The organism is Pseudomonas sp. UBA5568, assembly GCF_002425525.1.
In the GTDB taxonomy this organism is placed as follows: Bacteria; Pseudomonadota; Gammaproteobacteria; order Pseudomonadales; family Pseudomonadaceae; genus Aquipseudomonas; species Aquipseudomonas fulva.
Genome location: NZ_DIMK01000049.1, coordinates 69,032 through 120,626, shown reverse-complemented (window position 1 = coordinate 120,626; position 51,595 = coordinate 69,032). Strand labels below are relative to the sequence as shown.

Here is a 51,595-nt window from a genome sequence, read left to right as displayed (position 1 = left end):
CAACGGCAACGGCAACGGCACGAGTCGGCCTGCTTTCCAGCCTAATGTCAATTTAGTTGAAGGCAGTACAGGCTACAACTGACTCAACCTCCCAGGCCAGCCAGACCCTCACCGCCCCTTCAAATCAACCCGCCGCAAATGACACGTCACCTCCTCCCGATCGTGATACAGCTGCTTGCACGCAATCTGCACCCTCACCTTCCGGGCCTTGAACGTCGCCTCCATGCGATCGAGCAACCGCCGCACCTCAGCATACCGCTGCTTCATCGGCAGCTTCAGGTTCACCACTGCCTCGCGGCACAACCCCTCCCCCAACCACGTCTCGATCAACGCCGTCGTCCGGGCCGGTTTCTCGACGATGTCGCACACCATCCAATCCACCGGGTGCTTGGGCTGCCACGTAAAGCCATCGGCCATCAAATGCTGGACCAGCCCCGTGTCCATCAGGCTCTCGGCCATCGGGCCATTGTCGATGGCCGTTACCAGCATACCGCGCCGTACCAGCTGGTACGTCCACCCACCCGGCGACGCACCCAGGTCGACACCGGTCATGTCATCGCCCAACCGCTGCTCCCATTGCTCGCGTGGGATGAACTGATGCCAGGCCTCCTCTAGCTTCAAGGTCGAGCGACTGGGCGCTTCACGCGGGAATTTCAAGCGGGGAATGCCCATCGGCCACAATGCACTGTTGTCAGCCAGAGCCTGACCGACGAACACCCGGCGGCCACTGATGAACGTCAGCAACAGACGCGGGCGACTCGAGTCGTCCACCAGGCGACCGGCCTTTTCCAGCGCCTTGCGCAACGGCGCTTCGAACTTGCGGCAGAACGTCGACAACTCCTTGCCCTCGTTGCTGTCGAGCACCTCCAGCCACAGGCTGCCGAACACCGGCTGGTCCGCCAAGTGCGCCAACAATACGCTGATGCGATCGCTCTCGGGCAGCTCGATGAACGCGCCACGCGCCCACTGCCTTGGGAAAATCAGCTGATTGAACCGCACCGCGTGCATCAACCGCTCGGCACCGCCTTGCTCGCTGCAGACGAACTCGGCGCTGGCGCTGCCAGGCTTGCCTTTGGCATAGCCGGCAATTCCCAGGCGAGCGGCATGTTCACTGATTTCGGCGCACACCTCACCCTCGAAGCCGGGCCGGCAATGCATGAACAGGGTTTCCATCTCTTACTCCACTACGGCTGGCGCGACACAGGCGCCGGCAGGGCGGCGATGATAAAGGAAGATCGGAACCTGGGACATGCCCCGCTGGTCCAGAAAAGGGTCAGGTCAGGCAAACAGGACTAACCTGACCATTCAGTCGGACCCGTGCCGTGCGGGCCTGTACACAGCGGTGCTACCGGCAGCCCTTCGAGACGTTGCCGGGCACCGGCTCAGAAGGAGTTGGCAATGCCCTCGCTCGATAGCCTGAATACCCTCACGTCGCTCGATGTCGGTGACAAGACCTATCACTATTTCAGCTTGCCGAAAGCTGCTCGACAGCTCGGCGACCTGCAGCAATTGCCCATGTCGCTGAAGGTGCTGCTGGAGAACCTGCTGCGCTGGGAGGACGGCAAGACCGTCACCGGTGAAGACCTACAAGCATTGGCCCAGTGGCTCGTTGAAAAGCGCTCAGACCGTGAAATCCAGTACCGCCCCGCGCGGGTACTGATGCAAGACTTCACCGGTGTGCCTGCGGTGGTGGACCTCGCCGCCATGCGCGCGGCCATGGCCAAAGCGGGCGGCGACCCCCAGCGCATCAACCCGCTATCGCCCGTGGACCTGGTGATCGACCACTCCGTGATGGTTGATCGATACGGTACACCGCAGGCCTTCGGCGAGAACGTCGACATCGAGATGCAGCGCAATGGTGAGCGCTATGCGTTCCTGCGTTGGGGCCAGAGTGCCTTCGACAATTTCAGTGTGGTACCGCCTGGAACTGGCATCTGCCACCAGGTGAACCTCGAATACCTGGGGCGGACCGTGTGGACCCGCGAAGCCGACGGCCGCACCTATGCCTTCCCGGACACCCTGGTCGGCACCGACTCCCACACCACCATGATCAATGGCCTGGGCGTGCTGGGCTGGGGCGTGGGCGGCATCGAGGCGGAGGCTGCCATGCTAGGCCAGCCGGTGTCGATGCTGATCCCACAGGTCATAGGCTTCAAGCTCACGGGCAAGCTGCGCGAAGGCATCACTGCCACCGACCTTGTCCTGACGGTCACCCAGATGCTGCGCAAGAAAGGCGTGGTAGGTAAGTTCGTGGAGTTCTATGGCGACGGTCTGGCCGAGCTGCCCTTGGCCGACCGCGCTACCCTCGCCAACATGGCTCCAGAGTACGGTGCGACCTGCGGTTTCTTCCCGGTCGATCAAGTAACGCTGGATTACCTGCGCCTGTCGGGTCGCCCTGAAGCGACCGTGCAACTGGTCGAGGCCTATTGCAAGGCCCAGGGGTTGTGGCGCCTACCTGGCCAGGAGCCTACCTTCAGTGACACGCTGGCGCTGGACATGAATGACGTCGAATCCAGCCTGGCGGGCCCCAAGCGCCCACAAGACCGGGTTGCGTTGGCCCAGGTCAAGCAGGCCTTCGAGCAGTTCGTCGAGCTGCAACCCAAACCTGCCGCCAAGGAAGTCGGCAGGCTCGAGAGCGAGGGCGGAGGGGGCGTTGCCGTGGGCAATGCCGATCAGGCGGGCGAAGCCGACTACGGCCATCAAGGCCAGACCCATACGCTGCGCGACGGTGCCGTGGTCATTGCGGCCATCACCTCCTGCACCAACACCTCCAATCCCAGTGTGATGATGGCGGCTGGGCTTGTGGCCAAAAAAGCCCTCGAGAAAGGTTTGCAGCGCAAGCCATGGGTTAAAAGCTCGCTGGCACCGGGGTCCAAGGTAGTCACCGAATACTTCGACGCGGCCGGTCTCACGCCCTACCTCGATGAGCTCGGGTTCGACCTGGTCGGTTATGGCTGCACCACCTGCATCGGCAACTCAGGTCCGCTGGACGAGCCTATCGAAAACGCCATCAGCAGCGCCGACTTGACCGTCGCCTCGGTATTGTCCGGCAACCGCAACTTCGAAGGCCGCGTGCATCCACTGGTCAAAACCAATTGGCTCGCCTCACCGCCCCTGGTCGTGGCTTATGCACTGGCTGGCAGCGTGAAAGTCGACCTGACACACGACCCACTGGGCACTGACAAGCAGGGGCAGCCGGTCTATCTGAAGGATATATGGCCTAGCCAGCAAGAAGTCGCCGAGGCGGTGGCCAAGGTGAGCACAGCCATGTTCCACAAGGAATATGCCGAAGTGTTCGCAGGCGACGAGCAATGGCAGGCTATCGAAGTGCCACAGGCTGCCACGTACGTGTGGCAACCGGACTCGACCTACATTCAACACCCGCCTTTCTTCGAAGGCATCGAAGGACCGGCGCCGCGGATCACCGATATCCACAGCGCCCGCATCCTGGCCCTGCTGGGCGACTCGGTGACGACCGACCACATCTCTCCGGCCGGCAACATCAAGGCCGATAGCCCTGCGGGTCGTTACCTGCGCGAAAAGGGCGTGGAGCCTCGCGATTTCAATTCCTACGGGTCACGGCGCGGCAACCATGAAGTCATGATGCGCGGTACGTTCGCCAATATTCGCATCCGCAACGAGATGCTTGCAGGCGAAGAAGGCGGCAATACCGTGCATGTGCCAAGCGGCGAGAAGCTGTCGATCTACGACGCCGCCATGCGCTATCAGGAGCAAGACACGCCCCTGGTCGTGATCGCCGGCCAGGAATACGGCACAGGCTCCAGCCGCGACTGGGCTGCCAAGGGCACGAACTTGCTTGGCGTTAAAGCAGTGCTGGCCGAAAGTTTCGAGCGTATTCACCGCTCCAACCTGGTTGGCATGGGCGTGCTGCCGTTGCAGTTCAAGGCAGGCCAGGATCGTAAACAGCTTGGCCTGACAGGCAGAGAACAGATCGATATCACTGGCCTGGAAGGGACGGCCATTGTGCCGGGCATGAGCCTGGCACTGACCATCACCCGCGAAGACGGCACGAAGGAGCAGATCGAAGTGCTCTGCCGGATCGACACCCTCAATGAAGTCGAGTACTTCAAGGCGGGTGGGATCCTGCACTATGTGCTGCGTCAGTTGATCGCCGCGTAGGCCCCGCGAGGGTGCCAGTCTGCGCGCAGGCTGGCACCCTCTTCCCAAGCGGGCATTGCTAGCCCATGCCACCTCAAGGTACTCATGTAGAACCCCGTGCGAACCAACGGCGAGCAACTGCCAGTAGCTCACCCGTATCTGCCATGCACTGCCATGGATCAATCCCTGTAAATATCCCCTCAATAATCCGCGCACCGTGCCGATACCAGTCCAAAGCCCTGCGGACATCCTAGCCATGCGCAACAACCAGCCCATTACCCAGAGAGAACGGACTTTCCCTGCCAAGCAGCGGTTGATTTCCACCACCAATGCCAAAGGTGTGATCACTTACTGCAACGATGCCTTCATCGAAATCAGTGGTTTCACCCGCGACGAATTGATGGGCGCAGCGCACAACCTGGTGCGTCATCCTGATGTGCCGCCCGCCGTGTTTGCTCACATGTGGCAGACCCTCAAGCAGGGCCAGCCCTGGATGGGCATCGTCAAGAACCGCTGCAAGTCGGGTGACCACTATTGGGTCAACGCGTATGTCACACCGATTTTCGACAACAACCAAGTCGTCGGCTTCGAGTCGGTGCGCGTCAAGCCCACCGCTGAGCAGATTCGTCGTGCCGAGGCCCTGTACCTGCGTATCAACCAAGGTAAACCGGCAGTACCGCGGCGTGACCGGTGGCTCCCCATCTTGCAGGACTGGTTGCCCTTCATCCTGATCAGCCAGATCGGCTTCCTGATCGGCAACTGGCTTGGACACTCATGGGGCTTTGCCTTGGCAGCAGCGTTGTCTGTCCCCCTGGGCCTGCTTGGGCTGACCTGGCAACAGCGTGGGCTCAAGCGCTTGTTGCGCCTGGCCGAGCAGACCACGTCCGATCCGCTGATTGCGCAGATGTATACCGACAGCCGCGGCGTGCAGGCGCGCCTGGAAATGGCCATGCTCAGCCAGGATGCCCGGATGAAGACCTGCCTGACACGGTTGCAGGATAGCGCCGAGCATCTGAGCGATCAGGCCCGTCAGTCCGACGAGCTGGCGCATATGAGTTCATCAGGCCTGGAACGCCAGCGCGTGGAAACCGAGCAGGTCGCTGCCGCAGTGAACCAGATGGCTGCTACCACCCAGGAGGTGGCCAACCATGTGCAACGCACCGCCGATGCGACCCAGCAGGCCAATCGCTTGACTGGCCAGGGCCGTCAAATTGCCGGAGAGACGCGCGCAGCCATCGAACGCCTGTCGGCGGCCGTTGGAGAAACTGGGCAGACCGTGACGCAATTGGCCAAGGACAGTGACGAGATCGGCGGTGTGGTCGATGTCATCAAAGGCATTGCCGACCAGACCAACCTGCTGGCGTTGAACGCCGCCATCGAAGCGGCACGGGCAGGCGAAATGGGCCGGGGCTTTGCCGTGGTTGCCGACGAAGTGCGGCAGCTGGCCCAGCGCACGGCTGAGTCGACCGGGCAGATTCACGGCCTGATCGCCAAGCTCCAGCAAACCGCCAGCAACGCCGTGACGACCATGGAAAGTGGTCACCGCCAGGCCCAGGAGGGTGTCGATCGGGTGATGCAGGCTGACGAGGCGCTAGTGGGCATCAGTGAAGCTGTGGCGAACATCACCGACATGGCCACGCAAATTGCCGCTGCGACCGAGGAGCAGACTGCGGTAGCCGACGAGATCAGCCGCAACATCAGTACCATTGCCGACCTGGCCGACCAGACGGCCGAACAGGCACAGCATTCGGCGGTGTTGAGCGAGGCCCTCAACAGCACGGCGGGTAGTCAATATTCACTGGTAGAGCGTTTCAACCGCTAGACCTGACAGCCTGCGAGGGGTCGGCATCGCCGGCCCCTCGCATTGACCAACGCTACCAATCAAGCCGCAGTTGGGTTTCGAAATGGCGAGTTTGCCCGGTCAACGGGTCATCGAAGCGCAGACTTTGCGCCAACAGTTTCAGCGGCCGTTGATAGTCATCCTGACCCTCGAGCAATGACGGATAGAACGGATCATTGCTGATGCCCGCCCCCAGCGCAGCCATGTGCACCCGCAGCTGGTGCGTCTTGCCCGTGATGGGCGAGAGCTCATACCGCCACTGCTCCCCGTTCTTTTCCAATACGCGGGCGTGCGTCTCGCTGTTGGTCGGCCCCTGCACCTCATGCATGCGAAAGAACGGCTCTGCGTGTTCCAGGCGGCTGCGGTGCACCAATGGAAACACGTGTTGCTCAAGGGGGGCAGCAATGGCCTGGTAGCGTTTATCGATCCGCCGCTCTGGAAACAAGCGTTGGTAAGCGCTGCGTGACTCAGGGTTGGCTGAAAACAGTACCAGCCCGGCCGTGTGCCGATCGATACGGTGCAGGGGCACCAGGTGCGGATTGTCCAGACGATGAATGAGACGGCGTAGCAAGGTCTGCTCCACGTACTCACCCCCCGGCGTTACCGGCAGAAAATGGGGTTTGTCAGCCACCACCAGGTGGTCGTCCACATGCAGTATCGCTTCCTGCACGGGAATCACCCGCTCGTTCGGCACCTCGCGAAAATAGTGCAGGCGCAGGCCGCGCTTATAGGGATGATTTGCCGAAATGGCCTGGCCGTCGGCGCTCAGCACACGCCCCCGGGCAAAACGGTCCACCCACTGGCTACGGTCGATGGCCTTGAAGTGATCGCACAGGCAATCGAGCACCGTAGCCCATTGACCTGGGGGCAGACATACCGTGCTGGCTTGCAGTCGGGCGGGGTCGAATGAGGTCATCGTTGGGCTCGGAACCTGGCTTGGCGGCGTATTATCCTTCAAGCCCAGCCGATCAGCCAGCCTGGGCCAGCGACTCGCTGCGCTCCTTGAGCCAGCGCAGCACCTGAACAGGCTCCCAGCGGCTGGGGTCGTACAGCGCATACACCAGCCCTTCATAACCCACCACATCCAGCCCTCGGTGATAGCCAGCCCGCTGAAACAGCGCCTCGACCTCGGCGAAGCAGGTATTGAAATGCACCTTGCCGAAAGGCGTGCGATCATCGGTGACCAGACCTTCAAACCGAAGCTCCAGGACAGCGTCGGCCACCCTGTCGACGGGCATCCGGTTGACGCTGTACTTCAATTGCTCGACGTTGAGCATGGACTCACCCTAATACTGTATTTATGTACAGCATACGAATATCCTTCCGTTGCCGTCAATCGATGTCATACCAGCCCAGGCAGGTAACCGTCCCCCCCGCGCAAGGTGAGTACCTGTCGGCGTGGTACGCCATGGGTCACGGACAGATGCACCCATTTGTCGAACTCCAGTATGAGCTGATCGAATGCGATCGGGCTTGTGCTTATCCGGCGCGCCGTGTCCCTGGGGGATAGCCCGCTGACCGTAAAATCAGCGGCAAGCCCTTGCAGGTGCTGACTACTGGCGGCGCCACCCACTAGCCGATTGAGGTGTTCGCTGCGATAGCCGCTGCTGATGATGATCGGCGCCGCGAGCAATCTGCGCACCTGCTCAAGGGTGGTGCAGAGCATTCGAAGGTTGTCGATGACCGGTTGCGGTGGGGTGTTGTCCAAACCTTCCCGAGCGGCGACCCGAGAAATGATCATTTCATCGAGCGTAAAATGTGGAGTGAGCAACATGGCATAGAGGTCCGATGGCGATTGGCGAGGTCGGCACCAGAGGCTTGGTAGGTGCCTGGACGCGATCATCGGACAGGCGCCCGCTGCAATGGAGCAGGGTCACGGCTCCTATAGAGGGTTGATTACCTCAGGAAGGCCGCTACTTGATCGGCATCGAACGGCCAGGCTAATTCAGCCTCGTTATCGCAGCGGCGCAGGACGGGGATGACGAGACCGTAGCGTTCAAACAGCGCTTCGCTCTCGGCGATGTCGACCAACTCGACCAGTAACCCATGGTCGACGAAAGGCATCAGCACGGCCTCCGCCACCTCGCACAGGTGGCATCCCAAGGTGCTGAACAGCTGGCATTCTGGCAACATGACACGCATCCCCAATGGCTTTCGCAGGTCATTATTCTAGGCCGCACTGCCGATGCCTGCACCTCTAGCCTGTCAGTCCTGGCTTGTGGCGCCTATGCGATGCAAGGACAGGTCAGCCCCTTCGAACTCCTGTTCGTGACTGAGCCGCAACCCCAGCACCTTGCGGATCGCGCCGTAGACCGCCAGGCCGCCGATCAGTGCCACCCCTACCCCGGTCAACGTTCCCAATAGTTGACTCCAGACGCTGACCCCACCCAAGCCACCCATCCAGACCTGACCAAAAACGCCGCAGGCGATACCGCCCCACACCCCACACAACCCATGCAGGGGCCAGACACCCAGGACATCGTCGATCTTCCAGCGATTCTGCGCAGCGGTGAATGCCCATACGAACAACGCTCCCGCCACCAGACCCGTAGTCAGCGCGCCCACGGGATGCATGAGGTCGGAGCCTGCACAAATGGCGACCAGCCCGGCCAGCGGGCCGTTGTGCAGGAAACCCGGGTCGTTGCGACCGACCAGCAAGGCGGCCAAGGTGCCGCCGACCATGGCCATCAATGAATTGATAGCGACCAGGCCGCTGATGCCCTGCAAGGTTTGCGCACTCATCACATTGAAGCCGAACCAGCCGATGATCAGTATCCAGGAGCCCAAGGCCAGAAAAGGGATACTCGATGGCGCAAACGCGACCAATCGCCCTTCACGGTAGCGCCCTCGCCTGGGGCCCAGCAGCAGGACCGCAGCCAGTGCCAGCCAGCCGCCCATGGCATGCACCACTACCGAGCCGGCAAAATCATGGAACGGCGCTCCAAAGTGCTCATGCAACCACCCTTGGACACCGAAGTTGCCATTCCACACCATCCCCTCGAAAAACGGGTACACCAATGCCACGATCAACGCCGTAGCGCACAGTTGCGGTGCAAAGCGCGCTCGCTCCGCGATCCCGCCCGAGATGATCGCCGGTATAGCCGCTGCAAACGTCAGGAGGAAAAAGCATTTGACCAGGCTGTAGCCGCTATCGATAGCCAGCGTGGCAGCAGGCTGAAAAAACTCGACCCCGTAGGCTACCCAATAACCGATGAAGAAATAGGCAATTGCCGACACGGCAAAATCGCTCAGAATCTTCGACAGTGCGTTGACTTGATTCTTGTAGCGCACGGTGCCGACTTCAAGAAACGCGAAGCCGGCGTGCATGGCGAGCACCAGAATGGCGCCTACCAGAATGAACAACGTGTTTGCACCGTTGACCTGAGACTGCATCACGCTTGATGTCATATCCATGAAGCAAAAGCACCTGTCGGCACCATTAACGCTCAGTCGAGGCTCACCCTGCACCGATTCGGTGCCAGGCAAGGCGGGTTGGGCGCTTGCCACGAATGGATGGACGCCGTATCTGGCAGTCTGGGCATTTTGGGTTAATGTTTAGGCATGGCGGTGGGTACACGCCCCGAAGCGGCGCAGTGCGTTCAACAGATGCCCTGCAACGATGCAAAACTTAAGCAAAGCCTGTACCAGTGTGGTGACTTGAACCTTCCAGCAGCCACGTCACTCGAAGTACCAACATCAACCGACAGGGAGAGACACATGGCCAGCAATTCGGCAAAGCATGCACAAGATGTACTGATGGCTGACTTCCAGGCACTGGTCCGCGACACGGAGAAGCTGCTGGCCGATACCGCCAACTTGGCAGGTGACCAGGCGCAAGCGCTGCGCGAACAGATGCACGAGCGCCTGGCGCAGGCACGCGAAACGCTGGACGTCACACAGGAATCGTTGCGCGAACGCAGCCAGGAAGCACTGGGCAGCGCCGAGCAGTATGTCCAGGAGAAACCCTGGCACGCCATTGGGATCGCAGCCGGCGTGGGCCTGGTGATCGGCCTGCTGGCGAACCGTCGTTGAGGGGTTTTCATGGACAATGACGCCATCGGCACCGGCGCCACCGGCAAACGGCTCGGTGCAGCTGTTCTGGGGCTGCTACACAGCCATATAGAACTGTTCGGCATCGAACTGCAGGAGCAGAAAGGACGCACACTACGCCTGTTGCTGTTCGCAGGTCTGGCACTGGTTTTCGCGCTGCTGCTGTTGACAGCGCTTTCCGGGTTGGTGCTGGTTTTGCTCTGGGACACCTACCGCCTGGCCGGCATCATTGGTCTGTGCGTGTTTTATGGACTGGCAGCGCTGTATTGTGGCCTGCGCCTCAAGAGCGCGGTGTTCGACGAGTCCTCGCCCTTCCACTCCACGCTTGAGGAACTGGCCAAAGATCGGGAGCGCCTTCTGCCATGAACCTGCCTGACTTGCCCAATACACGTAACCCGCGGGAACTGCGCAAGGCGCTGCTGCGCTTGCGCATGGAAATGCACCGCCAGGAAATCCGCCATGAAACCGGCCAACTGCTCGAACCTGTACGGCGCATACGCGGCATGGGAAGCTCGCTGCATGCCGGGCTCGGCATCAAGCATGCGCCACTGTGGGGCATAGGGGCGGTAGTGGCCATGGGCTTTTTGACTGGCAAGGGTGTTCGAAGTGGTGGCCTTCCCCGCCTTGTGCGCCTGGGTGCCAGTTTGATTCCCCTGGTGAAGCTGTTCATGCAGAGCAACCGTCGGCGCCGGTAACCCACACCTCACGCCGCGTCAGGGATTCATCGCGCACAGGAACCCCTGACACGGCGTATGCTCGGCTCTACCCCTTCAGGAGACTGCGCCTTGGATTGGCATACCCTGCTTACCCGCGAACGCCTGGGCAAAGCGCTATACAGTGCTGAAGAATTGGGGCGCAGCCCTTTTCACAAAGACCATGACCGCATCATTTTCTCCGGCGCTTTTCGTCGCCTGGGGCGCAAGACCCAGGTTCATCCTGTCACCAGCAACGATCATATCCACACGCGCCTGACGCATTCGCTGGAGGTGAGTTGCGTAGGCCGCTCGCTTGGCATGCGCGTTGGGGAAACGCTACGTACGAGCCTACCCGACTGGTGTGAACCGAGTGATCTGGGCATGGTGGTGCAGTCAGCCTGCCTTGCCCATGACATCGGCAATCCCCCCTTCGGACACTCCGGCGAAGATGCCATCCGTCATTGGTTTCAGCAGGCCGCCAATCGTGGTTGGCTGGACGACATGCGCGACGATGAACGGGCTGACTTCCTCAATTTCGAAGGCAATGCCCAAGGCTTTCGGGTACTGACGCAGCTGGAGTACCACCAGTTCGATGGGGGCACCCGCTTGACCTATGCCACCCTCGGAACCTATCTCAAGTACCCCTGGAGCGCTCGTCATGCCGATGCCCTGGGCTACAAAAAGCACAAGTTCGGGTGTTACCAAAGCGAATTGCCTCTGTTGGAGCAGATTGCGAGTCGTCTGGGCCTGCCCCAGGTAGATGATCAGCGCTGGGCACGTCATCCCCTGGTGTATTTGATGGAGGCTGCCGATGACATCTGCTATGGCCTGATCGACCTGGAAGATGGCTTGGAAATGGAGCTTCTACAGTACGCTGAAGTCGAAGCGCTGCTACTCGATCTGGTGGGCAACGACCTGCCAGAAACCTACAGGCAGCTCGGTCCAGGTGACTCAAGGCGTCGTAAGTTGGCGATCCTGCGCGGCAAGGCGATCGAACATCTGACCAATGCGGCGGCACATGCCTTCGTGGAACAGCAAGATGCACTGCTTGCCGGCCAGTTGACCGGCGATCTTGTCGAGCACATGCACGGCCCCGCCAAACGCTGTGTACTGCACGCCAAGGCGATGGCGCGGAACAAGATTTTCCAGGACAAGCGCAAAACGCTTCACGAGATCGGTGCCTACACCACGCTGGAGATCCTGTTGAACACCTTCTGTGGCGCCGCATTGGAACAACAGGGTGGCCGCACGCCCTCGTTCAAGAGCCGCAGGGTGTTGGATCTGCTCGGCAACAATGCCCCCGACCCCCATGGTTCGCTTTATCAGGCCTTCCTGCGCATGATCGATTTCATAGCCGGGATGACGGACAGTTACGCCACCGAAATGGCACGGGAGATGACAGGTCGTTCCGGTCCTGCCTAAACACGCCTGGAAAGTCGCCGACCTTCGCCTTCAAACGGTCCAGTAGGGAAAACCTTACTTCAGATTCAACCAACGCTGGACACTGAGTTGAAACCCTAAACATCAGTTAACAAACAAGGTTTGACTTTAGCTATTAATGTAATTGTACGTAAGTAGTTTTGGTTAAGTTTGTAGGCCATTTCCTATATACGGTTATTGAGCCGCCCTCGCATTACTTGCCGCTTTCAACTGGGTTAAGGTGCCAACTGTCACCCTCATTGATAGCAGGGAAGTAGAACATGTACTCCATATTCATCGTCGACGACCATCCGGTGATCCGGCTGGCAGTGCGCATGCTTCTGGAAAATCAGAATTACACAATCGCTGGCGAATCGGACAACGGCGTGGACGCCATGCAGATGATCCGCGAAACCAACCCAGACTTGATCATCCTGGATATCAGCATCCCCAAGCTCGATGGCCTGGAAGTGTTGGCAAGGTTTCAATCCCTGGCAATGCCACAGAAAATCCTTGTGCTGACCGCGCAGTCGCCGGCGCTGTTCGCCGTGCGCTGCATGCAATCAGGGGCGGCGGGCTATGTCTGCAAGCAGGAAGACCTGAGCGAACTGCTCAGCGCGGTAAAGGCGGTATTGGCTGGGTACAATTACTTTCCCAGCCAGGCCATGCAGCCTCATCTACCTGTTGACAACGACTTGCAACTTCTAAGCACTGTCAATGATCGGGAACTGATGGTTCTTCAACTTTTTGCACAAGGGCGGACCAACAAGGAGATTGCAAAGGGCATGTTTCTAAGCAGCAAGACGGTCAGCACTTACAAGAAACGCCTCATGCACAAACTCGAAGCCAGCACGCTGGTCGACCTGATCGACATGGCCAAGCGCAACGCACTGGTCTGAGGGCTCCATGGCACGTTCTATCGCCCTCCTGCTCCTGGTCGCCATGCTGCTGGGCAACCTGGCTAACGCCGGGCAGCAAGGCGCGTCCCAGTTGTCCTTGGTCGCCCGCTCCACTGCGCGACCCGCCATACCTGCAATTACCCCAGAACAGCAGCAATGGTTGAATGCTCGCCACGAACTGGTGATTGGCACATCTGCTCCGGATTATCCACCTTTCGACATCAGCAGTGGCGGGCGCGACTATCAGGGCCTCACCGCAGAGTACGCCAGCCTATTGGGCAAGGCGCTTGATCTGCCGGTCCGCGTGCTGCGCTATTCAAGCCGCCAAACGGCGCTGCAAGCGCTCAAACAAGGCGACATCGATCTGCTGGGCAGTGCCAACGGCTATGACGCCAACTATGAAGGCGTGGTGCTGTCGCACGCCTACGCCATCGACCAACCCGTGCTGGTCACCCGCGAAGACGAACACCGGGCGCTGGATACTGGCCTGTCAGGCATGCGCCTAGGCATGCTGTATCACTACCTGCCGAGGAAAGAGGTACTCAGTGTCTATCCCGATGCCAAGGTCCTGGCCTTCGGGTCATCCAGCGAAGCCCTGAATGCGGTGGCGTTCGGCCAGGCAGACGTCTTCATCGGCGACACGATCTCCACCCACTACCAACTCAACCGCGGTCACCTTCCAAGGCTGCGCATGGCCAGCTTTGGCAACCATGAAGCGTTTGGCTTCGGCTTCGCCCTGCGCGAACAAGACACCGTGCTGCTCGCGCTGGTCAATGCGACGCTCGACAGTCAGTCCTCCGCCCTGCGGTCGAGCATATTCAAACGCTGGAGCGCAGGCAGCGATCTGCTTCTGACCGATCGCAAGCTTCGACTGACGCGTACCGAAGCGCAGTGGTTGCAGCGACATCCGGTCATGCGTGTCGTTGTCGACGGTACGGCAGCGCCATTGTCCTACTTCGACAACTCGGGTTATTTTCGTGGCATCACCGCCGACCTGCTTGAGCTGATCAGCCTGCGTACGGGCTTGCGCTTCGAGGTGCAACGGGCCAGTGGCATCGCGGACATGATCGCACGGGTCAAGGACGGCCGCGCCGATGTCATCGCCGCCTTGGCAAGCGGCAGCATCGACCAGAACGATCTGCAGATCAGCCAGGCGTATCTGGACAGCACTTATGTGCTGGTCAATCGCAAGGGCAACGCGGCAGCCACTTCGCTGGACGAACTGCGCGGCAAGCGGATCGCAATCACACGCTACAGCGCTCTGGACACCATGCTCTCGCGCTATCACCCGCAAATCGGCTGGATCGAAACGGAAAGCTCGTACTATTCCATGGCCCTGCTCAACAGCGGAGCAGTGGACGCCGTCATCACAACGCTGATCGACGCCAACCACGCGTTGGCCAGCAATCCTGACCTGATCATCCGCACCACAGTGGGCAGTGAGCCTGCCAGTTATGCCATGGCCACCAGCACACCTTCCAAAACCCTCATTTCGATTCTGGACAAGGCGCTTTCGAGCATTTCACCTGAAGAGCTGGGGGTGATCAACAACCGCTGGCGAGGCTACACCCTGTTCGAAGATACCCAGGGCGAGGGCTTTCGCCGCTTGACGGTACTTGTAGCCCTGGGTGCAGCGGTATTGCTGTTGCTGGCATTGCTGTGGAACGCCCGTCTGCGTTTGCAGATCCATCAACGCCAGCAAGCGGAGCGCGCCCTGAACGATCAGGTGGCATTCATGCGTGCATTGCTCAACGGTACGCCACACCCGATGTACGTTCGTGATCGAGAAGGTTGCCTGCAGAGCTGTAACTACAGCTACCTCGAAGCGGTGCAGGCCAGTGCCGAGGAGGTCCTGGGCAAGCAACTGGAGAGCAGCCTGTTTGCCGACCGCGAGCAGACCCGACAGATCCAGGACGACTATCGCAAGGTGATGGCGGCCGGGTCGCCCTTGATCATGGACAGGCCCTTGCACATCAAGGGCCGGGAAATCACCATCTACCACTGGATCCTGCCCTACCGGGATTCGCTGGGCGAGGTCCAGGGCATCATTGGCGGATGGATCGACATCAGCGACCGCCGCCAGTTGGTCAACGAGTTGCGCCAGGCCAAGCAGCAGGCCGATGACGCCAACCGAGCCAAGAGTACCTTCCTGGCCACCATCAGCCATGAAATCCGCACGCCCATGAACGCAGTCATCGGCATGCTCGAACTCGCCGTCAAGCGTGCCGAGCAGGGCCAGGTCGATCGCGGCGCCCTTCAGCTGGCTCACCATTCGGCCAAGGACCTGCTTGGCTTGATTGGCGACATACTGGACATCGTGCGCATAGAGTCAGGGCACCTCACCCTGGTCCCCGAGGTGGTGGATCTGGCTGCATTGCTCGAGTCGGTGGGGCGTATCTTCGAGGGCCAGGCCCGGCAGAAAGGGTTGGCGCTGGAAGTCATCATCGAGCCAGCGGCACGTTGCCATGTGCTGCTAGACCCCTTGCGCTTCAAGCAGGTGCTGTCCAATCTGGTGAGCAATGCCATCAAGTTCACCGAGCACGGCCAGGTACGCATCCACGCCAGGCTTGTACAAGACACAGACAGCGCCAGCTCGCTGCTGGACATGGAGGTGCGTGACAGCGGCATCGGTATCCACCCGGACGACGTACAACGGCTGTTCAATCCGTTCGTTCAGGCGAACCCGCACAGTCAGGGGGCACGCGCCGGTACGGGCCTGGGCCTTACCATTTGCCGTACACTCTGCGAAATGATGGGCGCCGACCTCAGCATCAAAAGCCTGGAAGGCCTGGGCACCCAGGTCCGGGTGAAGATGCCGTTGCAACAAGCTGATCCTGCAGTGCGATCGACACCGGCAGTCGAGCGTTTGCAGGCACCTGACCCCCACCTCAACGTACTGGTGATCGATGATCACCCTGCCAACCTGCAACTGATGGCACAGCAGCTCGGTTACCTCGGGCTGCAGCACGCCACGGCCACGGACGGTCGCGAAGGCCTGATGGCCTGGCGTGCAGGCGACTTCGACGTGCTGGTGCTCGATTGCAACATGCCCCACATGAACGGCTACCAGTTGGCGACGGCGGTACGCACCGAAGAGCAGCGGACAGGACGAAGGCGCTGCACGATCCTGGGCTATACCGCCAACGCACAACCCGAGGTACGGCGCAAATGCCTGAGCTCGGGCATGGATGATTGCCTGCTCAAGCCCATCAGCCTCAGCACCCTGAGTCAACGCCTTGCAGCAGTGAACATGCAGCGTCGGAAAAAGAACCGGTGCAAGCCGTATTGCCTTAATGGGCTCAGCGCGGTGGTCGGGCATGACCCGGCTGACCATAGGCGATTTCTCCAGACGTTGCTACAAAGCCTGGAGACAGACTTCACGCTTTTGATGGAGCTGCAGCCTGATAAAGATCAGCAGGCAATCGCCGCCCATGCGCATAAAGTCCTGAGCGCAGCACGCATGCTAGAGGCGGCAGCGCTGGTGCGAGCGTGCATCGCCCTCGATTGTGACGAACTCACACCTGCCCAAGTGCGACTGCGACGGCAAGCCCTAGCCCGGCACATGCGGCGCGTGCACCGAGCGCTGACGCTGGACCTGTCGACAACCACGTGCACGCAGGCGGGCAACCGGGCGTGTTAACTGATAGACTGCGCGGCGTTATTACCTAAGAGGATTGTTTCATGGCCACAAACCGCTCCCGTCGTCTGCGCAAGAAGCTGTGTGTCGACGAGTTTCAGGAATTGGGCTTCGAGCTGAACCTGGAATTCAAAGAGGATCTGGATGACCAGGCAATCGATGCATTCCTCGACGCGTTCCTTGCCGAAGCCATGGATGCCAACGGCCTCGACTATGTCGGCGGTGACGATTACGGTCTGGTGTGCTCGGTCAAGCGTGGCTCGGTTACCGAAGAGCAGCGCGCTGCCGTCGAAAGCTGGCTCAAAAGCCGCAGCGAATTGACCAAGGTTGAAGTCAGCCCGCTGCTCGACGCCTGGTACCCGGAAAAGCCGATCAACAAGGCAGAGTAATGCTCTGTCGGGTTCGTTCGCAGAAGGCCACCCCCAGGGGTGGCCTTTTTACTTTCGGGTCTGCGCAAAAGCTGCGGTGCTTAACACACACTCGCCGCGGCGGCCTGATGTGAAACCCATGTGCATCGAACTGGCGCAACCCCGGGGGGCTTGGGGCATAATGCGTGTGCATTCGTTCTGGGGCCATCATCCATTTATAGCCCCAATGCCCTTTCTCCTCGTTGCAGGGTATCTGTTTATCATGATCAAAACGCTCCGCCCCATCGTACTCGCCGGCCTGTTGCTGCCTTTGGCCCTGACCAGCCAGGCAGCTGCGGTCAATACAAACCTTCCACCCAAGGTACAACAGGCACTCAAGGCCAATAAGCTGCAAGACACGGCATTGTCATTGGTGATGCTGCCCTTGGATGGCCCCGGTACAGCCACGGTGTTCAACGCCGACGTGTCCGTCAACCCTGCCTCGACCATGAAACTGGTCACCACCTATGCCGCCCTGGAGCTGCTGGGGCCGACCTACCAGTGGAAAACCGAGTTCTTCACCGACGGTACGCTCAGCAACGGTGTACTTAACGGCAACCTCTACCTCAAGGGTGGGGGCGATCCGAAGCTGAACATGGAAAAGCTGTGGTTGCTGATGCGTGACCTTCGCGCCAACGGCGTGCGCACCATCACAGGTGACCTGGTGCTCGACCGCAGCCATTTCGTGCAGCCCAACCTGCCGCAATTCAATGACGACGGGGGTGATCAGAACAAGCCGTTCCTGGTGAAGCCTGACGCGTTGCTGGTCAATCTCAAGGCCTTGCGCTTCGTGGCGCGTAACGACGGCGGCAGGGTCAGCGTTGCCGTGGAGCCGCCGATTGCCAGCATTCGCATCGACAACCAGGTCAAGGCTGTCAACAGCAAGAATTGCGCCGGCGACGTACGCTACAACCCCGTGCCACAGCCCGACGGCATCACCGTGACCGTCAGTGGTCAGTTGGGCGATGGCTGCAACTCCCAAACCTACCTCTCGCTGCTCGATCATCCGACCTATGCCGCCGGCGCGGTGCGTGCCATCTGGAACGAGCTGGGGGGTACCATCCAAGGTACCGACCGCATCGAAAACGTGCCTAAAAGCGCACGGTTGCTGGCGCGCGCTTTCTCGCCGGACCTGGTGGAAATCATCCGTGACATCAACAAGTACAGCAACAACACCATGGCTCAGCAGTTGTTCCTGAGCCTGGGTGCCCAGTTCCGTACCGATGCCGATGGCGATGACGCCCGTGCCGCGCAGCGTGTCGTGCGTCAGTGGCTGGCCAAGAAAGGCATCACCGCGCCGCACCTGGTGATGGAAAACGGCTCAGGGCTGTCCCGCGCCGAACGCGTGAGCACGCGTGAGATGGCAGCCATGCTGCAAGCGGCCTGGAAAAGCCCCTACGCGGCCGAGTTCATGAGCTCGCTGCCGCTGGTGGGTATGGATGGGACCATGCGCAAACGGCTCAAGCGCACCGCCATGACCGGTGAGGGCCACATCAAGACCGGCACGCTCAACACCGTACGGGCAATCGCGGGTTTCAGCCGTGACAGCAACGGCCATACCTGGGCAGTGGCCGCTATCCTCAACGACCCCAAACCGTGGGGCGCCTCGCAGGTGCTGGACCAGGTGCTGCTGGACCTCTACCGCCAGCCCAGCGCAAACGCCAGTACAGCCGCCAAGTGACCTGCATGGCCTGTGCCCCCGCAAGGGCACAGGCGTCGGCGCATCACCGCAACTGCAGCTTCCAGGCGCGATGGATGCGGTTGTTGCGGGCGAAGTCCGGGTCAAGCGTCTGGGCGGTGATCTCTTCCACGGCGTAACGAGCAGACAGGTGCTCGTCGAGCTGGAACTTGCGGAAGTTGTTGGAGAAATACAGCACACCACCCGGGGCCAGCCGCGCCATCGCCAAGTCCAGCAACTGAACGTGGTCGCGCTGAACGTCGAACACACCTTCCATGCGCTTGGAGTTGGAGAACGTGGGCGGATCGATGAAGATCAGGTCGTAGCTTTCACGCTCGGCCTCCAACCACGTCATGACATCCCCTTGTTCCAGACGATTGCGCTCTGAAAAGCCGTTGAGCGCCAGGTTGCGCCGCGCCCAGTCCAGGTAGGTTTTCGACAGGTCGACGCTGGTGGTGCTGCGCGCCCCGCCCTTGGCTGCATGCACGGTAGCCGTCGCGGTATAGCAGAACAGGTTCAGGAAGCGCTTGCCGGCCGCCTCACGCTGAATGCGTAAGCGCATCGGCCGATGGTCCAGGAACAGGCCGGTGTCGAGGTAGTCGGTCAGGTTGACCAGCAGCTTGACCCCCGCTTCCGACACTTCCTGAAAGCGACCTTCCGTGGCCTGGCGCTCGTACTGGCGGGTTCCGCTTTGACGCTCCCGGCGCTTGAGCACCACGCGTTGTGGCGAAATACCAAGGGCCTGGGGGATCGCCGCCAGCGCGTCGAGCAGGCGCGCTTGTGCCTTGTCGGGATCGATCGAACGCGGCGCGGCGTATTCCTGCACGTGCACCCAGTCCTGATACATGTCTACAGCCAGGGCATACTCGGGCATATCCGCATCGTACAGTCGATAGCAGCTGACCTGTTCGCGGCGAGCCCACTTGCCCAGCTGCCGAAGGTTTTTCTGCAGGCGGTTGGCGAACATCTGCGCACCCTCGGACAGGCGAGCAGGCTGGCTGGCCACCTGCGCTGGCTGGTGGGCTTGCAGGGCTTCAGCCGGTTCGGTACGGCGCTCGCCGGTCACGAACTGGTCCGGCTGGACCTTGAACAGCAACAACTTGCAGGGCAGTGCACCGTTCCAGAATGCGTACTGCTTGTGGCTGCGCAGGCCCATGCGCTTGCCCAGTTGCGCAGCGCCCGTAAAGACGGCGGCTTCCCAACCCATGCATGCCTGACGCAGGCGTTCGCCAAGGTTCTGGTAAAGGTAAAGCAGGCTGGCTTCGTCACCCAGACGCTCCCCGTAGGGTGGGTTGCTGATGACCAAGCCTTTCTGGTTCTGGTCCGGGCGCGGCTCGAATGTACTCACTTCACCCTGATAGATCTTCACCCAATCGCTCAGGCCTGCGCGTTCGACGTTGTTACGCCCTGGTTGTATCAAGCGAGGATCGGCTTCATAGCCGCGGATCCACAACGCAGGTTTGGCCAGGCCAGCTTCAGCCCGCGCCTGCGCCTGATCATGCACCTTGCGCCAGAGCGCAGGCACATGGCCCAGCCACGCCGTGAAGCCCCAACGCTCACGCTTGAGGTTGGGGGCGATGTCCGCGGCGATCATTGCCGCCTCGACCAGGAATGTGCCGACACCACACATGGGGTCGGCCAGTGCGCCGCCCTGGGCAGCGATGCGTGGCCAGCCGGAACGAATCAACACGGCGGCAGCGAGGTTTTCCTTGAGCGGTGCTGCACCTTGCTGCAGGCGATAACCACGCTGATGAAGGCTGTGACCGGAGAGGTCCAGCGACAGGATCGCCTCACCCCGGTCAAGGCGCAGGTGCACGCGCACATCCGGGTCGATCTTCTCCACCGACGGGCGTAGGCCTTCACGGTTGCGCAGTTTGTCGACAATGGCGTCCTTGACCTTGAGAGCGCCGAAATGAGTATTGTCGATCCCTGACCCATGACCGCTGAACTCAACGGCCAGGGTGCCATCAGCGGCCAAGTGGTCGGCCCACTCCACGGCATTGACACCGTCATACAGGTCGTCGGCGTTTTTCATGGAAAACCGCTTGAGCACCAGCAATACGCGGTTTGCCAACCTGGACCACAGGCACAGACGGTAGGCTGTCTCCATGTCGGCAGCCCCGCGAATAGCCGAGGTGTGTTCACGCACCTCATCCAGGCCAAGGCTGCGGGCCTCTTCTGCAAGCAGGCTTTCAAGGCCTTTGGGACAAGTGAGGTAGAGTTCGAAACGGTCCGACATGAGTTATCCAGCACAGTAGGGCTATTAGACTGGCGCTGCGACGCATCGCGACGCCCTGTTTACCTGCACCCTTTTCCGACAGGTGTGCAAGTGGCCACGCTCCCCTTACGCAAGAGCGATGACCGGGCCGCCCGACTTACCCATCCATGCCTGACGGCACAAACAGCTTAGATCATCGAGCAGTACATACATTCTCGCGACACCGGGACCTAGGTGACCCTTCGTCGCATTTCGAGGTATTTCAAATGCCTCACAGAGGCGATGGCAAAATGGCGTCAAACTTCGGCTAACCCCGATCCTGCGGGGCTGCGGCGGGAATAAGGATGAGTCGCATTTATTTACTTATCCCCTGACCCTTGGAAAGGTTACGTGCTTATGACAAATCGATCATTCCCACCGTCACCTGCATTGGTTAGAACTGAGCACAGGCCGCATCGCAACGAAGCGGCACTTCAGGCTCGCGACGCCGGCAGCGAGCCCATACCGGCAGAACGATTCTGCCCGGCCTCCATGAGGCCGACGGGACATTACAGTCAACAAGTGAGGGCAACACCCTATGAGAAGACTTAAGCGTGATCCGTTGGAAAGAGCATTTTCACGTGGCTACCAATATGGAGTCACCGGCAAATCCCGGGAGCTTTGCCCCTTTACCCTGCCATCTGTTCGTCAAGCCTGGATCAACGGCTGGCGGGAGGGCCGTGGTGACAACTGGGACGGTATGACTGGCACCGCCGGTATCCACAGGCTCAACGAAAATCACGCCGTAGGCTGATAGAGGACATTCACGCGATTTACCAGGCACGCCCCACCAGGGCGGCGGGCTGAGGCCCAAGGGCCCCTTCATGGGGCCCTTTTTTTGCGGGCAAGCTTACCGCTTGGGCATGGCGGCGATGGCGTCCACGGCTTCTCGAATGAGCGCCGGCCCTTTATAGATGAAGCCCGAGTAGATCTGCACCAGGCTCGCACCGGCGGCGATCTTCTCGGCCGCATGTTTTCCTTCCGTGATGCCCCCTGCGGCAATGATTGGCAGCTTGCCGCCCATCTCACCGGCCAACACCTGAACGATACGTGTGCTCTTCTGGCGTACGGGGGCACCTGAGAGCCCGCCTGCTTCACCGCCATACGGCAGGGCCTCCACGCCTTCGCGCCCGAGCGTGGTATTGGTCGCGATGACCGCGTCCATGCCTGACTCGACAAGCGCAGCGGCCACCAGCGCCGTTTCTTCATCGCTCATGTCAGGGGCAATCTTGATGGCCAAGGGCACATGCCGGCCATGACGGGCGCTCAGCTGTGCCCGACGTTCCGCCAAGGCATCGAGCAATTGCTTGAGCGAATCCCCGAACTGTAGGCTGCGCAGCCCCGGGGTGTTGGGTGAGCTGACATTGACAGTGACGTAGCTGGCCGCGCTGTAGACCTTGTCCAGGCAGATCAGGTAATCGTCCACCGCGCGCTCGACTGGCGTGTCGAAGTTCTTGCCAATATTGATACCCAGCACGCCCTTGTAACGGGCAGCGCGTACACGGCCCAGCAGATGATCAACCCCAAGGTTATTGAAACCCATGCGGTTGATGATGGCAGTTGCCTCTGGCAAGCGGAACAGCCGAGGTTTGGGGTTGCCAGGTTGCGGGCGAGGCGTGACAGTGCCGATCTCGACGAAACCGAAGCCCAGCTGGGCGAAGCCGTCGATGGCCGTACCGTTCTTGTCCAAGCCAGCCGCCAGACCTACCGGGTTGGCGAAATCCAGGCCCATGACCTTGACCGGCAATGAGGCCGGGCGCTTGCACAGCTTGCCGTTCAAGCCAAGCCGGCCGCCGGCACCGATCAGGTCCAGCGACAGATCATGAGAAGTTTCCGGTGACAGTTTGAACAGCAGCTGGCGGGCCAGGGTATACATGGGCAGGCAAGACTCGGGGTGAGTGAGGGGGCGATTATAGCTATCACCAACGGCACAGGACAGCCCGATGTTGGCCTGCAGGTTTTCTGCGGAGGGCTGCCTGGGCAGATGAACGTACAGACAAATGTCTAGCAGGCAAGCACTGCCTTGGCTGGGCCTTACACCAGTGCTTGCCTGCTAGACATCACATGCTGTCATGCAGGCAAAGAAAAACCCGGCCGAGGCCGGGTTTTTCATGAAGCTTCAAACCAATTACTTGGCCTGGGCTTCTACCTGAGCTTCAACGCGACGGTTGATAGCACGGCCTTCTTCGGTGGCGTTGTCGGCAACCGGACGGGTTTCGCCGTAGCCAACCGAGTCAACACGGCTGGATTCTACGCCGTACTGCTGGGTCAGGACCTGCTTGACAGCGTTGGCACGACGCTCGGACAGCTTCTGGTTGTAAGCGTCTGGACCTACGGAGTCAGTGTGACCTTCAACCACGGTGGTGGTCTGTGGGTACTGCTTCATGAAGTCAGCCAGGTTCTTGATGTCGCCGTAGCTGTTAGGCTTGACGACCGACTTGTCGAAGTCGAACTTGACGTCCAGCTCAACGCGAACGACTTCGGCAACAGCCGGGCAGCCGTCGGCGTCAACAGTGACGTTGGCCGGGGTGTCTGGGCACTTGTCGACGTTGTCGCAAACGCCGTCGTTGTCGGAGTCGGAGCAGACTTCAGCAACTGGAGCAGGTGCAGGAGCAGCCTGGTTCTTCGGGCTACCGCCGAAGTTCAGACCAACACCAACGCTTGGAGCCCACTCGGTGTCGCCCTGGTCGATGTTGTACTGAGCTTCTACGCCGGCACGGGCGTAGAACATGTCAGTGATGTACCACTTGGCGCCAGCGCCAACGTTGGCGAAGGTGGAGTGGTTACGACCACCACGGCCGGTCTGGCCGATCGACTGGTGCGAGAAACCAGCGGAAACGTACGGACGGATGGCGTCGTACGGGTTGTTGAAGTGGTAAACGGCGTCCAGGGCGGTGTTGGAGCCCTTGATGTTCTTGCCGTCGTCGCCACGAGCGTTGTGGACTTCGTCGTAGCCCAGACGCAGTTCAACGTCGTCGGTCAGGAAGTAACCGATGGAGCCGCCGAACAGGTTACCGTCGTTTTTGAAGTCGCGCTGGCTGTCGAAGAATTCTTTCTTGTAGAAGATTTCAGTTTCGACGGCGCCTTGGCCTTGTGCCATAGCGCCAATCGAGGTGGCGGCTACGAGCGAACCAATGGCCAAGCCCAAGGTGTTTTTCAGTTTCATCCGTTAAATCCCCATCTGGTGATAGTTAAGCAGTCCCACCAAAACCGGGGGGACAACTCGTCGGCGAGTCTAGCAGAACTCGCCGGTTCGTTAGAGATATTTGCTGGTCGTTAAGTTTCATCCAGACCGGCAAATTTCTCCCGAAGCTTGTCAAGCGCACGCTTGTATCGCATTTTCGTCGCGCTGAGCCCCATGTGCATGATATCCGCGATCTCCTGGAACTCCAGCTCGGCGACGAATCGCAGCACCAGGATTTCCCGATCGATCGGGTTCACATGGACCAGCCACTTGTCCAGCCCGCCCTTTTCTTCGGCCTTTGGGGCCTTGTCCTCGGACGCCTCTTCAACAGGGTCCAGGCTCAAGGCATCCATCAACCTGCGCTTGCGGCGCTCCTTGCGGTACTGGGTGATGCATTCATTGTAGGTGATGCTGTAAAGCCAGGTCTTGAATTTGGATTTTCCCTCGAAATTCTTGAGACCATAGAGCACTTTCAACATGACTTCCTGACAGACATCATCCGCGTCCCGGTCGTTCCCCAAATAACGTGCACATACGTTGAACAGGGTTCGCTGATAGCGACGCATGAGCTCCTCATACGCGCGGGTGACGTGATACAGCTCCTCATGCGAGCGCGCCACCAACTCTTCGTCGGTGAGTTCGCGGGGGTCGTAGCGCATGGGCGGCGTGGGGACTTTATTCAAAACGAATCTGGCCGACAGTCAGGTCAATGTCGCCGCAAACGCCCAGGAGGGTCGGTTTTTGCGGCGGCATACATTAACAGCTTTGTGCGGTCAGCGGCTATTGACCCGCTGCTCGAGCAATTCTCGGTTGGACAGGGAAACCAGCTCGTCATCGTCGGTGAGGATCACCGTCTTGACCGTGCCGATTTCCTCGATATGCCCTTCTACCTCGCCAATGCGCACCTGCTGACCCACCTGGAACAGCTCGCGGACGTAGATGCCCGCCAGGATCTGACCCGCGATCTCGCGGCTACCCAGGCCCATGGCCAGCGCAACGGCCAGACCAACGGTAATCAGGCCGATAACGATCACATGGTTGAGCAGGTCGGTCTTGACCTCCAGCTGGCTGATAGCCACTGAAATGCTGATGATGATGACCAGGCCCTGAACGATGCGTCCAAGCCCCGCGGCGTACTCAAGCCCCACGCCTTCGGCAGCGCCGCGCACCAGGCCGTTGGCCACCTGCGCCAGGAGCACGCCCGCGAGCAATATCAACGCTGCACCGAACACCTTGGGCAGGTACAAGGCCAGCATGTCGAGCGTGGCCGAGACGCGCTCCAGGCCCAGCGACTCGGCGGCCGATACGAGGAAGATCAGCAGCACGAACCAGTAGACGATCTTGCCGATCAGGGTAGAAATCGGTACCTGAATGCCAACCCGGCCCAGCATCTTGGTCAGACCCGTACCGGCCATCAGGCGATCAAGGCCAAGCTTGGCCAGCAGTTTGGAGAGCAAGGTATCGAGCAGCTTGGCTACCACAAAGCCCAGCAGCACCACCACCAACGCGCCGAACAAGTTGGGGATGAAGTTCGCCACCTTGGTCCATAGGGCGGTCATGGCGGTGACCAGGCTCTGGGTCCAGAGATCGAGTTCCATATTCAGTCGGCCTTATCAGCTTTGCTGCCAGCGGCAGCGTTGCGGGAAGAATGTCTGCGCACCGGCGCGACGTGCGCCGAGCCATTGTTGATGGCGATCATCAGCGCCTGGCTCCAACGGCCAAGCAAGCTGAACAGATCACCGGCGCCAACCTGACGGTTGGCGGTCTTGAGCACGCGACCCAGGCAGGCGGCATCATCCTGGTCATGGCGGTCATTGCCGGACGGGGATGCCTTGAGCAGGTCACGCAGGGATTGTTCGAACGGATCGTGCATGGGCACCTCGCGTAGTATCAGCAAGAGACGAGACGGCCTGGCGACGGGTCACACCTTGTGTCGACCAGGCTGCTGGCGCGCTGGCGGCTATACCCACTGCAAGCGCCGGAACAACCACCATTGCCCTGCTGCCAGCCCCAGCACCACCAGGCACGCCATGAGAAACCCGTAAGGGTTCTGCGCCCCAGGAATGCCACCCACGTTGATGCCCAACAGCCCGGTGATGAAGCTCATTGGCAGAAAGATGCAGGTGATGATGCCAAACCGGTACATGGTGCGGTTCATCCGTTCGCTGCGGCGGCGGTCTTCGCTCTCAAGCACCAATGCCGCACGTTCGCGGGTCAGTTCGAGCTCTTCGAGATAGCGGATCAGGCTGTTGTTCAGCTCGTTCCAGTAATCGGCATCGACCTCGGCAAACCAGCTCCACTTGCTGCGTGAAAGATGTGCATAGATGTCGCGCTGCGGGGCCAGGAAGCGTCGCAGGCCAGCCGCGCGGCGGCGGATCTGCTGCAAGCTGCCCTGATCAGGCAGGTGTCGCTCGTCAACCTCTACCTTTTCTTCTTCGAGGTCGACCAATTCGGACAGATCGCTGACCAAACCCTGGACTTTCTCGGTCAGCAGTTCGCCCATCAGCAACAGCAACTCGGAAGCTGTCTTCGGCCCCCTGCCCTGCTCCAGTTGCAGCAGGACTTCGTCGCTGGCCCGGAGCGGGCGCAAGCGCAGCGAAATCACGCGCTGGGCCTGGGCGAAGATTCGCACCGAAACCATGTCCTCAGGCTCGGCACCAGGGTTGAGGTTGACCCCACGCAGAAACAGCAACAATTGCTCGTCGGCCATCGGCAGCAAGCGCGGCCGAGTGTTCTCTTCCAGCAACAGCTCGCAGGCGAATTCACTAAGGCCACTCTCGCTCAGCAGCCACGACCGGGTTTGGGGGTGGCTGCGGTCCCAGTGCAACCAGAGGCTTTGCTCAGGTTGCAGTTGCAAATCGGCCAGCTCGGTTCGGGCGATGGCGCGTGCCCCGCCCTTGCCATCGAGCACCAGGGCATGCACCAGCCCCCACTGCGCGTTGTCTTCCTCGAACATCAAAGCTCCATCAGCGCCAGCGGCGCGTCACTCCGGCATCTGCAACGGGCTTGGCGAGACCAGTACGCCGTTGTTGTCGGCGTACACGTATTCACCGGGCCTGAAGGTCACGCCCGCGAAACTCACCACGACGTTGAGGTCGCCAATGCCACGCTTGTCGGTTTTGAGCGGGTGGCTGGCCAGCGCCTGCACACCCACGTTGGTCTGGATCAGTGCGTCGACGTCGCGCACGCAGCCGTAGATCACCAGGCCTTCCCAGCCGTTTTTCGCCGCTTTTTCGGCAAGCATGTCGCCCAACAGGGCGCGACGCAGCGAGCCGCCGCCGTCGACCACCAACACCTTGCCCCGGCCATCGAGTTCGACCTGCTCACGCACGAGCGAGTTGTCCTCGAAGCACTTGATGGTGACGATCTGGCCACCGAACGAATCGCGGCCACCAAAGTTGCTGAACATCGGCTCCAGCACCTGCACGAGGTCCGGATAGGCGTCACACAGGTCGGGCGTTACGTAATGCTGCATGGCAAGCTCCTGTCAGTCACAACGAAAGCGATTGAGGGCCAAGGCTACACCTTGGAGCACACCGCAGTCACCCGAGACCGCACGGTCAGCGCCTTTCATAGCGCGGGCACGAGCGCCAAGGCCTCGATGGACGCATGCACCGGCAACCTGGGCTCACGCAGCCAGCGTTCTACCAGCGGCCATACCTGCACGTGGGCAGCCTGGCTGGCCAGCATGTCCGCATGGCCAAAGGCATCGAAGCCCGCCGCAGGCCCAAGGCAGAGGAACTGCTTGTGCGCGCCACCGAGTTGCTCGAACAACGTGCGGCAGGCCCACGGCGGGCTCTGCTGGTCGGCCGCGGCTGCGACGGCCAGCGTCGGCACGTCGACTTGCGCAAGGCCTGCCCACCAATCGCCCTGCTTGTCGCCAAAACGCCCGATCAATCCATGCCAGCGCATGTGTTCCAAGGCAAGGCCGACGGGTTCATCCTCTGGCCCGCGCCCAAAGCGCGAGCCAGACAAATGCCCCCAGCGGCGTAGCAGCCAGCGCATGCCCCACACCACCGGAGGCACTTTCAACGGCCAGTAGCTGCGGCTTACCTGGGAACCGAATAGCGCCACACCCGACACATGCTGCGCAGCCAACGCGCCGCTCCCCAGGGCGACCGCCAAGGTAGTGCCGCCCAACGAATGCCCAATCCACAGGGGCGCCCTGCCCGCTTTCTCATGCACGAAGGCACCGATGGCCGGTACGTCGTCGCGCGCGTAGGCGACCACCGTGTTCTGTGCCCAATCCCGATTGCGCGGCGACAGCCCGTGACCACGCATCTCGGGGATCCATACATCGAAGCCGGCCCGGGCCAGGTAGGCCCCAAGGCCACCGCCCTTGGGTGAATACCAGAAACGCCGATTGGAAAAGCTGCCATGCAGCAAGATGACCGGAATACCCTGGGCGGTGTTCTGGTCAGCCAAGCCCAGCCGGGTCACGGCCAGCTCCACGCTGGGATCGGGACCCAAGCCGGCCTTGATGCGATAGACGTCTTCACTGAGGTCGCCGCGACGCTCGGCACTGAGCAAGGCGACGGGAAATAATGTACTGCTGCTTTGCATAGGTCGGTTGCTTGTCGCACAAAAAAGGGCGAAATCCATCGCTGGAACTCGCCCTGGAAAAAACCAGGCGAGGGACGCCAGACGCCCCTCGCGTTTTGCGGTATCAGGTCGCGCTTTGGCCTTCGGCCAGGTAGAACCAGGTTTCGAGCACCGAGTCCGGGTTCAGCGATACGCTGTCGATGCCCTGCTCCATCAGCCATTTGGCCAGGTCTGGGTGATCCGAAGGGCCCTGACCGCAAATACCGATGTACTTGCCGGCCTTGTTGCACGCCGCGATGGCGTTGGCCAGCAGCTTCTTGACCGCAGGATTTCGCTCATCGAACAGGTGGGCAATGATGCCCGAATCACGGTCCAGACCCAACGTCAGCTGAGTCAGGTCGTTCGATCCGATGGAGAAACCGTCGAAGTATTCGAGGAACTCGTCGGCCAGGATGGCGTTGGACGGCAGTTCGCACATCATGATGACGCGCAGGCCGTTGTCGCCACGGGCCAGGCCGTTTTCAGCCAGCAGGTCGACCACTTGGCTGGCCTCACCGAGGGTACGCACGAACGGCACCATGATCTCGACGTTGGTCAGGCCCATTTCGTTGCGCACGCGCTTGAGTGCGCGGCACTCGAGTTCGAAGCAATCGCGGAACGCCTCGCTGATGTAGCGCGAGGCCCCACGGAAGCCCAGCATCGGGTTTTCTTCTTCGGGCTCGTACAGCTTGCCGCCGATCAGGTTGGCGTACTCGTTGGACTTGAAGTCCGACAGGCGAACGATCACTTTCTTGGGATAAAACGCCGCTGCCAGGGTGCTGATGCCTTCGACCAGCTTCTCCACATAGAAACCGACCGGATCGTCATAACCGGCGATGCGCTTGTCGACGCTGTCCTTCAGGTCAGCCGGCAGGCCGGCGTAGTTGAGCAATGCCTTGGGGTGCACGCCGATCATGCGGTTGATGATGAACTCCAGGCGGGCCAGGCCTACACCGGCGTTGGGCAGCTGGGCGAAGTCGAAGGCGCGGTCCGGGTTGCCGACGTTCATCATGATCTTGAACGGCAGCTCAGGCATGGCGTCCACCGAGTTCTGCTTGATGTCGAAGCCCAGTTCACCCTCGAAGATGAAGCCGGTATCGCCTTCGGCGCAGGAGACGGTCACGCCCTGCCCATCTTTGAGAATCTGGGTAGCGTTGCCGCAACCGACGACCGCCGGAATACCCAGTTCACGGGCAATGATGGCCGCATGGCAGGTACGCCCGCCACGGTTGGTGACGATGGCACTGGCACGCTTCATGACCGGTTCCCAGTCCGGGTCGGTCATGTCGGAGACCAGCACGTCGCCTGGCTGGACCTTGTCCATCTCGGACACGTCGTTGATCACGCGGACCTTGCCGGCGCCGATGCGCTGGCCGATGGCGCGGCCTTCGACCAGCACGGTGCCCTTCTCTTTCAGCAGGTAACGTTCCATGACGTTGGCGCTGGCGCGGCTCTTCACGGTCTCAGGGCGGGCCTGGACGATGTACAGCTTGCCGTCGTCACCGTCCTTGGCCCACTCGATGTCCATTGGGCGCTGATAATGCTGCTCGATGATCATCGCCTGCTTGGCCAGCTCGTTGACTTCGTCGTCGCTCAGGCAGAAGCGGGCACGCTCGGCGCGATCGACTTCGACCGTCTTGACCGAGCGACCGGCCTTGGCTTCTTCGCCATAGACCATCTTGATCGCCTTGCTGCCCAGGTTGCGGCGCAGGATGGCCGGACGGCCAGCCTGCAGGGTGTGTTTGTGTACGTAGAATTCGTCAGGGTTGACCGCGCCCTGGACCACGGTTTCACCCAGGCCGTAGGCACCGGTGATGAACACGACGTCACGGAATCCCGACTCGGTGTCCAGCGTGAACATCACGCCGGCGGTGCCGGTTTCGGAACGGACCATGCGCTGCACGCCAGCCGAGAGTGCGACCAGCTTGTGGTCGAAGCCCTGGTGCACACGGTAGGAGATGGCACGGTCATTGAACAGCGAGGCGAACACTTCCTTCGCAGCACGGATCACGTTGTCCACGCCGCGGATGTTGAGGAAGGTTTCCTGCTGGCCGGCGAACGAGGCGTCTGGCAGGTCTTCGGCGGTGGCCGAGGAGCGCACGGCCACGGCCATGTTGTCGTTGCCATTGGCCATTTCGGCGAAGGCGGTACGGATCTCGGCATCCAGACGCGCCGGGAATTCGGCTTCCATCACCCACTGGCGAATCTGCGCGCCGGTCTTGGCCAGGGCGTTGACATCGTCCACGTCCAGGGCATCGAGCGCCGCATGGATGCGGTCGTTGAGCCCACTTTGCTCGAGGAAATCACGGTACGCCTGAGCCGTAGTGGCAAAGCCGCCCGGCACGGACACGCCGGCACCGGCAAGATTGCTGATCATCTCGCCCAGGGATGCGTTCTTGCCCCCCACATGCTCCACATCATGGACGCCGAGCTTTTCGAGGGAAACTACGTACTCTACCAAGGTGATCTCTCCACTAGCTGTATTGGAAAAGCTCAACGGCGCCCGCCTGTCTTCTTGACTGGGCCGGACGCATGTGGCCTGTACCTGGAAAATAAGTGAGAATGCCGACAGCCGCATTCGGCAAAGCGAACTTATCATAATCAAGAAACGTCATCATCACTAAGGCCCCGATCGCAAATGAAACGAACCGCGTTCTTCATCTCCGACGGCACCGGCATCACTGCCGAGACCCTGGGCCAGAGCCTGCTCGCGCAGTTCGAGAGCATTCCTTTCAGCAAATTCACCCGGCCATACATCGACTCCCCCGAAAAAGCGCGCAACATGGTTCAGCAGATCAATGCGGCGGCCGAGCGCGACGGCATGCGGCCGATCATCTTCGACACCATCGTCAACCAGGACATACGCGAGATCCTCGCCACCTCCAACGGGTTCATGATCGACATCTTCTCCTCGTTCCTGTCCCCGCTGGAGCAGGAGTTGACCGCCCATTCCTCGTATTCGGTGGGCAAATCCCACTCCATTGGTGGCAATTCCAACTACATGGAGCGCATCGAGGCGGTGAACTTCGCCCTGGACAACGATGACGGCGCTCGCACCCATTACTACGACAAGGCCGACCTGATCCTGGTGGGTGTGTCCCGTTGCGGCAAAACCCCGACGTGCCTGTACATGGCCATGCAGTTCGGCATCCGCGCGGCCAACTATCCGCTGACCGAAGACGACATGGAGCGCCTGCAACTGCCGGCGGTGCTGAAAAAGCACCACAGCAAGCTGTTCGGCCTGACCATCGACCCCGACCGGCTGACCGCCATTCGCCACGAGCGCAAGCCCAATAGCCGTTACTCGAGCTTCGCCCAGTGCGAATTCGAGGTGCGAGAAGTCGAGAGCCTGTTCCGCCGCGAGAACATTCCCAACATCAATTCCACGCATTTTTCGGTGGAAGAAATATCGGCCAAGATCCTGGTGGAGAAGGGTGTGGAGCGGCGGTTCAAGTAAGGCAGTGGCGGGCTTGGTCTGGTGATGTCGTAGGGTTTGAGCGCAGACATCGTGAGCAACGCCTGTCTCTATCGTTGGCTTATGGGTGCTGCTCGGTGCCGGCGGCGGGCATCAGCGGCCTCGGTACTTGAGTTCTGCATCACAGATCACTGGGGCCGCTGCGCGCCCCGTTGACCGTCATTCCATAACCAATCGCCCAACACCTCACCCACAAAAAAGCCCCGGCATCACGGCCGGGGCTTTTTCATTTCAGCAATGACTCAGGACGGCATTACAGTCGCCTGCCCACTCATGGCCAGATCGACCAGTTCGCGGTTGGCCACTGCATACATCGCGTAGTCATGGCCCGAGGCGCTGCGCAGGTCATCGAGCATGGCGCGCCAGCGCTCCACCATCACCCGATGCTGCTCGGCCCACAGCGCGACGCGGGCATCCATGTCCTGCGGTGCATCGGCCATCTGCAATACCGAGATGGTGATGGCGCGTTGTTGCAGGTCGATGTCGTCGCGGAAGGCTTCCCGGGCCAGGGCCTGCCAGTTGTTCTCCACCGGCAGGTTGCTGATCTCCTGCAAGTACCAGGTCAGGTCAAGCGCGCTGCCCACGGCGAAGAACGCCTTGGCCACCTGCGCCGGCTCGTGACCGGTCACATCAGCCGCCTCGATGATCGGCAGCAAGGTGTACAGATGGCTGGTACCGGCCACCATGCGTGCCAACAGCTCCGGCACCCCCGCATCGACGAAGCTCTGGTAGCGCACCATCCAGCGTTCGCGGGTCGGGCCTTCGAGCAGTTCGTCGAGCTTGAGCCCAAGCTGGGCGATCTTCGGCCCAAAGTGGGCGCAATCACGGCCAGCGTCTTGCTCATTGCGACGGCTACGCAGGAACCAGCGCGTGGCTCGACGACCCAGGCGCATCAGTTCGTCCATCAGGGTCAGCTGGATCTCGGCGGGGACCTGGTAATCCAGCGCCTCGATCTGACGGAACCAGTGCGGCAGGTGGAAGATGTCGCGCACGATCACGTAAGCCCCGGCCACGTTGGCAGGGCTCATGCCGGTCGATTCCTTCAACCGCTGCACGAAAGTGATGCCCATGTTGTTGACCAGGTCGTTGGCGATCTGGGTGCTGACGATCTCGCGCTTGAGGCGGTGGCGGCGCATGGAGTCGGCGAACTTGCTGACCAGCGACGGCGGGAACGCGGTTTCCATGTCGCGGGTCAGGTAATCGTCGTCCGGCACCTGGGACTTGAGCAACTGCTCCTTCAAGTCGATCTTGCTGTAGGAGATCAGTACCGAGAGCTCTGCACGGGTCAGGCCCTGGCCGGCGGCGAGGCGCTCGGCCAGCTGTTCCTCGGAAGGCAGGAACTCGATGGCCCGGTCAAGCTTGCCACGGGCCTCGAGGTCGGCCATCAGGCGCTTGTACTCGGCAATGCGCTCGCGCACGCGACGCGCTGCCAGCGACAGCGCCTGGGTCTGCTTGTAGTTGTTGCCCAGCACCAGGCCGGACACTTCCTCGGTCATGCTACCGAGCAGCTGGTTGCGCTGCTTCTCGGTCATGTCACCACCCTGCACAACCTCGTTGAGCAGAATCTTGATGTTGACCTCGTGGTCGGAGCAATCCACGCCGCCGGCGTTGTCGATGAAGTCGGTGTTGGTGGCGCCGCCGTGCAGGCCGAATTCCACCCGGCCAAGCTGGGTCATGCCCAGGTTGCCGCCCTCGCCCACCACCTTGCAGCGCAGCTCGTTGCCGTTGACACGCAAGGCGTCGTTGGCCTTGTCGCCAACGTCGGCGTGGCTTTCGCCACTGGCCTTGACGTAGGTGCCGATGCCACCGTTCCAGAGCAGGTCAACGGGCGCCTTGAGCAGTGCATTGAGCAGCTCGGTGGGCGTCAGGCGGTCGGCCTCGATGGCGAAGCGTTCCTTCATCTGCGCCGTGATGGCGATGCTCTTGGCGCTACGCGGGAAAATGCCACCGCCTTCGGACATGATGCTGGTGTCGTAGTCGGTCCACGCCGAACGCGGCAAGTCGAACAAGCGCTTGCGCTCGGCAAAGCTGGACGCCGGCTCCGGGTTGGGGTCGATGAAGATATGCAGGTGGTTGAAGGCCGCTACCAGTTGCAGCTTGTCGGACATCAACAAGCCATTACCGAAGACGTCGCCGGCCATGTCGCCCACACCGATCACCGTGATCGGATCTTCCTGCACGTTGATGCCGCGCTCACGGAAGTGACGCTGCACGCCGACCCAGGCACCGCGGGCGGTGATGCCCATTTTCTTGTGGTCGTAGCCTGCCGAGCCACCCGATGCGAAGGCGTCACCCAGCCAGAAGCCATAGTCGATGGCGATGCCGTTGGCGATGTCCGAGAACGTGGCGGTGCCTTTGTCGGCCGCCACGACCAGGTACGGGTCGTCATCGTCGTGACGCACCACGCCGACCGGCGGCACGACGCCACCGTCCTTGAGGTTGTCGGTAATGTCGAGCAACCCCGAGATGAAGATGCGGTAGCACGCCACGCCCTCTGCCGCGATCTCGTCACGCGTGCCGCCCAGTGGCAGACGACGTGGCAGGAAACCACCCTTGGCGCCGACAGGTACGATTACCGAGTTCTTCACCTGCTGCGCCTTGACCAGGCCCAGCACCTCAGTGCGATAGTCTTCCTCGCGGTCCGACCAGCGCAGGCCGCCGCGCGCAACGTTGCCAAAGCGCAGGTGCACACCCTCGACCCGAGGGGAATAGACGAAGATCTCGAACTTGGGCACCGGCTTGGGCAGTTCGGGCACAAGCTTGGGGTTGAACTTGAAGCTGAAATACGACTTGTTCTGGCCGTTGGCATCGAGCTGATAGAAGTTGGTGCGCAGGGTGGCCTTGATCAGGTCCAGGTAGCGACGCAGGATGCGGTCCTCGTTGAGCACCTGCACCTCGTCCAGCGCATTGAGGATCGCTTGCTCAAGGCGCTGCTGCTTGTCCTCGAGGTCGTCCTGGGTCAGCTTGCGGGCCAGGTAGAAACGCGTCTTGAACAGGCGGGTAAGCTCGCGCGCGATGTCGGTGTGGTTGTTCAGCGTGCTGGCAATGTAGCCCAGGTCGAAGCCCAGACGGATTTGTTTCAGGTAGCGTGCATAGGCACGCAGCAATGCCACGTCGCGCCACGGCAGGCCCGCGGTCAGCACCAGGCGGTTGAAGGCATCGTTTTCGGCATCGCCGCCGACGATGTGGATGAATGCATCCTGGAAGGTGTCATTGAGCTCCTGGATGTTCAGGCTCAGGCCTTCGCTGTAGGTGAAGGCGAAGTCGTGAATCCAGTATTCGCGGCCATTGGCGTGGCGCAGTCGATAGGGGAACTCTCCCAGCACGCGCAGGCCGAGGTTTTCCAGAATCGGCAGTACGTCCGACAGCGCCAGAGGGGTGTCGGCGTGGTACAGCTTGCAGTGCAGGGTGCGCTCGCCAACCCGCGTGAGCGGCTGGTAGAAACTCATGGCCAGTGGCTTGCTTTCCGACAGGGCCAGCACGTGCTGCAGGTCCACCACCGCCGAATGGGCGGCGAAGCGCTCGCGGTAGCCAGCCGGGAAGCCTTTGGGGAAATCGGCCAGGATGTTGGTGCCTTGGGCTTCGCCGAAGTTCTCCACGACAAGCGCCGAGAAATCGTCCTGCCAGGAACGGCAGGCCTGGATGACTTCACGCTCGAGCTGCTGCGGGTCGATGTCGATACGGTTCTTCGGGTCCACGCGCAGGATCAGCTGCACACGGGCCAGTACCGACTCGGAGAAGAAGGTCCAGAACTCGCAATCGCTGGCCTTCAGGCGTTCCATCAACACCTGCTGGATTTTCTGCCGAACCTCGGTGGAATAGATTTCACGCGGCACATAGGCCAGGCAATAGCAGAAGCGCCCGTACGGGTCTTTGCGCAGGAAGACGCGAATCTTGTTGCGCTCCTGGATCTGCACGATGGACATGACCGTGCTGAACAGCTCATCGACCGGCGTCTGGAACAGATCGTCGCGCGGCAGCACCTCGAGCACCTGCGCCAGTTCCTTGCCCAGGTGAGCCTTGGTATCGAAGCCGGAACGGCGCTCCACTTCGGCGACCTTGACCCGGATGTAGGGGATGGCGTGCACGCTTTCGCCATACACCGTGGAGGTGTAAAGGCCCATGAAGCGGTGTTCCTTGAGCACGTTACCCGAGGCATCGAGCTGACGGATGGACACGTAGTCAGGGTAGCCCGGGCGGTGTACCCGGCTTGGCAGCGCAGCCTTGGCGAAGGAGAGCAGCAGCGGCTCGGCCAGGTAGGCCACGGCGTAGTCTTCGATGCGCAGCTCTTCGGGGGTCAAGCCAACGCGCAGGCGACGCGGCAGCCCAAGGAACGACTGCGCGTCGTAAACCATCTGGCCACCGTCCTGATCGGCCTGGACGGTGAACTCTTCATACCCCAGGAAGGTGAAGTGGTTGTCCAGCAACCACTCCAGGAACGCCTTGACCTCGCCCTTTTCGTGCTGGGCCGGCCCGTACGGGGTCTGCTCGACCAGCGCCACGACTTCACGCAGCTTGTCCTTCATCGGCTCGAAATCATCGACCGCCACGCGGACCTCGGCCAGCACCTGCTCGATTTCCCGAGCCAGCACGCTCAGCTCTGCAGCGTTGGCGCAGCGATCGATCTCCAGGTACATCAGCGACTCGTGCCCAACCCCTTCACCGTGGGTACCCTTGGGCAGCAGCTCCAGCAATTCGCCCTTGGCGTTGCGGCGCACGCTCAATACCGTGGTCTGCAGCGTATGAATGCTGTAGCCACGGCGGTTCAGCTCGGTGCGGACCGAGTCCACCAGAAACGGCAGGTCATGGTGCAGCACCTCGACGACCGTGTGGGTCGACTGCCAACCGTTGCGTTCGTAATCGGGGTTGTACACGCGCACCTGCGGGTGCTCGGGGTCGAAACGCTCGACGATGCGCCAGGCCGACAGGGTGCAGCCGGCCAGGTCGGAAAGCCTGCGCTGGGTGAGTTCGTCCAGAGAGATGATGCCGAAGAACTGTTCGGCGAACAGCGCCACTTGTGGCAGGGACTGTTCGCTGATGTGCTGCGCCAGGGCCGCTTGCAGTTGATGCTGGAAGTCGGCTTTGCTGGCCGCGGTGAAGAACGCCATCTGTGGTACTCCGCTTGGGCTTTGTAATAGTTGAAGCGTCGCTGCGTGCGCCGTGCCGGGATCAACGATAGACGATTGCAGGCAGGGCGAACGATGAAAACCAGGCGTTGAGCGTGCGCATGCACGCCCAGGACTGGGCGCAGCTTAACGACTGACCGGTCATCAAGGCTTGCAGCGCTGCGACAATTTCGTTCAAGGGGCGGTAACTTTACGTTTATGCATGTAAGCAAGACTGTCAGAATTCCCTTCCGTTTCCTTTGATCCGAGCCCGCCATGCAAATCGACACAGCCGTGCTGTTCGCCACCCCCTGCGATGAAGAGGAGGACAACATGGCCACCCTGTGCTGCCACAGCGACAAAGGCCAGATGTTCCTGCTGACCCGCTACCCCGACGAAGACACGGTCGACCTGACCCTGGATGATGAGCCCTCGACCCTGGACGGCTTGAAAGTGACCTTGAGCGCAACTGGCCTGTTGATCGAAGTGGCGGCAGGTGACCGGGACGCCTTGCGCGGTGATGAGGTGCTTCAGATCAACCTGACCAGCACGCTGAGCGATCTGGACGAGATCAGGCAAACCTTGGAAAACATCCTGAGCGGCACCGGCACGTTCATCTGCGAACTCTAATCCACCGATCACTGCGCAGGCTTGCCACAGCCCGCAGGGGCTAGGCCAGTGCGCGCTGCATCGCCTGCGCCTGCTCGCGCAGTGTCTGACAGAACGGCTCGACCGCCGCCGAGGCCGGCCGGTGGTCTGGCCTGACCAGCATCACCTGGTAGGCGATCAAGATCTCCAGCGGCCTGATGGGCAAACCACTCTGGGCCGCCTCCAGCCCGCTCAGGGGGTTGATGATGGCGACGCCCAGGCCCTGCCTGACCATGGCGCACACCGAGGCGGCGCTGGTGGTCTCGATGACCGTGCGACGGTTCACCCCGGCCGCGCGAAACTGGTGGTCCAGACGCTGGCGATAGGTGTCCAGGCTGGCCAGGTTGATGAAATCGATCTCATGGAAGTCCGCCAGGCTCAGCCGTGACCTGGCCTGCAACGGATGGTGCTCAGGCAGCACGCAGACCATGTTGGCGCTGAACAGCAATTCCCCGCTCGCCCCGCGGGGTATCTGCGCGACCTCCGTCAGGCCCAGGTCGTGCTGCTGGGTGGCCAGGGACTCTTCCAGCAGTGGTGACTCCTGGGCCACGATGCTCACGCTCACCCCAGGGTGCTGTTTGTGGAAACGCTGGCAGACCTTGGGCAGTAGCGTCTGCGAAAACAACGGCAGGCAGGTGACGGCCAACTGGCCCTGCTGAAAATTGCGAATGGCCTGGGCAAAACGGTCGATGCGCTCAAGGCCTACATACGCCCGCTCTACTTCATCGATCAGCAGCAACGCCTGGGCGGTGGCTTCCAAGCGACCGGCCGTGCGTTCGAACAGATGCAGACCGGTCACGTGCTCTAGCCGCGCCAGCTCACGGCTGATCGTCGGCTGCGAGGTGAACAGCAGACGCGCCGCGCCCGTCACGCTGCCCGAGACCATGATGGCGCGGAACACTTCGATGTGGCGGGCGGAGAGTTTCATGGCAGCACCGACGGTATTCACAGGTCATATCAGGTCTGAATGGGTGGCGCAAAAATAGCTATTTTTCTGAATCGAGTCTATGGGCCATGCTCGCTACTTCCCCCTGTCCCGAGTCCTTCGATCATGAACCATCCTTACGCTGTGCTTGCCGAGGCCGTTCGCCAGCACGGTTCACCCCTGTGGGCCTACGACGCCGCCACCATCATCAGCCGGATAGAACAGCTCAAGCCATTCGACACCGTACGCTTCGCCCAGAAGGCCAACCCCAACCTGCAGGTATTGCGCTTGATGCGCCAGCACGGGCTGGTGCTCGATGCGGTGTCGCTCGGGGAAATGGAACGCGCCTTTGCAGCCGGCGCCAGTGTGGCGGGCGAGCCTGCGGGGGTGGTGCTGACTTGCGACGTGCTGGACCGCGCCACCCTGGCGCGCGCGGTCGCGGAAAAGATCGAAGTCAACGCAGGCTCCATCGACATGCTGCGCCAGTTGGGCGAGCACTCGCCAGGGCACCGTGTCTGGCTGCGCATCAACCCAGGGTTCGGCCATGGCCATAGCCGCAAGACCAATACTGGGGGCGAGAACAGCAAGCATGGCATCTGGCACGAGGACCTGCCGCAGGCGCTCGCCTGCATCCGGGCCCATCGCCTGCACCTGGTAGGCGTGCACATGCATATCGGCTCTGGCGTTGACTACTCCCATCTGGAACAGGTGGCTCGTGCCATGATCGAGCTGATCGTGCGCCTGGACACCGACATCGAAGCGTTCTCGATCGGCGGTGGGCTCTCGACGCCATACCGCGATACCGACACGCCGGTGGACCTGCAGCGCTATGCGCAAACCTGGGCAGTGGCACGGCAGGAAATCGAAGCCGTGCTCGGGCACCCGGTGCGCATGGAGATCGAGCCAGGGCGTTTTCTGGTAGCCGAGTCGGGCTATCTGGTGACCGAAGTCCGTGCCGTCAAGCAGGTGGGCCGCAACACATTCGTGCTGGTCGATGCTGGCTTCAACGACCTGATGCGTCCTGCGATGTACGGGGCCTACCATGCCATGACCCTGCTCGATGCCGACGGCCACCCCGTAGACCGCCCGCGGCAACCGACCGTGGTCGCCGGCCCACTGTGCGAATCGGGGGACGTGTTCACTCAGGATGAACAGGCGCTCTGCCCTCAGGACTTGCCCCAGGCCGTGATTGGCGACTTGCTGGTGATTCACGATGCCGGTGCCTACGGCGCCTCCATGTCGTCCAACTACAACAGCCGGCCTTTGCTGCCAGAGGTGATGATCGAAGGCCAAGTCGTACGCTTGATCCGCCGTCGGCAGACCATTGACGCGCTACTCGCGCTTGAGGCCGGCTTGTAACTTCCAATTCCCTGCATGCCGACCGCCATGGCGAACCGGCATTGCGGGGATAGACCACCCAGTGCTCCCCACACACTTCGCTCGTTAATAGAATGTGAACTGTGAAAACCAAATAGCTCGCAATAAATTCTTATCTTTTCCTAGAATCAAGCAATTCAGTCACATTCAAACCGCACACTACCCCACCCTTTGCAACCTCCACACACGATCCCCCTTTACAATTGGATCCATTCCAACGATGGATCCCCCACATGCAGACACTCGAAATGGATTACGCCCCCGGCGATCACGTCGCCAGCCACTGCCACGCCCACGACCAACTGATCTACGCGGCCAGTGGCATTGTGCATGTGAGTACCGATTCGGGAAGCTGGGTGATCCATGGGGGTAATGCGTTGTGGGTGCCGGCCGGCGTCAGCCATGCCATTGTCATGGAAGGCGTCGTCAGCATGCGCTCCCTGCTGCTGACGCCCCATGTCGGCCACTGCCAGGTGATCGTGGTGACGGGGTTGCTGCGTGAATTGATCCTGGCAGCCTCGCGAATGCTCGGTGTCCGGGAGGGCGAGCACGTACGGGCGCTCATTCTCGGCGAGCTCGCCCATGCAAGGCGCATCGACACGTTCGTTGCAATGCCGACGCACGCACGCCTGAGGGCCTGGTGCGAGCGCATGCTGCGGTCACCCGCCGAGGCGCATTCGCTTGAAGAGTGCGCCACTGCGCTGAACATGAGCACGCGCAATGTGGCCCGGCTGTTTCAGCGCGAGTTGGGCATGTCCCACGGCCAGTGGCGCGCTCGGGCGCGGGTGATGCTGAGCCAGCAGTGCCTGGCGGCAGGCCGTCCGATCATCACCGTGGCGCTCGAACACGGCTACCAGAGCCCAAGCGCCTTTGCAGCCATGTTCAGGCGTATTCTGGGATACGCGCCCAGCGACTGGCAGGACGGGAGCGCACGCCCCCGCTGAAGCGGTTCGAATTGTCCCGCTGGCGCGCACGGTTGTCCCGCTTACGGCAGCCTTGACCTGACCGGTCTCGCTAACGTTGCATCATGACTGACAAGCGATGTTCATGATGCCCACTTCGTTGATGATCCCCTCCCCCGTACAGCTTTGCGCTGTGCTGACGTTCGGCCTGCTGGCAGGTTGCACGCACCCTGCCGCCTCCGAACAGCCCCCGGCGGCCATGCGGGTCAACCCTTTGGCCGAGACCCAGGCCGGGGTTAGCGCGCAGCCTTTGCCCGAGCGCTGGTGGCAGTTGTACCAGGACCCGCAACTCGGACGCTGGGTGGAGCGCGCATTGGCCAACAACCAGGACCTGGCCCAGGCCGAAGCCAACGTGCGGGCACTGCTGGCTGGCATCGGCGAGTTTGAGGCGCAGCGCCTGCCTGCTACCTCGCTGGGTATTGCTGCAACCTACGGCAGGGACAGTGACGATCAGACCCTGGCCCAGGCCCGTGACAGCCATGCTTCCTCCTCCTGGCACTTCAATCCGGGCGTGGCGCTGGCGTATCAGGTGGACGTGTGGGGGCAGGTGCAAGCCCAAATCGATCGCGCCAAGGCGCAAGCGCAGGCTGCGAACGCCGCGCACGATGCCGTGAGACTGCAGGTGGCCGCCCAGACCAGCCGTGCCTACATCGAACAATGCGTCTACACCGCCCGCCTGAGCCAGGCTAGGCAAGCCCTGCGCACCCTTGATCGCAGCCTGCTGTTGAGCGACCGCCAGCGTCAGGCCGGCATCGCCACGGCGTTGGACGGCGAGCGGCTGCTCGGCCTGCGTGAACAGGTGCGCGCCCGGATACCTGTTTTCGAGGCGCGGCGCCAGGTGGCGCTGTTCGAGCTGAGCACCCTGGCCGGTGACGTCACGGTTGATCGCACACACCCCTGCGCTGCCATCCCTTCACTCACGGCAACGCTGCCCACAGGCGATGGCTGGCACCTGCTCGAACGGCGCCCCGACGTACGCCAGGCTGAACGAGCGTTGGAAGCCGCCGGCCTGGAAACGGACATCGTGCGCGCCGACCTGTACCCCAAGGTTCGTTTTGGCGCCCAACTGGCTAGCGCTGATCGTCACATCAGTGGCCTGGGGGCTAGCCGCGCCATCACCTTTGGCGTCGGCCCATTGATCAGCTGGGAATTTCCCAACCTGAAAGCCAACCGCGCCCGGTTGGGCAAGGCCCAGGCTTTGCAGCAGGCCCAGCGCGCTCACTATCGCAGCGTGGCGCTCAAGGCCCTGAAGGATGTGCGCCAGGCTTTGGCCCGCCATGCCGGCGAGCAGCAGCACCTGTCTTCGCTGCAGGCTGCGCTCGAGCACAGCCAGCGCGGCTTCGCCCTGGCACAGGCCAGCTACCGTGCGGGCACCCAGGACGGGCTGGCCCTGCTTGACAGCGAACGCGAGCTGATCGCCTTGCATGACCAGCTCATCGAGGCGCGCGGCAAGGTGGCCAGTGCCCAGATCGACCTGTTCCGCGCACTGGGCGGCGGGTGGTGAAGCCGCCACGCCCAAGGCTCCGCCGACGCTTGCAAAGCGCAACCGCCTCCACTGGACAATGGAACCCCACCATGAACGCTGCTGCACAAACGCACCCCTCAACCCCGACTGCCGAGCAGGCGACCCTTCGCACACGACGGCGGTTGCTCTATAGCGCAGCCGCATGCCTGGGCGTGCTGGCGCTACTGGCGCTCGCTGGCTACTGGTTCTTCACCGGGCGCTACCTGGAAAGTACCGACGACGCCTACATCCGCGCCGATTGGGTTGCATTGAGTTCGCGCGTGGCGGGCTATGTGGCAACGGTGGAGGTCGAAGACGACCAGCCGGTTGAAGCCGGCGCTGTGCTGGTCCGGTTGCAGGATCGCGATTACCAGGCCCGCAGGGATCGCGCGCGCGCTGCCGAACATCAGGCGCAGGCGGCCATAGACGCGGCGCGGGCTCGCCGCGAGCTGGCCGTGCAGCGCATCGAGCAGCAGGCGCAGGCCACCCTCAAGGCCGAGGCCGCCGTGCACAGTGCCAGCGCCGAACGTCGTCGCAGCCAGCTGGACCTGCAACGCTACCAAGGCCTGGTACGCGACGAGGCAGCCACGACCCAACGGCTGGAGCAGGCGCTGGCCGCTGCCAACCAGGCCAAGGCTGTCGAGCAAGGGGCGAAGGCAGCATGGCGGGAACAACAGGCGCAGCAACGGATGGCCAAGGCCGGCGCTGCCCAGGCCAAGGCTGACCTGCAGCAGCACCTGGCCGCCTTCGAAAGCGCCAGGGCCGAACGCCGACTGGCCGAACAGGACGCCCAGGACACCGTGCTGCGCGCACCGGTGGCAGGCGTGGTGGGCAAGCGCCACGTGCGTGCAGGGCAATACGTGGTGCCGGGCCAGCCGTTGTTGGCAGTGGTGCCGGTCGCGCAGGCCTATGTCGTCGCCAACTACAAGGAAACCCAGTTGGCTCGGATGCGCCCAGGGCAGCCTGTACAGGTACAGGTGGACAGTTTCCCTGGCCAGGCATTCGAAGGTCACGTAGCAAGCTTCTCGCCGGCCTCGGGCAATGTTTTCGCGTTGCTGCCGTCGGACAATGCCACAGGCAACTTCACCAAGATCGTCCAGCGTTTTGCGGTGCGCATCCTGCTCGACCTGCCCGTAAACGGGCCGCAGATACTGCCCGGCATGTCGGTGGTGACCACCGTCGACACGCGCACGCCGGAGCCTGCCGATGCGCGCTGAACAACCGGTATCCCTGCGCGCCTGGGTGGCTGTGCTGGGCGGGCTGTTTGGCTGTTTCATGGCCGGCATGAACGTGCACGTCACCAGTGCCGCACTGCCCGAGATACGCGGCTCGCTGGGCGCCAGCTTCGAGGAAGGGTCATGGATATCCACCGCCTACCTGGTGGCAGAGATCGTGATGATCCCCCTGACGGCCTGGCTGGTGGAGGTGTTCTCCCTGCGCCGGGTGATGTGGACGGGCTCGCTGGTCTTCCTGATCGCGTCGGTGGCCTGTTCGTGGGCGCCGAACCTTGAAACCATGATCGTGATCCGGGTAATCCAGGGCGCCGCCGGCGCCGTGCTGATCCCGCTGTCGTTCCAGCTGATCATCACCGAACTGCCGGCCAGCCGAATGGCCATGGGCATGGCGTTGTTCAGCCTGGCCAACAGCGTGGCGCAGGCAGCGGGCCCTTCGATCGGCGGCTGGTTGACCGATGCGTACTCCTGGCGCTGGATCTTCTACCTGCAGCTGTTTCCTGGTATTGCCCTGCTGTGCGCCATTGCCTGGTCCATCGAGGCCAGGCCGATGAAGTTGCAGTTGCTGCGCCACGGTGACTGGCTCGGCATCGCCGCCATGGTGATTGGCCTGGGCGGGCTGCAGATCGTGCTGGAAGAAGGCGGCCGGTTGGACTGGTTCGGGTCTTCGTTCATTACGGGCATGACCGTGGTGTCAGCATTGGCCCTGGTGCTGTTCGTGACGACCCAGCTGTTCGGCCCGCGCGCGTTCATCAATCTGCGGTTGCTGGGCCGTTACAACTTCGGCGTGGCCAGCCTGGCGATGTTCATCTTCGGGGCGGCCACCTTCGGGCTGGTGTTTCTGGTACCTAACTACCTCTCGCAACTGCAAGGCTTCAGTGCCCGGGACGTGGGTGTGGCGTTGATCGCCTACGGGCTCGTGCAGTTGCTGCTGGCGCCCTTGATGCCGCGCCTGATGCGGTGGACCAGCGCCAAGTTCATGGTGGCCAGCGGGTTCCTGATCATGGCGCTGGGCTGCTGGATGGGCGCCAGCCTGACGGCCGACAGTGCCGACAATGTGATCATCCCCTCCACCGTGGTACGGGGTATCGGCCAGCCGTTCATCATGGTTGCGTTGTCCGTGCTGGCAGTGGCCGGGCTGGACAAGCGCGAGGCCGGGTCGGCCTCGGCGGTGTTCTCGATGCTGCGCAACCTGGGTGGCGCCATCGGCACGGCTGGCCTGACCCAACTGGTGGCCACGCGCGAACGCCTGCACAGTGCGCGCATCCATGAGCATGTGACCGTGTTCGAGCCGCAACTGCACACACGCCTGGATCCGACCGTGCAGACATGGCTCTGGCATTCGCAGCAGTGGCTCGAAGGGTTGTCGGGCACCATCCGCCGCGAAGCCTACCTGATGGCCTACAGCGATGCCTTCTACCTGGCTTGCCTGGCGTTGCTCGGCTGTGCGGTGGCAGCATTGCTGCTGAGGTCGCACAAGGGGTAATGAGGCGATGGCGGGCGCTTGGCTCGGGAGCGACGAACGGCTGGTACACTGGCGCCTTTGTACAACGTCCAGACAGGTTCTACCCATGCACCAAGCCCGCTATGCCACTGTGGCCAAGGACTTGATCGAGGCAATCGCCAGCAGCCGCTATCCGGTCGGGGGCTTGTTGCCCACTGAAATCGAACTGTGCGCGCTCTACGGTGTGAGCCGGCATACGGTTCGCGCGGCGGTCGAGCAGTTGCAGAGCCTGGGCCTGGTGTCGCGGCGCAAGCGCATTGGGACACGCGTCGAGGCGCGCCACCCTCAGATCGGCTACCGGCAGTCGATAGCGAGCCTGGCAGAGCTCTCGCATCATCTTCAGGCACCCGTGCGTCAGATTCGCGCTGTTCGCCAATTCGTGGCTGCCCCTGAGGAGGCCGAGCGACTGGGGCTGGTGCCAGGGGAACAGTACTTCTGCATCGAGGCGTTGCACAGTACCTCTGCGGGCCACCCCTTGGTGGTGTGTGCAAGCGCCGTCTATGCCCAATCCGACTACGCGCAGGTGATCGAACTGGCCCAGGCACATCCCGAGCAGTTGATCGCCCGCCTGATCGAGCAGCACTACGAGCGGGTGATCGCCGTGATCGACCAGCACGTTCAGGCACAGTCACTGACCCTTGACCAGGCCCGTGTATTAAGTGCCGAGCCGGGGGCACCGGCGCTGTGCGTGGTGCGCCACTACCGCGAGGAAAACGGCGACCTGATGGCGGTCTGCGAAAACCTCTACCCCGCTGATCGCTACAGCCTGGTCAACCAGTTACGTCGCGACCGCATGCCCGCAAGCGCCGCGGCTGTCCCCCCAGCGTTCTGACGCCCCCCAGTACACCCATTGGAGATCCACTCGCATGGCAGCAGAATCGACACGGATGCTTACCGTAGGTGAGGTAGCTCGCCGCAGCGGTATCGCGGTATCGGCACTGCATTTCTACGAAAGCAAGGGTTTGATCGCCAGCACGCGCACGGCTGGCAACCAACGCCGCTATCCGTCGCTGGTGCTGCGCACCCTGGCGATCATCAAGGTGGCCCAGCGCACCGGTATTGCCCTGGATGAAATCAAGCAGGCGTTGGGGCGCTACCCGCCCAACAGCAAGCTCACGGCAGCCCAGTGGGGCGAAATGTCCAGTGCGTGGCGAGAAGACCTGAACCAGCGCATTCGCCTGCTCCAGGCGTTGCGCGACAACCTGGACAACTGCATCGGCTGCGGCTGCCTGTCGCTGGAGCAATGCCCGCTACGCAACCCACAGGATGTACTGGGCGAGGAAGGCAGCGGGCCCAGGATCTTGGACCGGCACGTGCGTGAGGGCACGTAACCGCAGCAGGTGCACGGCGCGGTAGTATCTGGCGCCGCTTTGGTTGGAACCAATCGGCGGCCCTAACGCCCTAACCTTTTGCTATTTAACCAATCCCGTTAGCGAAAGGATGACCGAACCATGAAACGCGAACAGATCGAAGGTGTAGCAGAGAACATTGCGGGTAAAGCCCAGAGCGCTGTGGGCCGTCTGATCGACGATCCGGCCCTGGAAGCCGAAGGTGAAGGCCGTCAGGCTGCTGGCCAGGTGACCAAGACTTACGGCGATGCCGTGAACTGCGTCTCGTCCTTCGTCAAGGAAAAGCCGTTTGCTGCCGTGGCCATCGGTGCCGCGCTGGCCATGGTAGTGTCGCGTCTGCTGCGCCGCTGACCGAATGCATCAGGCCCACGCGGGTGCGTGGGCCTGATGGGCTTCAATGCAGGCTGAACTCAGTTATCCAGTTCATCCTTGACGATACGGCCATCTCGCGGGTCGACCTTGAACTCGTACTGCTTGCCGTCAGCTTTCATCCCCTCGCCTTCCCAATGACCGTCATCGGCTTCGATCTTGGTGATCTGGGTGTAGCCGGCGCCTTTGAGGGCAGCTTCGGCCTGATCCTTGTTCACTTTCCAGTCGGCGCCGGGCTGATCGGCCCAGGCAACAGAAGCGCCCATCGCGCCAACCAGGGCCAGGCCAGTGAACAGTCGAGTCATCGCTTTCATTGCAGGTTTCCTTCTTGGAGGGTGTGAACATGCGACCGACAGTCGGTACGCCGCGTTCATTCCAATCCTCCCAGTGCCGCACGGACGCGAGTGGCTCAGCGCCCTCAACCCGGCTGGCTGACCAGTGCATTACTGACACTGCGCCCGAGCACCAGCACCGTCACGAAACCGCAACCTACCAGTGCCGTGGCCATGCTCAGCAGCACGCCGGTGCCCAGGTGATCGACCACCTGCCCACCAAAGAACGACCCTACGGCGATGATGACCTGGAACATGGCCACGAACAGCGGCATGCCCCGCTCCACATCCTTGGGCGCGACCACGAACATCCAGATGTTCGCGCAGGCAGGAAACGCCCCGAAGGCAAAGCCCCATAACGCGATCAGCATCGCAGCGCCTGTCATGCCAGTGGCAAAGTGCGGGAACAGCGCCGTGCTCACGGCAATCAGCAGCGCCACCAGCAGCAAGGTATGCCGCACGCTGCGGTTGGCCGCAAAGCCTGCGAAGATATTGCCCATGAACCCCGCCACCCCGTAGAGCAGCAGCAATGAGCCAATGGTTGGGCCATCGAAGCCGGCGTTTTGCTTGAAGAAAGGGGCCACGTAGGTGTAGGCGGCAAAATGCGCCAGCCCGATCAGCAACACGGCAATCAGGCCCACGCGCGCCTGTGGATTGATGAACAACGCCGGCAGGTCGCTGATGCGAATGGCCTTCTCCGGCATCAACCGGGGCAGGAGCATGACCTGCGCCAACAGTACCGGCACCCCTACCACGGCAGTGACCAGGAACGTCATCCGCCAGCCCATCAGCCCGCTGAGCCAGGTACCCACCGGCACACCGATGACCGTGGCCAGGGTAACGCCGGCCATGATGATCGAGTTGGCCTTGGCCACCCCGACGCCATCGGGCGCCAGGCGGCTGCTCAAGGCAATGGCGGTCGCCCAGAAGCCACCGATACTCACCCCCAGCAGCACGCGCCCCAGCAGCAACAGGTGAAAATTACCGGCAAACGCGACGATGGCGTTGGCCAGGATCATGATCAAGGTCAGGCCGATCAGCAGGTAGCGCCGGTCCAGGTTGCCGACACCGACAGAAATGGTCGGCGCCGCCAGGGCTGCCATGATGCCGGGCAAGGTGACCATCAGCCCGGCAAGGCCTGCACTGATGCCCAGATCGTTGGCGACGTCGTTCAGCACGCCGACTGGAAGAAACTCGCTGGTCACCAAGGCGAACGCGCCCACGGCCACGGAGAGAATGGCCAGCCACTGCTGGAGCAGGCTTTGCTGTTGGTGTTCGGGCAGACCACGAGGGGCTGGGCTGACGCTTGGCATTGTGCACATTTCCATGACATGGCGCCTGAACGAGGCGCACGAGAGGCTAAATCAGGCCGCGAGTATAAAGAGCACGGGCCGCCAGGCGAGAGGCCGGCCGCTCGATAGTGGTTATCGCCGTGATCGATAGAGCGCAGGGCTCAGGGTTACGCGGGACTTGGAACGGCTTGGCCGGGGCGCCGGACTGGCCGCGATGGGCTGTGATGGGCAGCGCAGCAAACCCAGGATTTCAACGCTACGGCACTTATCCCGAGGACCGCGCTGATCTTCTGATAGGCCGCCCTTCAGATAAATTTCCAAGCCGCCATTGGTCGCCACCCCCTCGGATGGATTAAAGTATCAACCCTTGCCGGGCCGCTGCCATCAGCCGCCTGGTCCTCTATCAGGAACCGTCGCCGATGGAACACCGTGAGGCGCTGATCGCGCTGCGCACCTTTCTCTCTTCCCAGATCCTTGGCCAGGAAAAGCTGGTCGAGCGGCTGCTGATCGTGCTGTTGGCCGATGGCCACATGCTGGTGGAAGGTGCGCCGGGCCTGGCAAAGACCAAGGCCATCAAGGAACTGGCCGAGGGCATCGAGGCGCAATTTCACCGTATCCAGTTCACCCCCGACCTGCTGCCCGCCGACATCACCGGCACCGAGATCTATCGGCCCGAGACAGGGAGCTTCGTGTTCCAGCAGGGGCCGATCTTTCATAACCTGGTGCTGGCGGACGAAATCAACCGGGCGCCGGCGAAGGTGCAATCGGCGCTACTCGAAGCCATGGCCGAGCGCCAGGTCAGTGTGGGGCGAAGCACCTACGACCTGTCGCCGCTGTTCTTGGTCATGGCCACGCAGAACCCGATCGAGCAGGAAGGCACCTATCCCCTGCCCGAGGCGCAACTCGACCGTTTCCTGATGCATGTCAAGATCGGCTTCCCCGACGCTGCCGTGGAGCGCCGCATCCTGGCCCAGGCTCGCGGCGAGGCGCTGGGCGGTGAGACCAAGCCCGAGCGGCGGGTCAGCCAGCAGGCGATCTTCGCAGCTCGCAAGGAAATCCTCGGCCTGTACATGGCAGACGCGGTGGAGGAGTACCTGGTGCAACTGGTCATGGCCACGCGTACGCCGGCCAAATTCGACAACGAACTGGCCGACTGGATTGCCTATGGCGCCAGCCCGCGCGGCTCGATTTCCCTGGACCGCTGCGCACGGGCCCATGCGTGGCTTGCCGGGCGCGATTTCGTCAGCCCCGAGGACATTCAGGCGGTACTGTTCGACGTGTTGCGCCACCGCATCATCCTGTCGTTCGAAGCCGAGGCGGCGGGGGTCGACCAGGACCGGGTCGTGCAGCGTATCCTCGACGTCGTGGCCGTTGCCTGACCCCATGTCCAGCACCCCGCTGATCGAGCCCGGCATTCGTATCACCCTTGCCGAACTCATCGACATGCGCCACCGCGTGCGCGAAATCCAGCTGTTCTCCAACCCCGGCCAACGTAGCCCGCTGGTGGGCCTGCACCATTCCAAGCTGCGGGGCCGGGGCGTGGACTTCGATCAGGTTCGGGTGTACCAGGCCGGTGACGATGTGCGCAACATCGACTGGCGGGTCACTGCCCGCACCCAGGAGCCTCACACCAAACTGTTTCACGAAGAACGCGAGCGGCCGATCTTCATTCTCGTGGAGCAGAGCCAGCGGCTGTTCTTCGGCTCCGGGCTGGTGTTCAAGTCCGTACTGGCGGCTCAGGCGGCGGCCCTGTTCGGCTGGGCCGCGCTGGGGCACAACGACCGGATCGGGGGGCTGGTGTTCGGTGACAACGATCCCCACGAGATCAAACCCAGGCGCAGCAAGCAAAGCCTGCTGCAACTGCTCAATCGTCTGGCCAAGGTCAACCAGTCGCTACACACCGAAGGCGTCGCCCAGGCCGATAGCCTTGGCCTTGCGCTGCGCAGGGCGCGTGAAGTATTGAGGCCAGGCAGTCTGGCCATCGTGATTTGCGATGAGCGCTCGCTGACGCCCCAGTGCGAACAACACCTGGCCATGCTCTCGCGACACTGCGACCTGTTGCTGATGCCGGTATCGGACCCGCTGGACCACGCTCTGCCAGCGGCCGGCTTGCTGAGGTTCGCGCAACGGGGCGCGCAGCTGGAGCTGGACACGCTGGACGAAGGGCTGCGCCAGGCCTACCGGCACCAAGCCGAGGCGCGCATCGAGCGCTGGGAATTGATGGCGCAAAAGCTCAGGGTGCTGCTGATGCCACTGACCACGCAAAGCGAGATGATCGAGCAATTGCGCGATTACCTGAGTGCCCAGCGAATGGGCAGCGCCTCGTGAACCCGCTTGACCAGTTGCAGCCATTGATCGCGCCCCCGCCGATCAGCCCCTGGCCACCGGCGCCTGGCTGGTGGCTGCTGTTGGCGTTGTTGCCCGTGCTGGCCTGGGGCCTGTGGCGCGTGCGTCGCTGGCGCCCACGCAAACGGCCCCTACCACGCACCGAGCAGCCGCTCGACCCGGTGCGCGTGGCGGCGCTCGAGGAACTGGCGCGTCTGCCCCGCCCCTACGACAAAGCGCCTGCCGGCGCCTGGCTGCAGCAGATCAATGCCCTGCTCAAACGGCTGTGTCGCAGTCACTACCCCTTGGCCAATAGCCACACGCTAAATGGCCGGCAATGGCTGGCCTTTCTTGACAACCGCTGCCCGGCAGCAGGCCTGACCCGCTGGATGGTGTTGGTCGAAGGGGCCTACAAGCCCGAATGCCGCCT

General features: G+C 61.9%; 44 protein-coding genes (1 of these 44 only partly in view). 24 read left to right on the top strand and 20 right to left on the bottom strand.

What is annotated here, in order from left to right:
• Window positions 1-108: 108 nt before the first annotated feature.
• The gene (rlmM, locus tag B2S33_RS16305) at window positions 109-1,173 is read right to left on the bottom strand and encodes a 23S rRNA (cytidine(2498)-2'-O)-methyltransferase RlmM (RefSeq protein ID WP_288650659.1); all 1,065 of its coding nucleotides are present in this window, start codon (window positions 1,171-1,173) and stop codon (window positions 109-111) included.
• A 225-nt stretch (window positions 1,174-1,398) separates the two neighbouring features.
• Between rlmM and acnA the strand changes: the two genes are divergently transcribed.
• Window positions 1,399-4,140 carry an aconitate hydratase AcnA gene (acnA, locus tag B2S33_RS16300; RefSeq protein ID WP_288650657.1) on the top strand — a complete coding sequence of 914 codons (2,742 nt, stop codon included), beginning with the start codon at window positions 1,399-1,401 and terminating at the stop codon, window positions 4,138-4,140.
• Between the two features lie 235 nt (window positions 4,141-4,375).
• On the top strand, window positions 4,376-5,941 hold the full coding sequence (locus tag B2S33_RS16295) for a methyl-accepting chemotaxis protein (protein WP_027916558.1): 1,566 nt from the start codon (window positions 4,376-4,378) through the stop codon (window positions 5,939-5,941).
• Window positions 5,942-5,993: 52 nt separating this feature from the next.
• On the opposite strand, the gene B2S33_RS16290 is transcribed toward B2S33_RS16295, so the two are convergent.
• The 5 genes from B2S33_RS16290 to B2S33_RS16270 all read right to left on the bottom strand — a co-directional run bounded on the left by B2S33_RS16290 (window position 5,994) and on the right by B2S33_RS16270 (window position 9,373).
• Window positions 5,994-6,875, bottom strand: a complete 882-nt coding sequence (locus tag B2S33_RS16290; protein WP_028688163.1) for a pseudouridine synthase — start codon at window positions 6,873-6,875, stop codon at window positions 5,994-5,996.
• Between the two features lie 52 nt (window positions 6,876-6,927).
• Window positions 6,928-7,236, bottom strand: coding sequence for a transcriptional regulator (locus B2S33_RS16285; RefSeq protein ID WP_288650656.1), 309 nt, complete (start codon window positions 7,234-7,236; stop codon window positions 6,928-6,930).
• 65 nt (window positions 7,237-7,301) lie between these two features.
• Window positions 7,302-7,733: a D-Ala-D-Ala carboxypeptidase family metallohydrolase gene (locus tag B2S33_RS16280; RefSeq protein ID WP_027916555.1), complete on the bottom strand. Its 432-nt coding sequence runs from the start codon at window positions 7,731-7,733 to the stop codon at window positions 7,302-7,304.
• Between the two features lie 122 nt (window positions 7,734-7,855).
• Window positions 7,856-8,092, bottom strand: coding sequence for a glutaredoxin family protein (locus tag B2S33_RS16275; RefSeq protein WP_027916554.1), 237 nt, complete (start codon window positions 8,090-8,092; stop codon window positions 7,856-7,858).
• A 72-nt stretch (window positions 8,093-8,164) separates the two neighbouring features.
• On the bottom strand, window positions 8,165-9,373 hold the full coding sequence (locus B2S33_RS16270) for an ammonium transporter (RefSeq protein WP_110606763.1): 1,209 nt from the start codon (window positions 9,371-9,373) through the stop codon (window positions 8,165-8,167).
• 303 nt (window positions 9,374-9,676) lie between these two features.
• Between B2S33_RS16270 and B2S33_RS16265 the strand changes: the two genes are divergently transcribed.
• The 8 genes from B2S33_RS16265 (at window position 9,677) to dacB (ending at window position 18,747) form a co-directional block, all read left to right on the top strand.
• Window positions 9,677-9,991: a DUF883 family protein gene (locus B2S33_RS16265; RefSeq protein ID WP_145280817.1), complete on the top strand. Its 315-nt coding sequence runs from the start codon at window positions 9,677-9,679 to the stop codon at window positions 9,989-9,991.
• A gap of 9 nt (window positions 9,992-10,000) precedes the next feature.
• A complete protein-coding gene (locus B2S33_RS16260; protein ID WP_023533670.1) occupies window positions 10,001-10,375 on the top strand; it encodes a phage holin family protein in 375 nt (124 codons plus the stop codon).
• Entirely contained in the window at window positions 10,372-10,704 is a 333-nt protein-coding gene (locus B2S33_RS16255) for a hypothetical protein (RefSeq protein ID WP_027916551.1), read from the top strand. The genes B2S33_RS16260 and B2S33_RS16255 overlap by 4 nt, the downstream gene beginning before the upstream one ends.
• Before the next feature lie 90 nt (window positions 10,705-10,794).
• A complete protein-coding gene (locus tag B2S33_RS16250; protein ID WP_027916550.1) occupies window positions 10,795-12,126 on the top strand; it encodes a deoxyguanosinetriphosphate triphosphohydrolase in 1,332 nt (443 codons plus the stop codon).
• Window positions 12,127-12,404: 278 nt separating this feature from the next.
• A complete protein-coding gene (locus B2S33_RS16245; protein ID WP_027916549.1) occupies window positions 12,405-13,022 on the top strand; it encodes a response regulator transcription factor in 618 nt (205 codons plus the stop codon).
• Window positions 13,023-13,029: 7 nt separating this feature from the next.
• Window positions 13,030-16,662, top strand: a complete 3,633-nt coding sequence (locus B2S33_RS16240; protein WP_288650654.1) for an ATP-binding protein — start codon at window positions 13,030-13,032, stop codon at window positions 16,660-16,662.
• A 41-nt stretch (window positions 16,663-16,703) separates the two neighbouring features.
• Window positions 16,704-17,048, top strand: coding sequence for a YggL family protein (locus B2S33_RS16235; RefSeq protein ID WP_288650652.1), 345 nt, complete (start codon window positions 16,704-16,706; stop codon window positions 17,046-17,048).
• A 241-nt stretch (window positions 17,049-17,289) separates the two neighbouring features.
• Entirely contained in the window at window positions 17,290-18,747 is a 1,458-nt protein-coding gene (gene dacB, locus B2S33_RS16230) for a D-alanyl-D-alanine carboxypeptidase/D-alanyl-D-alanine endopeptidase (RefSeq protein WP_027916547.1), read from the top strand.
• Window positions 18,748-18,790: 43 nt separating this feature from the next.
• On the opposite strand, the gene rlmKL is transcribed toward dacB, so the two are convergent.
• A complete protein-coding gene (gene rlmKL, locus B2S33_RS16225; RefSeq protein ID WP_027916546.1) occupies window positions 18,791-20,983 on the bottom strand; it encodes a bifunctional 23S rRNA (guanine(2069)-N(7))-methyltransferase RlmK/23S rRNA (guanine(2445)-N(2))-methyltransferase RlmL in 2,193 nt (730 codons plus the stop codon).
• Window positions 20,984-21,539: 556 nt separating this feature from the next.
• On the opposite strand from rlmKL, the gene rmf reads away from it, so the two are divergent.
• Entirely contained in the window at window positions 21,540-21,755 is a 216-nt protein-coding gene (gene rmf, locus B2S33_RS16220; RefSeq protein ID WP_023533691.1) for a ribosome modulation factor, read from the top strand.
• A 96-nt stretch (window positions 21,756-21,851) separates the two neighbouring features.
• On the opposite strand, the gene B2S33_RS16215 is transcribed toward rmf, so the two are convergent.
• From B2S33_RS16215 to ppsA, 9 genes are all read right to left on the bottom strand, one after another.
• The gene (locus tag B2S33_RS16215) at window positions 21,852-22,877 is read right to left on the bottom strand and encodes a quinone-dependent dihydroorotate dehydrogenase (protein WP_027916545.1); all 1,026 of its coding nucleotides are present in this window, start codon (window positions 22,875-22,877) and stop codon (window positions 21,852-21,854) included.
• Window positions 22,878-23,129: 252 nt separating this feature from the next.
• The gene (locus tag B2S33_RS16210; protein ID WP_023533705.1) at window positions 23,130-24,167 is read right to left on the bottom strand and encodes an OmpA family protein; all 1,038 of its coding nucleotides are present in this window, start codon (window positions 24,165-24,167) and stop codon (window positions 23,130-23,132) included.
• 110 nt (window positions 24,168-24,277) lie between these two features.
• Complete coding sequence (gene sigX / locus B2S33_RS16205; protein WP_023533721.1) at window positions 24,278-24,844, bottom strand: RNA polymerase sigma factor SigX; 567 nt, start codon at window positions 24,842-24,844, stop codon at window positions 24,278-24,280.
• A gap of 114 nt (window positions 24,845-24,958) precedes the next feature.
• Entirely contained in the window at window positions 24,959-25,783 is an 825-nt protein-coding gene (locus B2S33_RS16200; protein ID WP_027916543.1) for a mechanosensitive ion channel family protein, read from the bottom strand.
• 2 nt (window positions 25,784-25,785) lie between these two features.
• The gene (locus B2S33_RS16195; RefSeq protein ID WP_023533663.1) at window positions 25,786-26,058 is read right to left on the bottom strand and encodes a hypothetical protein; all 273 of its coding nucleotides are present in this window, start codon (window positions 26,056-26,058) and stop codon (window positions 25,786-25,788) included.
• Between the two features lie 87 nt (window positions 26,059-26,145).
• Window positions 26,146-27,141, bottom strand: a complete 996-nt coding sequence (locus tag B2S33_RS16190; RefSeq protein ID WP_088523054.1) for a zinc transporter ZntB — start codon at window positions 27,139-27,141, stop codon at window positions 26,146-26,148.
• A gap of 27 nt (window positions 27,142-27,168) precedes the next feature.
• Window positions 27,169-27,660, bottom strand: coding sequence for a ribonuclease E activity regulator RraA (gene rraA, locus B2S33_RS16185; RefSeq protein WP_023533704.1), 492 nt, complete (start codon window positions 27,658-27,660; stop codon window positions 27,169-27,171).
• Between the two features lie 95 nt (window positions 27,661-27,755).
• Window positions 27,756-28,748, bottom strand: a complete 993-nt coding sequence (locus B2S33_RS16180) for an alpha/beta fold hydrolase (protein ID WP_256674439.1) — start codon at window positions 28,746-28,748, stop codon at window positions 27,756-27,758.
• 103 nt (window positions 28,749-28,851) lie between these two features.
• On the bottom strand, window positions 28,852-31,227 hold the full coding sequence (gene ppsA / locus B2S33_RS16175; RefSeq protein ID WP_027916540.1) for a phosphoenolpyruvate synthase: 2,376 nt from the start codon (window positions 31,225-31,227) through the stop codon (window positions 28,852-28,854).
• 177 nt (window positions 31,228-31,404) lie between these two features.
• Here ppsA and ppsR point away from each other — a divergent pair, with 177 nt between their 5' ends.
• A complete protein-coding gene (ppsR, locus tag B2S33_RS16170; protein WP_027916539.1) occupies window positions 31,405-32,223 on the top strand; it encodes a posphoenolpyruvate synthetase regulatory kinase/phosphorylase PpsR in 819 nt (272 codons plus the stop codon).
• 260 nt (window positions 32,224-32,483) lie between these two features.
• Here ppsR and B2S33_RS16165 read toward each other — a convergent pair whose 3' ends face one another.
• Complete coding sequence (locus tag B2S33_RS16165; protein ID WP_110606759.1) at window positions 32,484-37,349, bottom strand: NAD-glutamate dehydrogenase; 4,866 nt, start codon at window positions 37,347-37,349, stop codon at window positions 32,484-32,486.
• 273 nt (window positions 37,350-37,622) lie between these two features.
• On the opposite strand from B2S33_RS16165, the gene B2S33_RS16160 reads away from it, so the two are divergent.
• Window positions 37,623-37,976, top strand: a complete 354-nt coding sequence (locus tag B2S33_RS16160; RefSeq protein ID WP_027916537.1) for a hypothetical protein — start codon at window positions 37,623-37,625, stop codon at window positions 37,974-37,976.
• A 40-nt stretch (window positions 37,977-38,016) separates the two neighbouring features.
• Here the strand turns inward: B2S33_RS16160 and B2S33_RS16155 are convergent, their stop codons facing one another.
• Entirely contained in the window at window positions 38,017-38,922 is a 906-nt protein-coding gene (locus tag B2S33_RS16155; protein WP_288650649.1) for a LysR family transcriptional regulator, read from the bottom strand.
• 123 nt (window positions 38,923-39,045) lie between these two features.
• On the opposite strand from B2S33_RS16155, the gene lysA reads away from it, so the two are divergent.
• The 8 genes from lysA to B2S33_RS16115 all read left to right on the top strand — a co-directional run bounded on the left by lysA (window position 39,046) and on the right by B2S33_RS16115 (window position 47,198).
• Window positions 39,046-40,278 carry a diaminopimelate decarboxylase gene (gene lysA / locus B2S33_RS16150; RefSeq protein WP_288650647.1) on the top strand — a complete coding sequence of 411 codons (1,233 nt, stop codon included), beginning with the start codon at window positions 39,046-39,048 and terminating at the stop codon, window positions 40,276-40,278.
• A 251-nt stretch (window positions 40,279-40,529) separates the two neighbouring features.
• The gene (locus B2S33_RS16145; protein WP_027916534.1) at window positions 40,530-41,240 is read left to right on the top strand and encodes an AraC family transcriptional regulator; all 711 of its coding nucleotides are present in this window, start codon (window positions 40,530-40,532) and stop codon (window positions 41,238-41,240) included.
• A gap of 106 nt (window positions 41,241-41,346) precedes the next feature.
• Window positions 41,347-42,762: an efflux transporter outer membrane subunit gene (locus tag B2S33_RS16140; RefSeq protein WP_288650661.1), complete on the top strand. Its 1,416-nt coding sequence runs from the start codon at window positions 41,347-41,349 to the stop codon at window positions 42,760-42,762.
• A gap of 71 nt (window positions 42,763-42,833) precedes the next feature.
• Complete coding sequence (locus tag B2S33_RS16135) at window positions 42,834-43,979, top strand: HlyD family secretion protein (protein WP_104926007.1); 1,146 nt, start codon at window positions 42,834-42,836, stop codon at window positions 43,977-43,979.
• Complete coding sequence (locus B2S33_RS16130) at window positions 43,969-45,480, top strand: MDR family MFS transporter (RefSeq protein ID WP_059183182.1); 1,512 nt, start codon at window positions 43,969-43,971, stop codon at window positions 45,478-45,480. Before B2S33_RS16135 ends, B2S33_RS16130 begins: the two co-directional genes overlap by 11 nt.
• Window positions 45,481-45,565: 85 nt before the next feature.
• Window positions 45,566-46,330: a GntR family transcriptional regulator gene (locus tag B2S33_RS16125; RefSeq protein ID WP_059183183.1), complete on the top strand. Its 765-nt coding sequence runs from the start codon at window positions 45,566-45,568 to the stop codon at window positions 46,328-46,330.
• A gap of 34 nt (window positions 46,331-46,364) precedes the next feature.
• Window positions 46,365-46,829: a redox-sensitive transcriptional activator SoxR gene (gene soxR / locus B2S33_RS16120; RefSeq protein ID WP_145280831.1), complete on the top strand. Its 465-nt coding sequence runs from the start codon at window positions 46,365-46,367 to the stop codon at window positions 46,827-46,829.
• A gap of 120 nt (window positions 46,830-46,949) precedes the next feature.
• Window positions 46,950-47,198 carry a CsbD family protein gene (locus tag B2S33_RS16115; RefSeq protein ID WP_023533700.1) on the top strand — a complete coding sequence of 83 codons (249 nt, stop codon included), beginning with the start codon at window positions 46,950-46,952 and terminating at the stop codon, window positions 47,196-47,198.
• A gap of 59 nt (window positions 47,199-47,257) precedes the next feature.
• Here the strand turns inward: B2S33_RS16115 and B2S33_RS16110 are convergent, their stop codons facing one another.
• Window positions 47,258-47,530, bottom strand: coding sequence for a PepSY domain-containing protein (locus B2S33_RS16110; RefSeq protein WP_027916528.1), 273 nt, complete (start codon window positions 47,528-47,530; stop codon window positions 47,258-47,260).
• Window positions 47,531-47,634: 104 nt separating this feature from the next.
• Window positions 47,635-48,861, bottom strand: a complete 1,227-nt coding sequence (locus B2S33_RS16105) for an MFS transporter (RefSeq protein ID WP_027916527.1) — start codon at window positions 48,859-48,861, stop codon at window positions 47,635-47,637.
• 398 nt (window positions 48,862-49,259) lie between these two features.
• On the opposite strand from B2S33_RS16105, the gene B2S33_RS16100 reads away from it, so the two are divergent.
• The 3 genes in view from B2S33_RS16100 to B2S33_RS16090 are tightly spaced (at most 4 nt apart) and all read left to right on the top strand, a layout consistent with a single transcriptional unit that may run on beyond the window.
• The gene (locus tag B2S33_RS16100; RefSeq protein WP_023533720.1) at window positions 49,260-50,219 is read left to right on the top strand and encodes an AAA family ATPase; all 960 of its coding nucleotides are present in this window, start codon (window positions 49,260-49,262) and stop codon (window positions 50,217-50,219) included.
• A 4-nt stretch (window positions 50,220-50,223) separates the two neighbouring features.
• Window positions 50,224-51,168 (top strand): DUF58 domain-containing protein, encoded by a 945-nt coding sequence (locus B2S33_RS16095; protein WP_027916525.1) that lies wholly within the window; start codon window positions 50,224-50,226, stop codon window positions 51,166-51,168.
• Window positions 51,165-51,595: the 5' portion of a DUF4381 domain-containing protein gene (locus tag B2S33_RS16090; protein ID WP_027916524.1), read on the top strand. Its footprint extends 64 nt past the window's final position; only the first 431 of its 495 coding nucleotides appear in the window; the start codon lies at window positions 51,165-51,167; its stop codon lies off the right edge, out of view. The genes B2S33_RS16095 and B2S33_RS16090 overlap by 4 nt, the downstream gene beginning before the upstream one ends.

Bases quoted from the DNA above. Each gene is read 5' to 3' on its own strand.
- rlmM (WP_288650659.1), bottom strand. From the start codon at position 1,173: ATGGAAACCCTGTTCATGCATTGCCGGCCCGGCTTCGAGGGTGAGGTG.
- acnA (WP_288650657.1), top strand. From the start codon at position 1,399: ATGCCCTCGCTCGATAGCCTGAATACCCTCACGTCGCTCGATGTCGGT.
- B2S33_RS16295 (WP_027916558.1), top strand. From the start codon at position 4,376: ATGCGCAACAACCAGCCCATTACCCAGAGAGAACGGACTTTCCCTGCC.
- B2S33_RS16290 (WP_028688163.1), bottom strand. From the start codon at position 6,875: ATGACCTCATTCGACCCCGCCCGACTGCAAGCCAGCACGGTATGTCTG.
- B2S33_RS16285 (WP_288650656.1), bottom strand. From the start codon at position 7,236: ATGCTCAACGTCGAGCAATTGAAGTACAGCGTCAACCGGATGCCCGTC.
- B2S33_RS16280 (WP_027916555.1), bottom strand. From the start codon at position 7,733: ATGTTGCTCACTCCACATTTTACGCTCGATGAAATGATCATTTCTCGG.
- B2S33_RS16275 (WP_027916554.1), bottom strand. From the start codon at position 8,092: ATGTTGCCAGAATGCCAGCTGTTCAGCACCTTGGGATGCCACCTGTGC.
- B2S33_RS16270 (WP_110606763.1), bottom strand. From the start codon at position 9,373: ATGGATATGACATCAAGCGTGATGCAGTCTCAGGTCAACGGTGCAAAC.
- B2S33_RS16265 (WP_145280817.1), top strand. From the start codon at position 9,677: ATGGCCAGCAATTCGGCAAAGCATGCACAAGATGTACTGATGGCTGAC.
- B2S33_RS16260 (WP_023533670.1), top strand. From the start codon at position 10,001: ATGGACAATGACGCCATCGGCACCGGCGCCACCGGCAAACGGCTCGGT.
- B2S33_RS16255 (WP_027916551.1), top strand. From the start codon at position 10,372: ATGAACCTGCCTGACTTGCCCAATACACGTAACCCGCGGGAACTGCGC.
- B2S33_RS16245 (WP_027916549.1), top strand. From the start codon at position 12,405: ATGTACTCCATATTCATCGTCGACGACCATCCGGTGATCCGGCTGGCA.
- B2S33_RS16240 (WP_288650654.1), top strand. From the start codon at position 13,030: ATGGCACGTTCTATCGCCCTCCTGCTCCTGGTCGCCATGCTGCTGGGC.
- B2S33_RS16235 (WP_288650652.1), top strand. From the start codon at position 16,704: ATGGCCACAAACCGCTCCCGTCGTCTGCGCAAGAAGCTGTGTGTCGAC.
- dacB (WP_027916547.1), top strand. From the start codon at position 17,290: ATGATCAAAACGCTCCGCCCCATCGTACTCGCCGGCCTGTTGCTGCCT.
- rlmKL (WP_027916546.1), bottom strand. From the start codon at position 20,983: ATGTCGGACCGTTTCGAACTCTACCTCACTTGTCCCAAAGGCCTTGAA.
- rmf (WP_023533691.1), top strand. From the start codon at position 21,540: ATGAGAAGACTTAAGCGTGATCCGTTGGAAAGAGCATTTTCACGTGGC.
- B2S33_RS16215 (WP_027916545.1), bottom strand. From the start codon at position 22,877: ATGTATACCCTGGCCCGCCAGCTGCTGTTCAAACTGTCACCGGAAACT.
- B2S33_RS16210 (WP_023533705.1), bottom strand. From the start codon at position 24,167: ATGAAACTGAAAAACACCTTGGGCTTGGCCATTGGTTCGCTCGTAGCC.
- sigX (WP_023533721.1), bottom strand. From the start codon at position 24,844: ATGCGCTACGACCCCCGCGAACTCACCGACGAAGAGTTGGTGGCGCGC.
- B2S33_RS16200 (WP_027916543.1), bottom strand. From the start codon at position 25,783: ATGGAACTCGATCTCTGGACCCAGAGCCTGGTCACCGCCATGACCGCC.
- B2S33_RS16195 (WP_023533663.1), bottom strand. From the start codon at position 26,058: ATGCACGATCCGTTCGAACAATCCCTGCGTGACCTGCTCAAGGCATCC.
- B2S33_RS16190 (WP_088523054.1), bottom strand. From the start codon at position 27,141: ATGTTCGAGGAAGACAACGCGCAGTGGGGGCTGGTGCATGCCCTGGTG.
- rraA (WP_023533704.1), bottom strand. From the start codon at position 27,660: ATGCAGCATTACGTAACGCCCGACCTGTGTGACGCCTATCCGGACCTC.
- B2S33_RS16180 (WP_256674439.1), bottom strand. From the start codon at position 28,748: ATGCAAAGCAGCAGTACATTATTTCCCGTCGCCTTGCTCAGTGCCGAG.
- ppsR (WP_027916539.1), top strand. From the start codon at position 31,405: ATGAAACGAACCGCGTTCTTCATCTCCGACGGCACCGGCATCACTGCC.
- B2S33_RS16165 (WP_110606759.1), bottom strand. From the start codon at position 37,349: ATGGCGTTCTTCACCGCGGCCAGCAAAGCCGACTTCCAGCATCAACTG.
- B2S33_RS16160 (WP_027916537.1), top strand. From the start codon at position 37,623: ATGCAAATCGACACAGCCGTGCTGTTCGCCACCCCCTGCGATGAAGAG.
- B2S33_RS16155 (WP_288650649.1), bottom strand. From the start codon at position 38,922: ATGAAACTCTCCGCCCGCCACATCGAAGTGTTCCGCGCCATCATGGTC.
- lysA (WP_288650647.1), top strand. From the start codon at position 39,046: ATGAACCATCCTTACGCTGTGCTTGCCGAGGCCGTTCGCCAGCACGGT.
- B2S33_RS16145 (WP_027916534.1), top strand. From the start codon at position 40,530: ATGCAGACACTCGAAATGGATTACGCCCCCGGCGATCACGTCGCCAGC.
- B2S33_RS16140 (WP_288650661.1), top strand. From the start codon at position 41,347: ATGCCCACTTCGTTGATGATCCCCTCCCCCGTACAGCTTTGCGCTGTG.
- B2S33_RS16135 (WP_104926007.1), top strand. From the start codon at position 42,834: ATGAACGCTGCTGCACAAACGCACCCCTCAACCCCGACTGCCGAGCAG.
- B2S33_RS16130 (WP_059183182.1), top strand. From the start codon at position 43,969: ATGCGCGCTGAACAACCGGTATCCCTGCGCGCCTGGGTGGCTGTGCTG.
- B2S33_RS16125 (WP_059183183.1), top strand. From the start codon at position 45,566: ATGCACCAAGCCCGCTATGCCACTGTGGCCAAGGACTTGATCGAGGCA.
- soxR (WP_145280831.1), top strand. From the start codon at position 46,365: ATGGCAGCAGAATCGACACGGATGCTTACCGTAGGTGAGGTAGCTCGC.
- B2S33_RS16115 (WP_023533700.1), top strand. From the start codon at position 46,950: ATGAAACGCGAACAGATCGAAGGTGTAGCAGAGAACATTGCGGGTAAA.
- B2S33_RS16110 (WP_027916528.1), bottom strand. From the start codon at position 47,530: ATGAAAGCGATGACTCGACTGTTCACTGGCCTGGCCCTGGTTGGCGCG.
- B2S33_RS16105 (WP_027916527.1), bottom strand. From the start codon at position 48,861: ATGCCAAGCGTCAGCCCAGCCCCTCGTGGTCTGCCCGAACACCAACAG.
- B2S33_RS16100 (WP_023533720.1), top strand. From the start codon at position 49,260: ATGGAACACCGTGAGGCGCTGATCGCGCTGCGCACCTTTCTCTCTTCC.
- B2S33_RS16095 (WP_027916525.1), top strand. From the start codon at position 50,224: ATGTCCAGCACCCCGCTGATCGAGCCCGGCATTCGTATCACCCTTGCC.